Here is a 56,486-nt window from a genome sequence, read left to right as displayed (position 1 = left end):
CCCGACAGGGATGCCATTTCGACAGCGAGAATCATTCTATCCGAATCTCACCCATGAAACAGTTTAATTTTGGCAATAAATATTCAAAAAGAACATTCCCCCGCGAGACCCGCCTGCCATGCGGGTTTGACAAAAACACGGCACGGCGCGCGCATTCTCAGGCGCTGCCGCCGTGCGCGTGCTCGACCGCATATTTGATCAATTCGGCCTGCCCTTCGATACCGAGCTTGCGCTTGATGTTCAGCCGGTGCGTCTCCACCGTGCGCACGCTCAGGTCCAGGTCGCGGGCGATCTGCTTGTTTGACTGGCCCGCCGCGATGTGCTGCAGCACTTGCTGCTCGCGCGTGGTGAGGAAGGAATCGTGAACTTGCGGGCGCGACAGTTGCCGCGCCAGGGCCGCGCTGTAATAAATACCGCCAGACATCACCGTCTCGATGGCGAAGACGATATCTTTCCCAGGGGCATCTTTGAGCACATAGCCGCGCGCGCCGGCGGCGATGGCTTGCGACACATATTCGAGCTTGTCGTGCATGGACAGGATCAGCACGGCAATCTGCGGAAACGCCTGCTTGAACAGCGCCGTCGCTTCGATGCCGTTGATGCCGCGCATATTGATATCCATCAACACGAGATCCACCTGATGTGCGCGCGCCTGAAGCAACGCCTCGTCGGCGCCGCCCGCCTCGGCCACCACGTCGAAATGCGCAACCGCTTCCAGGCGCGCGCGCAAGCCGTCGCGTACGAGGGGGTGGTCGTCCACCAGCAGGATGTTGATCTTCTCGGTCATGTGTATTTATCAGTGTGAGGGTGGAAAGGCGAGCCGCGCGAGCACCAGGGTACCGGCCGCAGACGAGGTGATGTGCAGGCTGCCGCCGATGGCTTCCATACGTTCCGTCATATTGCGCAGGCCGATGCCGCGCTGCGGATGCAGGGCGATGCCGTCGAAGTCGAAGCCGCCGCCATTATCCTGGATGCGCAATTCCACGGCCTTGCCCGCCTCGTGCAAGCTCACTTCCACGCCGCGGGCGTGGGCATGGCGCTCGCAATTGGTCAGCGCTTCCTGGGCGATGCGGAACAATACGGTATTGACCATGTCCGGCAAGCCCTCGCCCGCCGCCGCCGGGCTGGCCGTGAAACTGGCTTGCGCGCTGCTGCTGTCGTTAAATTCATGCACGAGGTGGTCGAGCGCGGCGGCCAAGCCCAGGTCGTCGAGGATGGCCGGGCGCAGGTTGTGCGAAATGCGCCGCACTTCGCCCAGCACCTTGTTGAGTTGCTCGGCGGCCCGCTCGAAGGTGGCGGGCGCCTTGTCTTTCTGTTCTGCATTGCCGGCCAGGCGCGCGATGCCCGCCTCGATCTGCAGCTTGATGGACACCAGCCACTGGCTGATGCCGTCATGCAAGTCGCGCGACAGCCGCGCCCGCTCTTCTTCCTGCGATTCCACCACGCGCTGCGCCAGCACTTTCAGCTTGGCGTCGGCCACCCGCAATTCGCGCAGGTTCAGCACCAGGCCGCAGGCGGCCACCAGCAGGGAGCCGAGGATGGCGATGGCGGCGATCAGCTCCATGGTCGAGCGGATATTGCGCGACTGCTGGGCGTCAACCTTGGCCAGCGCCTGGTCCACGTCATCCATATAAATGCCGGTGCCCATCATCCAGCCCCATTCCGGCATCAAGATCACATAACCGAGCTTGGGAGCGGACTTGTTCGTCGACGGCTTGATCCAGTTGTAGCGCTCGAAGCCGCCGCCGCTCTTCGCCCGCTGCATCAGGCGCTGGATGGTCAGATTGCCCTCGGCGTCGCGCAATTGCCACAGATTCTGCCCCACCAGCTCGGGCTGGCGCGGATGCATCAGCGACTTGCCCTGCAAATCATAGATGAAGAAATAGCCGTCGTCGCCATAGCTGAGGGCGGACAGGATGCGCTTGGCCTCCTCTTGCGTGGCCTCATCCTTGCGCCCCGACTGGTACAGGGAAGCGATGGAATGGCTGGCCAGGGTCACGTAATGCTTGAGTTCAGCTTCCTTGCTGGCCAAATACGCCTGCTGGATGGTGGCGCGCTGCTGCTCGGCCAGGGTGATGGCCTGGTGCCGCACGGCAAATGCAATGGCGCACAGGGCGAGGATCAGCGGCGTGATGGCCAGGAAGATGACTTTCTGTCTGAGTTTCATGACCTGGCGCTCCGGCGGCGTCGATGCTGGTGGGAATGCGTGATTTTACGTCGCGGCACGGCGATCGGTCTGCGTAGTAATACTGAGCGTTACTGCGTAGTCGTGCGCTTGCGGCAATTATACGATTCCTGAATACTCGCCATAAGCTGCAAACACCCAATTCACACCCAAACTGGCGACGACCAGGCTCGGCAGCACACATCATCGCACGGCACAGCGCCCGTCAATCTCTGGAGGAAGCATGAACCGCATTTTCAAACAACTGGGCTGGGCAGCGCTTGCGCTGGCAGGCGCCGGGTCCCTGGGCGTCGTCGCCCTGCAACGTGGCGAACCGATCAGCGCGATCTGGATCGTCATCGCCGCCGTCTGCGTGTATCTGATCGCCTACCGTTTCTACAGCCTGTTCATCGCCGACAAGGTGCTGGGCCTGGACGCGCGCCGCATGACGCCGGCCTTCAAGCACAACGATGGCCTCGACCACGTGCCGACGAATAAATATGTGCTGTTCGGCCACCATTTCGCGGCGATCGCCGGCGCAGGCCCCCTGGTCGGCCCCGTGCTGGCCGCGCAGATGGGCTATCTGCCCGGCATGCTGTGGATCTTGGCGGGCGTGGTGTTTGCGGGCGCCGTGCAGGATTTCATCGTGCTGTTCATTTCCATGCGCCGCGATGGCCGCTCGCTGGGCGACCTGATCAAGGCTGAACTGGGCGAAATTCCCGGCATGATTGCACTCCTGGGCTGCTTCATGATCATGGTCATCATCCTGGCCGTACTGGCATTGATCGTCGTCAAGGCGCTGACCGGTTCCCCATGGGGCAGCTTCACCGTGATGGCGACGATCCCCATCGCGCTGTTCATGGGCGTGTATTCGCGCTTCATCCGCGTGGGCCGCATCGGCGAAATTTCCATCATCGGTTTTGTCTTGCTGATGCTGGCCATCATCGGCGGCCAGTACGTGCAGGAACACGCCGTGCTGGGCCCGATGTTCACGTTCACGGGCACGGAACTGACGTGGATGCTGATCGGCTACGGCTTCATCGCTTCCGTGCTGCCCGTGTGGCTGCTGCTGGCGCCGCGCGACTACCTGTCTACTTTTCTCAAAATCGGCACCATCCTGGGCCTGGCCATCGGCATCATCGTCGTCGCGCCGTACCTGAAAATGCCGGCCATGACCAAGTTCATCGACGGCTCCGGCCCCGTCTGGTCGGGCAATCTGTTCCCCTTCCTGTTCATCACCATCGCCTGCGGCGCCGTCTCCGGCTTCCACGCCTTGATTTCCTCGGGCACCACGCCGAAGATGATTGAAAATGAAAGCCACGCCCGCTTCATCGGCTATGGCGCCATGCTGATGGAATCGTTCGTTGCCATCATGGCCCTGGTGGCCGCCTCGACCATCGAGCCGGGCATCTATTTCGCCATGAACAGCCCGGCCGCCCTGATCGGTACGACAGCCGAGTCCGCCGCCCAGGCGATCTCGCAGTGGGGCTTCTATGTGACGCCGGACATGCTGACGCAGACGGCCAAGGACGTTGGCGAACACAGCATCATCTCGCGCGCCGGCGGCGCACCGACCCTGGCCGTCGGCATGGCGCAGATTCTGTCCGGCGCCATCGGCGGCAAGGCCATGATGGCCTTCTGGTACCACTTCGCCATCCTGTTCGAAGCGCTGTTCATCCTGACGGCCGTCGATGCGGGCACGCGTGCCGGCCGCTTCATGCTGCAAGACTTGCTGGGCAGCTTCGTGCCAGCTTTGAAACAGACGGAAAACGTCATCGCCAACCTGCTGGCCACGGGCCTGTGCGTGGCGGCCTGGGGCTACTTCCTGTACCAGGGCGTGGTCGATCCGCTGGGCGGCATCAACACCCTGTGGCCGCTGTTCGGCATCGCCAACCAGATGCTGGCGGCCATCGCGCTGATCCTCGGCACTTGCGTGCTGTTCAAGATGAAGCGTGGCCAGTATGCGTGGGTGACCATCACGCCGACGATCTGGCTGCTGCTGTGCACCCTGACGGCGGGCTGGCAAAAGATTTTCGACGCCAACCCGCGCGTCGGCTTCCTCGCGCATGCCAAGAAATACTCGGCGGCACTCGATGAAGGCACCCTGCTGGCGCCGGCCAAGTCGGTGGCGCAGATGCAGCAGATCATCTTCAACGATTACCTGGACGCCGGCCTGGCCGCCTTCTTCGTCATCGTCGTCGTCAGCGTGCTGTACTTCGGCATCCGCACCATCATGAAGGCGCGCGCCGACAGCCGTCCGAGCACCAAGGAAACGCCGTTCCAGGCCATGCCCACGGTGCAATGATGATAGACGAAATCATCAAGGCGGGTCGGTATCTGGGGCAAAGCATGCGGCTGATGTGCGGCTTGCCCGAGTACGACACCTACGTGGCCCACCGGGAAGTCACCCATCCCGGCGAGCCGATGATGACGTATGAAGAGTTCTTCCGCGAACGGCAGGAAGCCCGCTACGGCGGCGCGGGCAAGCGCGGCGGTTGCTGTTAGCGGACACCTGACCCAGCCTACTGCGCGTCGGTATAGGCGGCTTGCGATGCTCACCGTACTAAAGTACGGTTGCGCTTCTCGGCCACCTCTCCCTTCCGCTCGCTACGGCTGAGTCAGGTGTTGTTACTCAGCAATAATTTGAGGGCGGTCTTGTGAGACTGCCCCATTCATTTCCTCTCGTATAAGTTCCCCTCCCCTCTCTTCCCTTAGACCCACATCAACATCTTGGTGTGTCTTCGCGTCTATATTTTTCCAATAGGAATTAAATAACAGTCAACGGGCGACCGGGGAAGCAGCGACGCATGTTCAATTTCCAACGCTCCAGCATCAGCCAGAAGCTGACCATGATCTCGGTACTGTCGTCGGGCTGCGCGCTGCTGCTGGTGTTCGTGGCGTTTGCGCTGACGTCCGTGCTCAGCCACAAGAACGATGAAGGCAAGCAATTGCTGTCGCTGGCGGGCGTGATCGGTGCGGCCGGCGCGGTGCCTTTGCTGGCGGGTAAATCGGCGCAGGGGCAGGCGGAACAGGTGCTGGCGGCCTTGTCCGCGCGCGACGAGGTGGCCCAGGCGGCCCTGTTCGACAAGGGCGGGCGTTTGTTCGCCCTGTACCGCGCGCCGCAGCATGCGGACGGCCTGCCGGCGCCGGAAGACATGGACCCGGCCTTGCTGGCCGACATGGCCGTGCAGCCTGTCACGCAAGGCTCGGGCACGACCCTGGCGCCCGGCATGCGTTTGTACCGTCCCGTCTACCGGCCAGGCGAGCCGCAACAGATCATCGGCGCCGTGCTGATCGAGGCGGACCTGAACCACATGTGGCGCGACATCGGCCGCCACGTAGGCGCCATCGGCGGCGCCACCGTGCTGTCCTTCCTGATCGCCGTGTTCCTCGCGCGGCGCTTCAAGAGCGTGATCGCCGAACCCATCACCAAGCTGATCGATACAGCGCAAAAAGTGTCGAGCAGCCAGACCTACAGCCACCGCATCGCGCACCAGCGCAGCGACGAGCTGGGCGTGCTGATCGACAGTTTCAACGACATGCTGGCGCAGATCGACAGCCGCGACAGTACCCTGGCCAATTACCGCGACCAGCTCGAACGCCAGGTGGGCGTGCGCACGGCGCAGCTGGAAAAGGCCAAGGATGCGGCCGAGGCGGCCAGTCACGCGAAAAGCGCCTTCCTCGCCACCATGAGCCATGAAATCCGCACGCCGATGAATGGCGTGCTGGGCATGACGGAACTGCTGCTGGCCAGCCCTTTGAGCCCGCAGCAGCGCCACTACACGAGCATGGTGCAGCGCTCGGGACAGAATTTGCTGGTGATCATCAACGACATCCTCGACTTTTCCAAGATCGAGGCGGGCAAGCTGAGCGTGGAATACATCCGCTTCAATTTCCGCGAATTGCTCGACGACATAGAACACGTGTTCGCGCCGCAGGCGGAAGCGAAAAACATCAGCCTGGAATTCGATATCGCCTACGACATCCCCATCGCCATCTGCGGCGACCCGAACCGTTTGCGCCAGATCATCGTCAATCTGCTGGGCAATGCCATCAAGTTCACGGAAACGGGCAAGGTCACGGTGAAAGTGACCGTGTGCAGCGAAGACGCGCCCAGCGTGGGCTTGCGTTTCGAGGTGCACGACACGGGCATCGGCGTGTCGAACGAAGCGCAGACGCGCATCTTCGAATCGTTCTCGCAGGCGGACGGTTCGACCACGCGCAAGCACGGCGGCACGGGCCTGGGGCTGACGATCTCGAAACAGCTGGTGGAGCTGATGGGCGGCACTATCGGCGTTGATAATGCTTTAACGCAAGGCTCGATCTTCTGGTTCGAAGTAAATTTCGATAAGCGGCGGGTCGACAGCGACGACCCGTCCTTCAACCTGAAAACCACGCGAGGGTTACGCGCCTTGATCGTCGACCACACACCCGCCACGCGCGCCGTGCTGGAGCGGCAACTGGCCAGCTGGCACATCGTCAGCGACAGCGCCGGCACGGCCAGCGACTGCCTGGGCAAGCTGCGCGCGGCGGCCCAGGCGGGCACGCCGTATGCCGTGGCCCTGCTGGACATGGAATTGCCGCGCACCAGCGGCCTGGCCCTGGCCGCCAACATCAAGAGCGATCCGCTGCTGGCCGACCTCAAATTACTGCTGCTGAGCACGGAACAGGCGGCGGCCGATCCCGTGCAGCGGCGCGAGGCGGGCGTGGCCTTCCAGCTGATCAAGCCGGCCCGCGAATGCGACCTGTTCGACTGCATCGTCACGCCGCCGCGCGCCAGCGACAGCCTGCGCATCCATCCGCCGCACACGGCGCGCCAGGTGGGCCGGCGCCAGCGCCGCCGCGTACTGCTGGCCGAGGACAATACCGTCAACGTGGAAGTGGCGCTGGCCATGCTCGACAGCCTGGGCCTGGACGTCGTCTGCGCGCGCAACGGCGAAGAAGCCTTGCAGGCGGCGCAGGCCGAGGATTTCGATTTGATCTTGATGGATTGCCAGATGCCGGTGATGGATGGCTTTGCCGCCACGGCGGAAATCCGTCGCCACGAACAGCAGTGCGGCCACGCGCGCGTGCTGCCCATCGTCGCCATCACGGCCAATGCGCTGCAGGGCGACCGCGAAGCATGCCTGGCGGCCGGCATGGACGATTACCTGAGCAAACCGTTCACGCAGCAAGACCTGGGCCACACGATCGCCCGCTGGATCACCCTGCCGCGCGCGGCCACCGTGCACCACAGCGAAGCGCCGCAGTCACACACGCCGCAGGAGGCGCCGCCCGAAGTGCCGCCGCCTGCGCCTGCCTCCGCGACATCGGCCCAGCCGCTGAACCGGCAGGCGCTGGAAAACATCCGCGCCCTGTCCGGCACGGATGGCGATGCGCTGCTCGAACGGGTCATCCTCGCCTTTACCAGCGAGACGCCGCGCCAATTGAGCGCCATGCGCGAAGCGATTGCCGGCGCGGATGCGGAAGCGCTGCGCAAGGTGGCGCACAGCCTCAAGTCGGGCAGCGCCAACGTGGGCGCCGACGGCCTGGCGCAGCTGTGCAAGGAGATGGAAAAACTGGGCCGCGCCGGCAGCACCGAGGGCGCAGCTCCCCTGCTGCAAGAAATGCAGCAGGCCTTCCTGGCCGTACGCGAATCGCTGAACGCCATCCTCGTGAAGGAACACTGACATGACAGCGCCCCTCTCCCCTCCCCGCGGCCTGGTGCTGGTGGCCGACGACGATCCCGTGATGCGCTTGCTGATGCGGCAAATGCTCACGCAGGTGGGCCTGGACGTGATCGAGGCCGAGGACGGCGTGCAGGCCATGGCCAGCTACAAGCACAGCGGGCCGGACCTGGTCATGCTCGACGTCGACATGCCGGCCATGGACGGCTTTGCCGTGTGCCGCGAAATCCGCCACCAGGAAGTGGGCGGCACGGTGCCCATCATCATGGTCACGGGCGGCGACGAACTGGAAGCCGTCACGCGCGCCTACGAGGTGGGCGCCACGGATTTCATTTCCAAACCCATCAACTGGCCCATCCTCGGCCACCGCGTGCTGTACGTGCTGCGCGCCAGCGACGCCATCGCCCGCCTGCGCATCGCCGACGCGCACAACCGCGCCGTGCTGGCCGCCATCCCCGACACCTTCTTCCGCCTGAACCGCGAAGGCTTTTATCTCGACTACGAACAGGGCCACGACGCCAGCGCTGGCTTTTCCCTCAGCGACTGCGTGGGCAGCCATATCCGCGACGTGCTGCCGCCCGAAATCGCCGCGCGCCTGCTGGACCAGGCGCACGCCGTGCTGGCCACGCAGCATATCGGCTCGGTCGACTACACGCTCACGCACGAAGACAGCACGCGCCATTTCGAGGCGCGCCTGGTGGCGACGGGGGCCGATGAAGTGCTGGGCCTGGTACGCGACATCAGCGAGCGCAAGCGCACGGAAGAGCAGATCCGCCGCCTCGCCTATTGCGACAGCCTGACGGGCATCCCCAACCGCCAAGCGTTCCTGGAAACGCTGGAGCGCGAACTGGTGCGCTCGAAGGAACACGACAAGAAATTCGCCGTGCTATTCATGGACCTCGACGCTTTCAAGCGCATCAACGATACCCTGGGCCACGACGTGGGCGACCATTTGCTCAAGGTGGTGTCCGAGCGCCTGCGCGAAACCATCCGCCCCAGCGACCTGGTGCTGCGCGCAGAGTATGAACTCGACGGCATCTCCGGCGGCAGCAACCTGGCGCGCCTGGGCGGCGACGAATTCACGATCCTGATTCCCGACCTGGAGCGGGTGGAGGACGCGCTCAACGTGGCGCATCGCGTGAAAGAAGCCATGCGCCGGCCCTTCATGATCGAAGGACACGAGATTTTCGTCACGGCCAGCATCGGCATCTCGCTGTATCCGGAAGATGGCGAGGACTGCAATTCGCTGCTCAAATATGCGGACACGGCCATGTACCACGCGAAGAACTGCGGCAAGAACAACGCCAAGCTGTACAGCTCATCGCTGACGATGGAAATCATGAGCCACGTCAAGATGGAAGTGGGCCTGCGCAAAGCCTTGCAGAACAACGAGCTGTACCTGCTGTACCAGCCGCAGATCGACGTGCCCAGCACGCAGATCGTCGGCGTGGAAGCGCTGGTGCGCTGGCGCCATCCCGAACGGGGCATCATCTCGCCCACGGAATTCATCCCGCTGGCCGAAGAGACGGGACTCATCGTGCCGATCGGCGAATGGGTGCTGCGCACGGCGTGCAACCAGGCCAAGGCCTGGCAAAGCGATGGCGGACGGGCCATCCGCATGGCCGTCAACCTGTCGGCCAAGCAATTCAAGGATGAAAACCTGATGCAGATCGTGCTCTCGGCCCTGGCCGACACGGGCCTCGACGCGCGCCTGCTGGAACTGGAATTGACGGAAGGGACGTTGATGGACGATGCGCGCGCCACCATGGTGACCCTGGAACAATTGCGCGGCATCGGCGTGTACCTGTCGATCGACGACTTCGGCACGGGATATTCTTCAATGAATTACCTGAAACGCTTCGATGTGCGGGCCTTGAAGATCGACAAGAGTTTTATTGCCGGCTTGCCGCAGGATACGGAAAACGCGGCCATCACGCGCGCCATCATCGCCATGGCGCATGGCTTGAAGATGGTGGTGGTGGCCGAGGGCGTGGAAACGGACGAGCAACTGCTGATGCTGGAAGAATATGGCTGCGACATGGCGCAGGGATACTTCCTGGGCCACCCGTCGCCGCACGACACGATCACGGCCATGCTGGCCAGGCAGAGGGGCCAGCTGGCCAGCGTGGAAACTAGAGCACTTCGAAGGCAAGGATTTGCGTGACTTGCTGGGCGTTGAAATTATCGTCGGAAATCATCACCAGGCTGCGGCGGCCGTTTTCCAGACGCGGCCCCCAGCTGATGCCTTCGATATTGTCGACTCTTTCAAGGCCGGTCTTTTCCAGGTCCAGCAGCAATCGCTTGCGCGCCGGCACATAGCTGGCGCCCGCCAGCGCCGGGATGGCCTGGATATCGGTGGCGCCCTGCGTTTCCATCTCGTAGATGCGTACGTGATTCGTGTAGAGGCCGTCGGCGTGTTCCACGCCGGCCCGCTCCACCACCAGCAGCTGGTGATCGTTGACGGCGAGGATTTCCGACACGCCATTGTCCGCTTCCTTCCCCGGCGCGGGCCGCGATGCCACCGGCTCAATCGGATACGCGTACTGGCCCAGCACGGTGCCGGCGCGGTCCAGGCGCGTAATGCGCACGACGGAGCCGATGTCGGGCGTAGCCAGCGGAGCATCCTGGTACAGGGCCGCTTCCATGCCCAGCCACAGGCTCTTGCCATCCGACGAAAACGACAGCGCTTCAAAGCTCATGTTGTTGCGCGAGCCGATTTCGTCCTTCGAAACCTTGAACATGGCGGGCGTGGGCAAGGTGGCCAGGTAGTGGCCGCCACTATCGGCATGGCGCACGAACGGGTCCAAGCCCACCTTGCGGTTGCCTTCGCTGCCGTACCACAGGCTGCCGTCCTGGGGATCGACGCGGATGGTTTCGATGTCGGGCACCTGGTCGCCCTGCTCCAGCTTTGCATGCGCCAGGTTCGGATAGCGGCTGCCGTCGGGCTGCGTGAAGAAATGCACGCTGGCCAGGGTCACGCCCGTAAACGCCTTGCTGTCATAGGCCAAGGTGGCGCGGTAGAAGCGGGCCGGATTGATTGCCGAGCGGTCATCGCTTTCCATCACCCAGCTCTTGTTGGCCGCATCGTAATCGATGCCGGACAGGCCGCCCACCGTGGTGCCCTCGAACGGGTATTTCAAGGCGATGCGCTGCTCGCCGATCAGGCGCAAGCCCGCGATGGGCGCGTCGTGGGGGAAGCTGGCGCATGCGGAAAGGAGGATGGCGGCGGACGCCAGGGCAAGCGCGGTGCGGAACAATGGAGGCATGATCGGTATCAAGTAAGTCGGGAAGCAAATTCTGGGGTCAGACCCGCCGGGTCTGACCCCAGCTTTAATTCTGTGGGTTAATAGCGAATTACACCACCCCATCCGCCTTCAGCCGCGCAATGGCGGCCGCGTCAAACCCCAGCGACGCCAGCACCTCGTCGTTGTGCTGGCCCAGGGTCGGCCCCAGCCACTGGGTCTTGCCCGGCGTGGCGGACAGTTTCGGGCTGATCGCCGGCAATTTCACGGGCGTGCCGTCGGCGAAATGGTGTTGTTCAAACATGTCGCGGGCGAGAAATTGCGGGTCGCTCAGCATGTCGCGCACCGAGTAGATTTTGCCGGCCGGTACGTCGGCTGCCTTCAGCACGGCCAGCGCGCTGTCTATCGTGTGCGTGGCGCACCAGGCGCCGATGGCGTCGTCGATTTCCTGTGTGCGCGCCACCCGGCCGTCGTTGCGCGCCAGTTGCGGGTCGCCCGCCATGTCGATGCGGCCCATGGCCAGCATCAAGCGCTTGAAGATGGCGTCGCCATTGCCAGCAATCACGATATTTTCGCCGTCGCCCGTCGTGTAGGTATTCGAGGGCACGATGCCGGGCAGGGAGCCGCCCGTGCGCTCGCGCACCACGCCCGCCTGGTCGTATTCGGGCACCAAGGACTCCATCAGGTTGAACACGGATTCATACAGGGCCACGTCGACCATCTGCCCTTCGCCGCCATCCCGGCCACCCGTCACGTCGCGGTGACGCAGGGCCATCATGGCGCCGATCACGCCGTGCAGGGCCGCCACGGAGTCGCCAATCGACACGCCCACGCGCACGGGCGGGCGGTCGGCAAAGCCGGACACGTAGCGCAAGCCGCCCATGGATTCGCCGATGGCGCCGAAACCGGGCAAGTCCTTCATCGGCCCCGTCTGGCCAAAGCCGGACAGGCGCACCATGATGAGCGACGGTTTCTCTTTCTTGAGCTGCTCGTAGCCGAGATCCCACTTTTCCAGCACGCCGGGGCGGTAGTTCTCGATGATGATGTCCGCTTCCAGGGCCAGCTGGCGCGCGATGGCGCGGCCCTCGGGCGACTTCAGGTTCAAGGTGATGCTTTTCTTGTTGCGTGCCTGCACCGACCACCACAGCGAGGTGCCATCCTTCAGCACGCGCCAGGTACGGATAGGGTCGCCGCCATCGGGCGACTCGATCTTGATCACGTCGGCGCCGAATTCGGCCAGCATGCGGGCGCAGAACGGCCCCGCGATCAGGGTGCCCAGTTCCAGCACTTTAATGCCTTGCAGTGGACCAGTGGTCGCGGAGGATGTTGTCATGTTGTGCTCAGGTTGCCCTGCGGTCGAGCATCGCGCGGGCAATCGTGCCCGCGTCGACGTATTCCAGTTCGCCGCCCACGGGCACGCCGCGGGCCAGGCGGCTCACGCGCAAGCCCCGCGCCTTCAGCATTTCGCTGATGTAGTGGGCTGTCGCTTCGCCTTCATTCGTGAAATTGGTGGCCAGCACCACTTCGCCGACCACGCCATCGTTGGCGCGGTTCAGCAATTTTTCGAGGTGGATATCTTTCGGGCCAATGCCGTCCAGCGGAGAGAGTCGCCCCATGAGGACGAAATACAGGCCCTTGTAGGTGAGCGTCTGCTCGATCATCAGCTGGTCGGCGGGCGTTTCCACCACGCATAGCAAGCGCTTGTCGCGCTCTTCGTCGAGACAGGTCTCGCACACTTCGTGTTCGGTAAACGTATTGCACAGGCCGCAGTGATGCACGGCATCGACGGCCTGGAACAGGGCGCGCGACAGCATGGCCGCGCCTTCCCTATCGTGCTGCAACAAATGAAACGCCATCCGCTGCGCCGACTTGGGGCCGACGCCGGGCAGGCGCCGCAGCGCCTCGGTCAGGAATTCAAGCGACTTGGACATGGATCAACCTTGTCCCGTGCCATAGATCGAGCGCATGCGGCAGTACATCAGAATGGCATTTTGAAGCCGGCTGGCAAGTTCATGCCGCCAGTCAAGCCCGCCATTTTTTCAGCGGACGTCGCTTCCGCCTTGCGCACGGCATCGTTGAAAGCGGCCGCTACCAGGTCTTCCAGCATGTCCTTGTCGTCAGCCAGCAGCGACGGGTCGATGGAGACGCGCTTGACGTCGTTCTTGCACGTCATGACGATTTTGACGAGGCCGGCGCCGGACTGGCCTTCCACTTCCACCAGCGCCAGTTGTTCCTGGGCCTTTTTCATGTTGTCTTGCATTGCTTGCGCCTGCTTCATCAGGCCAGCCAGTTGATTTTTCATCATGAGAATGCTCCGTTCAATTCAGTTTGTGAGTGTGTTAATCATCAATGCAGGGTCGGCGCGGCAGAGCCGGCCGGTGCAGGGGTAATCGTTCCCGGCACAACAAAAGCGTCGAATGCACGCTTCATGTCGAGCACGAAGGGATCGCTGGCAATGGTTGCTTCCGCTTGCAGCTGGCACGCCTCGCGGTGGGCCTGCGCTTCCGCGCTGGCCGTGTACCAGACGGCGCCCAGTTCCGTATCGACATTGACCTTGCGGCCGAAGCGCTCGCTCAGCACGGCAGCCAGTTTTTCCACGTTGGCCGGACTGCGCCACGTGTCGATCGGCACGCGCAAGCGGAACGTGGTGCTGTGACCGTCGTGCAGGCATTCGATCAGCTCGGCCTGCACGGCCAATTGCTGGGCTATGCCGCGCAGGGGCAGCACGGCGGCGACGGCCGGCCAGTTCCCGTCCCAGTCCAGGCCAGGCACGGGCGTGATCACATACGGTCCGCTGGGCGCGGCTTGCTTGGCGGCACGCTGCGGCATAATGACGGCCGGCTGCTCGCTGCTCTGCGCGGCGGGCGCCGACACGGCCGCGGAGGCGCTATCGTCGGAAAATTCGGTGACCCACGGCGGCAAGTCGTCGTCGGCGGGCGCCTGCTGCTGTGGCGGCGCCTGGCGTACCGGTGCCGCCGCCGGTACGGATACCGGTGCTTCCATCACGGCCACGGGTGGCGCGTCGTCCCACGGCGCCGGCGCTTTCGCGGCGGCGGGCGGTGGCGGCGGAGCTGCCTGGACCGGCGCGGCCGGGGCAGCGGCGACAGGCGCCACTGCTGGTACCGGTGCGGCTGGCTTGGGCGCCGACGATGGCGCCGACGGCGCGCTGCCCGGACGGCCCTTCGAGGCGGCGCGGGCCGCTTCCAGCGCCGCATTGATGGCGGCGCGCGCGGAACTGATCGGGGCGCCCGATGCTGCCGGGGCAGCCGCAGCAGGAGCAGCCGCTGGCGGCGTAGCGGGCGGCGGCGCCATTGGTGCCGGCGCCGGTGCAGCGGCTGGCGCCGGCGCAGCCGCGCGTGGCGGCGGCGCTTCGCTGCGCGCCATGCTGGCGGCTGCGGCGGCGACCACGGCGGGCGGTGTCACGGCGGCGTGGCTGGCCACGCTGTTCGTGGCGGCGCGGGCGGCGGGAGCCGAAGCCCCAGCCGCGGCGCGCGCGGCGGCCACGGCGGCCGGACGGTTGCCCGTGGCAGCGGCCGGTGCAGCCGGCACGCCATCGGCGCCGCCTATGCCGGGCCGAAAGGCCAGCATGCGCAGCAAGGTCATGGTAAAGCCCGCGTATTCATCGGGCGCCAGGCCCAGCTCATTGCGGCCATGCACGGCGATCTGGTAAAACAGCTGCACTTCTTCCGCGTCAAACGCGGAAGCCAGGCGCACGATATCCGCGTATTCGGGCAAGTCCTGCGGCAAGGCGGCGGGCACGGTTTGCGCCAGCGCAATGCGGTGCAACAAGGTGCCCAGATCTTGCAGGGCGCCGTTGTAGGACAGGCTGCGCGAAGCCATCTCGTCGGCCACGGCCAGGAGATCGGCGCCATCCTGCTGCGCCAGTGCATCGAGCAGACGCACCAGATACGACTGGTCGAGCGCGCCCAGCATGCCTTGCACGGCATCCAGCGTGACTTCGCCGGCCGCATACGCGATGGCCTGGTCCGTCAGGGACAGCGCATCGCGCATGGAGCCGTGGGCGCCCTGGGCCAGCAGGCGCAAGGCTGGCTGTTCGAAGGCGATGCCCTCCTGTCCCAGGATATTGTCCAGGTGGCTGATAATGTGGCCGGGCGGCATCTGCTTGAGGTTGAACTGCAGGCAGCGCGACAGCACGGTCACGGGAATCTTTTGCGGGTCCGTCGTGGCCAGGATGAACTTCACGTGCTCGGGCGGCTCTTCCAGGGTTTTCAGCATGGAATTGAACGCGTGGTTCGTCAGCATGTGCACCTCATCGATCATGTAGACCTTGAAGCGCGCATTGCTTGGCGCATACACGGCTTGCTCGAGCAGCTGCGCCATTTCATCGACGCCACGGTTCGATGCCGCATCCATCTCTATATAGTCGACAAAGCGTCCCGCATCGATCGCCGTGCACGCTTCGCACACGCCGCAAGGCTGGGCCGTGATGCCGCCCGTGCCATCGGGGCCGATGCAATTGAGCGACTTGGCCAGGATGCGCGACAGGGTCGTCTTGCCGACGCCGCGCGTGCCCGTGAACAGGTAGGCGTGATGCAATCGGCCGCTGTGCAAGGCATGCGTGAGCGCGCGCACGACGTGCTCCTGGCCGACGAGCGTCTCGAAATTCTTGGGGCGGTATTTACGGGCGAGGACTTGATAGGACATGCTGAGATTTTACCATGCGATTTTGCGGGTGATCCTGCGCGGCGGGCGCAAGCCTCATGGCCGGGCCATTCAAAATGGCAAACGCGGCAAAGCAGCAATTGTATAACATGGCCAGCTGGAAATATGGAAAACACGGCAAGCCTGGCAATGCCGCAGCTCGGCAAGAAAAAGGGACCGTAATAGCAAAAAAGCTGCCCATGGCAGCTTGATTGTTGATCCTGATAAAACATTCCCGAAGGAGGCGAGCCTGATCTGCGGCACTCATGGTTAATAGCCGTGGCTGCTTCGTTCCCGACCTGACCAGGTTAGCCATGCCACGATGCGCAGGGGCCCGCCAGGGACAATTATAACCGACCTGCGCAGGATTGGGAAATTGCCGTACTGCACGCGATCATTTCATGCGTAGGTCGGCTTAGGCCGCAGGCCGTAAGCCGACACTGCTGACTACGCAGGCCCTGAACATGCAAGCGCCGCAACGTCGGGTTACGCGCAAGCGCTAACCCGACCTACTTAGCGCCTACAAACCCAGCTCTTGCCAGATGCCATCCACCTTGGCCTTTACTTCCGGCGTCATGGCGATCGTCGTGCCCCACTCGCGCGTCGTTTCGCCCGGCCATTTATTCGTCGCGTCGATCCCCATCTTGCTGCCCAGGCCGCTGACCGGCGAGGCGAAGTCCAGGTAATCGATGGGCGTGTTGTCGACCAGCGTGGTGTCGCGGATGGGGTCGACCCGCGTCGTGATGGCCCAGATAACTTCTTTCCAGTCGCGGATATTCACGTCTTCATCGACCACCACGATGAACTTGGTATACATGAACTGGCGCAGGAAGCTCCACACGCCGAACATCACGCGCTTGGCGTGGCCCGCGTACTGTTTCTTGATCTGCACCACGGCCATGCGGTAGCTGCAGCCTTCGGGCGGCAGATAGAAGTCCGTGATTTCGCTGAACTGCTTTTGCAGCAGCGGCACGAACACTTCATTCAGGGCCAGGCCCAGCACGGCCGGCTCGTCCGGCGGTTTGCCCGTATACGTGGAGTGGTAGATCGGGTCGCGGCGCATGGTGATGCGGTCGATGGTAAACACGGGGAAACTGTCCTGCTCATTATAGTAGCCCGTGTGGTCGCCATACGGCCCTTCCAGCGCGTGCTCGTAGCCGCTCGGATGGTTTTCATCCGGGTAGATATGGCCTTCGAGCACGATTTCGGCGGAAGCGGGCACGCGCAGTTCGCTGCCGATGGCTTTCACCAGCTCCGTGCGGCTGCCGCGCAGCAAGCCGGCGAACTGGTATTCGGACAGGCTGTCCGGCACCGGCGTGACGGCCCCTAATATAGTAGCGGGATCGGCGCCCAGCGCGACGGCGATCGGATACGGCTTGCCCTTGCTCTGGATCGCGTGCTCGCGGAAGTCCAGCGCCCCGCCCCGGTGCGCCAGCCAGCGCATGATGACCTTATTACGCCCCAGCACTTGCTGGCGGTAGATGCCCAGGTTTTGCCGCTTCTTGTTCGGGCCCTTGGTGATCACCAGGCCCCAGGTAATCAAAGGGGCGACGTCGCCGGGCCAGCAATGCTGGATCGGCAGGCGCGCCAGGTCGACGTCGTTGCCTTCCCAGACGATTTCCTGGCACTTCGCGCCGCGCAACTCTTTCGGCGACATGTCCCACACGGATTTCACCAGGGAACCGAGTCCCAGCAAGTCCTTGAAATCCTTCGGCGGCTCCGGTTCCTTCAGCCGCGCCAGCACATGGCCGATCTTGCGCAACTCGCTCACATCTTCCGCGCCCATGCCCAGCGCCACGCGGCGCGTGGTGCCGAACAGATTGCCCAGCACCGGCATGTCGTATCCCGTCGGATTGTTGAACAGCAAGGCCGGTCCGCCTGCGCGCAGGGTGCGGTCGCAGACTTCCGTCATCTCCAAAATCGGTGAAATGGGGGTCGAAATGGGCTTAAGTTCACCCATTTGTTGCAGTTGAGAAATAAAATCTCGCAAATCTGAATATTTCATGTGTTTTTAATTTTTTTTGACGTCGGACGCCGTTGCTGAAGGATCTATGCCAAGTAATTGATTTTATTGGCTTTTGGCACAATGCAAGACAAAAAGTAAGACATAAAAGTAATAAAGAAACGATTCGTTAGTATTGACTTGATATAAAACGGCTTCTACAATTCGCCCAACTTGAAAGAGCACGCCGGCCCAGAGCTTGATTTTAGCGTTTCTCTTTCATTCACGGAGTCGGGGCTCCACATGACATTTTAAGGAGTGTTTTCAAAAGGCGTCTGCCTTACCCCCGGTAAAAGTTGTATTGCGACTGATCCAATACCAAAAACGGGACCGATCAGCTCAAGCAAGCAATGACGGCGTTTCTCGCACGCATCCATACGCGGCGGAAACGATGATATTTCTGATGCACGGCATTGGCAGTACCCACAACACCGCGAGACCGCGGAGGGACTGCCTGTTGACGCGACATTTCGGGGAACTCTATGACTCATCGTAGCACTGAAGCAGCTTTGCCTGCTTCAACCGTGGCTGGCCAGCCAGCGTTGGCGCGTTTGCGCGCCCGCGCACAAGCCATTTCGGCACGTGGCGTATTGACCACGGCGCAACACACACTGACAGTCTTCGGCATTTCCGCCCTGGCACTGATCGCCCTGCTGATGTTCCGCCCTGACCTGGGCAAGCAACTGACGCACAGCCTGTTCCCGCTGCCGATGGCAGAGGCGCAAGCCGTTGAAGCACCGGCCCTGTCGGCACTGATGGAGGCGCCTGCTTCCGTGCAAACGGCCGCCAGCGACGCACCGCTGAGCAAGGAAGAAAAAGCCTTGCTGGGCACGCAAAAGCAGCAGCAATGGGTCACCAACTGGCTTTCCAAGCGCTACCGCGTAGCCAACGATGCGACCAATATGCTCGTCTCGACGGCCTACCTGACAGCCCGTGAAATCAAGCTGGACCCGCTGCTGATCCTGGCCGTGATGGCCATCGAATCGGGCTTGAACCCGTTCGCGGAAAGCCCCGTCGGCGCGCAAGGCTTGATGCAGGTCATGTCGAAAGTGCACCATGAGCGCTTCCAGGAAATGGGCGGCGTGCAGGCAGCGCTGAATCCCGTCGCCAACATCCGCGTCGGCTCCCTGATCCTGAAAGACTACGTCACGCGTGGCGGTTCCGTCGAAGCGGGCCTCAAAACCTACGTCGGCGCCGCCAACTTCGCCACCGACTCGGGCTATGGCTCGCGCGTGCTGGCTGAATACCGCCGCCTGAAACAAGTGTCGGCCGGCCAGCGCGTGCCGACCACGACGCCGGTGATGGCATCGAACACGCCAGCGCCAGCCAAGGCCCCGGCAGCGGAAAGCGGCATCACCATCAAAGTATTGCCCCATAACGAGATCGCCGGCCTGTGACCCTTTAAAAGCCCTCACAGGGGCATCCAAAAAGCTGCACCCAGTAAAAAAGCCACCGCACGCAAGTGCCGGTGGCTTTTTTATTGCCCTGCAGCATCAGCCGCAGGAACTGCCGTATATATTACTTGCGCTTGTTGGCGCCCACTTCTTCCTCGCGGAATTTCACTGCCAGCTTGTCCAGCACGCCGTTCACATACTTGTGGCCATCGATACCGCCAAACGACTTGGCCAGCTCGACCGCTTCGTTGATGACGACGCGGTACGGGATTTCCATGTTGTTCTTCAGCTCGAATGCGCCGATCAGCAGGATGCCGTGCTCGATGGGCGACAGTTCCGCGATATTGCGGTCGATCAATGGTGCCATGCTTTCGCGCAGCGCCAGCGAATCCTTGATGGCGCCGTACAGCAGCACCGTGAAATGATCGCCATCGGCCTTGTCGAAACCATGCGCGGCGCGAATATTGTTCACGACGGTGGTCGCGTCTTCATTGTTCAGCAGCCACTGGTACAAGCCCTGCAGCGCAAACTCGCGCGCGCGGTGACGCGGCGTGCGGTTTTTGCTGGGATTGGCGAGCAAATTTTTCTCAGTCATGATTGTTACCTGTTCTTAAATACGTGTTCACTACAAATTCCGGCGAGACACTGCGGCGCGCTTTTAGGTAGCGCAGCCGCAATTCAAGCGCGCGTGAGAAGGATGTCAGGGCAAGGCGCGGGGCCGAAGGCAGTACGATAGTACGGCGAGGCCTTGCAACGCAGCCATGGCATTCTTATCACACGCGCTTAGTCTTCGTCGGTGTCTTGCAACTCTTCTAGCGCTTGCGCCAGATTGGCCATTTCCACTGCCACGCGTGCCGCTTCCGCTCCCTTGACCAGCATGCGTACTTCCGCTTGCTCGTCGTTTTCGGTCGTCAACACTGCGTTGGCGATGGGGATGCCGTAATCGAGACCGACGCGCGTGATGCCCGCGCCCGATTCGTTCGATACCAGCTCGAAGTGGTAGGTTTCACCGCGAATCACGGCGCCCAGTGCGATCAGGGCGTCGAATTGCTCGGTTTCTGCCATTTTTTGCAGAATCAGTGGGATTTCCAGGGCGCCCGGCACGGTCACGTGCAGGATATCTTCGTCGGCCACGCCCAGCTTGCTCAACTCTTCCAGGCATGCCGACAGCAAGCCACCACCGACGATTTCATTGAATCGTGCCTGGACGATACCGACGCGCAAACCTTCGCCGGCAAAATTGGTTTCATATGTTCCTACGCTCATCATAAGCCTCTTTAATCTGGTGGTTCAGGGCGACATGCACATGTCGCCATCATTTACTCTACATCGACGCCTGACAAAATCGTAGCGAGCGGCAGCGAGTTGTGGTCGAGAAGCGCAACTGTACGAAGGTACAGTGAGCATCACAGGCCGCAAATCGCGAAGCGCAGTAGATTTAGTTAGGCGTCCTGGCCTGGATGGCACTGAAAACCCGTTACTTCCAGGTCGAACCCGGCCATCGACGGCATCTTGCGTGGGCTGGCCAGCAATTGCATCTTGCTCACGCCCAGGTCGCGCAGGATTTGCGCGCCGATGCCATAGCTGCGCAAGTCCATGCTGGCGGCGCGGCCTTTCGGCTTGGCTTGCGGCGTATCGAGCGCGGCGAACTGGGCAAACAGCTCGCCCGACGTCTCGCCGCAGTTCAGCAAGACCATCACGCCCCGCTCGGCCTGCTTGATGGCGGCCATCGAGGCAGCCACCGTCCACGAGTGGGTGGTCGCTTCGCTTTCCAGCACGTCCAGCAGGGAAACGGGCTGGTGCACGCGCACCAGGGCTTCCAGGCCGGGCGCCAAATCGCCATGTACGAGGGCCAAATGGGCCGACGCGCTGGGCTTGTCGCGGAAGGCGATCAAGCGGAATTCGCCGTGCGCCGTGTGCAAGGTGCGCTCGGCAACGCGCTCGACCAGCGATTCCGTCTGGCTGCGGTAATGGATCAGGTCGGCAATCGTGCCGATTTTCAAGCCATGTTGTTCCGCAAAGACCAGCAAGTCCGGTAGGCGCGCCATGGTGCCGTCTTCCTTCATGATTTCGCAAATCACGGAGGCGGGCGTCAAGCCGGCCATGGCCGTCAGGTCGCAACCGGCTTCCGTATGGCCTGCACGCATCAGCACGCCGCCTTTTTGCGCTTTCAGCGGGAAGATATGGCCAGGCTGGACGATATCGCTGGGCTGCGTGCCCTTGGCTACGGCCACCTGGATAGTCTTGGCGCGGTCGGCGGCGGAAATGCCCGTCGTCACGCCTTCGGCCGCTTCGATGGACACGGTAAAATTGGTGCCATAGGCGGTGCCGTTGCGCGACGTCATCATCGACAAGTTCAGCTCGTCGCAACGCTCTTCCGTCAGGGTCAGGCAGACCAGGCCACGCGCATGCGTGATCATGAAATTGATGGCTTCAGGCGTCACGAAATCGGCGGCAAGCACCAGATCGCCTTCATTTTCCCGGTCTTCTTCATCGACCAGTATCACCATGCGGCCGGCGCGCAATTCAGCGACGATCTCTTCGGTGCTGGATATAGACATTGTTCATCCTCGTATGACGCCCGGCAAAACCTGCTGCGCGTCGGTATAGGCGGCTTGCGATGCTCACCGTACCTTCGTACGGTTGCGCTTCTCAGCCACCTCTTCCTTCCGCTCGCGACGGTTTTGCCTGGCGTTGTTAGTGAAACTAAAAACTGAAACCGAACTGAAACATCGAGTGCGAATATTCCTCAGATTTCCGGGAATTTTCTTATAACCTGCTATTTTAAAGGATTTAGCGCTTGCAGACCTGAAATAAGACAGCTTTGCGGCACGGATGCCACCGCCTGCCCTGCAAAGCGCCCATTCCCTGATCCAGCGCATACGGCGACGGCAAGGCGCGCGCCGCCGGCCTTGCAAAGAGCATAAGATCAGCCAGTCACCGCCACGGCGCTGACGCCCCACTCGCAGCGACACCCCACACAGGAGCGGCACTATGAAAACCAATGGATCGGCCATCTGGTCAGGCGGCATCAAGGATGGCAAGGGCGCCATCAGCACGCGCAGCGGCGCCTTGCAGGAATATCCCTACGGCTTTGCCAGCCGCTTCGAAGGCAAGCCCGGCACGAATCCCGAGGAATTGATCGGCGCCGCGCACGCGGGCTGCTTCACCATGGCCCTGTCGCTGATCCTTGGCGAAGCGGGCCTGACGGCGGAAAAGATGGAGACGACGGCCGAAGTCACCCTCGACAAGGTCGACGACGGTTTTGCCATCACGGCCGTCCATTTGATCCTGAAAGCAAAGATCCCCGGCGCCAGCCAGGCTCAATTCGAGGAATTGACGGGCAAGGCCAAGGCCGGCTGCCCCGTGTCGAAGCTGCTTAAAGCCAACATTACCCTGGACGCTACCCTGCAGCCCTAGATTTTCGTCACGGGCTTGACGGGTTCCACAGGGGCCACCGGCGCCACCAGCGGCAGGCGCGAGTCGCTGGCCGGCAATGGCCGGTTCATCAAACCGGGATTCAGGGCTGCATTGTTCAGGTTATAGGCGGCGATGGCCGCCGCCACGGACGGGTCTTGCGATGAAGGCGGCGGCACGGCCTGGCCCGCGTTTTGCGCAGCCAGCTCTTGCGCCTGCGCATTTTGCTGGGCCAGCCGGGCTTGCGCCGTCGCGAGGCCGGCATCGGCCTGCCCCTGCGCCGCGCGCGCCAGCGACTGCGCCCGGTCGGATGCCGCCTGGGCCGCCATCTGCGCGTCGCTGGCGGCCAGCTGCGCCCGCGCCGCATCGTCCGCCGCTGCTTGCGCCTGCTGCTGCAATCCCTGCTGCTGCACTTGCCCCTGCCGCAGTTCGTCCACCCGCGCAGCTTCCTGCTGCTGCGCCTGCTGATCGGTATTGATGCGTTCGCTGTCCAGGCGTTCGGCGTCCAGGCGCTGGGCATCGACGCGCTGGTTGTCGGTGCGCTGCGTCTGCAGCAATTGCGCTGCATCGGCCGCTGCTTGCGCCTGCGGCTGGGGCCGCAGCTCCTGCAAGTCCAGGTTCAGCTCTTCCGCTTCCAGTTGCTGCTGCAGTTCCAGCTGCCGCTGCGCAATGGCGGCCGTTTGCGACGGCGCTTCGTCGATAGCCTGCATCTGCTCGGCCTGCGGAGCCTGCGGAGCCTGCGCGGCGCTGGACGGCAGTGCTTCGCCCGTCAAATCCGCTTCGACCACGGCAGCCAGCGGCGCGCCCTGCTGCTGGGCCAGCACGGCGCCCACCTGCGCCAGCACGTCCGTTCCCTGTTGCAAGGCATCCAGGGTGGCATTGCTGTCGGCCGCATACGCGGCCTGCAAAATGACCGCATCGACATCTTCATTGCGTAAGTCGATGCCGATGCGGGCCAGTTGCGCTTGCGTGAGCAAGCTGCCGTCCTGCGCCAGCGCGGCGGCCGCATCGGTCGTGCCATCGCCCGACAGCAAATCGTAGCGCTGCGCCAGGCTGCCCGGCGCGTCGCCGGCCGTCGCCAGCTGGCTGGCATCGATGCCGCTCGTTTGCAGCTGGGCGAACGATTCCGTCAACTGCCGCGCCAGCGCCAGCAAGTCGTCATTGACATTCACTGGGGTATTTGCCGCCCTGGCCTCTTCCGTGGCGCCCTGCAAGGCCAGCAGTTGCCGGCGCGACAAGGCCACGCCGGACAGGAACTGGCCCAGCGGGGAGATGTCGACCTGGGTCGATGACAGGATGGCAAGAGCAGCCGCCGCGCTGGAAGGCGGCACGGGCAGTACAGGCGGTAGCGGCGCCGTTGCGCCCACGCGGGACGTGGCCGGGATGGTGTTGGGCACGGTTGCGCGCGAAATCGGGTCCATGGCTAGCCTCCACTGCGGAAAGCTTCATAGTATGCGCGTCTGAAAGAAAAGCAACACACGCTTGGCAGGGCCACGGACGCGGCAGCTGTGTGTTGCTTCAAGCTGTGGTGTTAAGCGGCAGCCTTGTCCAGCGACAGCATGCGCTCGACATAGCGGGCGATCAGGTCGATTTCCAGGTTGACCTTGCCATCGACCGTCAAGTGTTTCAGGGTCGTCATGGCGATCGTGTGCGGGATCAGGTTGATCGAGAAGCGGCAGCCGTTGACGGCGCCCGCGCCCAGGTCTTCCACGCGGTTGACGGTCAGGGACACGCCATTGACGACGACGGAACCCTTGAAGGCCAGGTATTTCGCCAGCTCGTGCGGCGCCTCGATCACCAGTTCCCACGATTCGCCCACGGCTTCGAACTTGCGCACGATACCCAGGCCGTCGACGTGGCCGGACACCAAGTGGCCGCCCAGGCGCTCGGCCAGGGTCAGGGCTTTTTCCAGGTTCACTTCCGTGGTGGTATCGAGGCCCACGGTGCAATTGAGGCTTTCGCGCGAGACATCGACTGCAAAACCCGTGTCCGACTTTTCCACCACCGTCATGCAGGCGCCATTGATGGCGATCGAATCGCCCAGGGCCACGTCAGCCAGCGGCAAGCCGCCCGCGTGGATGTTCAGGCGCACGCCTGCATCAAGGCCGCCGTCGAGCGGTTGCACGGTTTCAATCTTGCCGATGGCGGCAACAATTCCTGTAAACATGAACTAACCCTATAAAAGTATGAAAGTATTAATTGCGCTGGGCGAATCTTGCAAGGATACGCAAATCTTCGCCCACTTGCTGAACCTGGTGAAATTGCAAAGTGCGCTGCTGCTTGATATCCGTCAATGGGGGCAAGGCAAACATGCCTTGCGCATCGCCCAGCAAGGTGGGCGCCAGGTAGACCAGCAGCTCGTCGACGCAGCCTTCGCGGATTAGCGAACCGTTCAGTTTGGAACCGGCCTCGACGTGGACTTCATTGCATTGCCGGCGTCCCAGTTCCAGCATCAGCGCGGCCAAGTCGACCTTGCCGGCCGCGTTCGGCAGCATGATGACTTCCGCGCCGAGCGCCTGCAACTGCGCTTCCTTTTCCGGGTTGGCCACGGCCGCAACGATCCACGTGCCGCCGCCCTGCAAGATGCGCGCGTCGAGGCTGATGTCGAGCCGGCTGTCGACGACGATGCGGCGCGGCTGGCGCGGCGTCTCGACGGCGCGCACGTTCAATTGCGGATCGTCCGCCTTGACGGTGCCGATGCCCGTCAGGATAGCGCAGGCGCGCGCGCGCCAGGCGTGGCCGTCGGCGCGCGCTTGCGGCCCGGTGATCCACTGGCTTTGCCCGTTGTGCAAGGCTGTCATGCCGTCCAGGCTGGCCGCCGTTTTCATGCGCACCCACGGCTTGCCGCGCTGCATGCGCGAAAAGAAGCCGATATTCATTTCATATGCCTCGTCGGCCAGCACGCCCGTGGTGACGGCGATGCCGGCCGCCTCCAGTTTGGCCAGCCCCTGCCCCGCCACCAGCGGGTTCGGGTCCGTCATGGCGGCCACGACGCGCCCCAGCCCCGCGCGCACGAGCGCATCAGAGCATGGCGGCGTGCGGCCGTGGTGGTTGCATGGTTCCAGGGTGACATAGGCGGTGGCGCCGCGCACATCGTTGCCGCGCGCCGCCGCATTGGCCAGCGCTTGTACTTCGGCATGATCCTGCCCGGCCGCCTGCGTCACGCCGGCGCCGATCACCTGGCCATCCCTGACGATCACGCAGCCGATGCGGGGATTGGGCGAGGTCGTGTACAAACCGCGCGCCGCCCATTCCAGCGCCAGGCGCATGCCATCGATATCGTTGAGTATTTCCACGGGCTTCTTTGCTAGTGAGTGATAGGTGAGTCGGGTTACGAACTGTCGGCCACGCCGCTGCAATTGGCCGCCTGCTGCTGCGGGTCGCACACGCGCACCCTGCCCAGCATATTGATTTTAATATGCCGTACCTGCTTTCCCAAAGCCAGGGACAAGGTACCCCAGCGCGCCGCCAGGCTATTGGTCGCGCTGCAACTGCGTCCTGCGCCATTGTAGGCGATATAAAACGGCGCCGTGGCCGACGAAAACGCGAACTGGGCCGTGATGCCCGCCGGCAGCGGCCCCTGGCGGAACAGCAATTCGTCATCGCCATCGAACGCCAGGTTGGCATTGCGGTCGATGAACATCAGCCAGCCCGTGCGCCAATCCACGCCACCGGCTCCGGCCGGCATCAGCAGCACCCGCTGTCCCCGCGCCATCGCCTGTGCCCGCGTCAGTTCGATGGCCGAAAACAAGTCGGTAGCCGCCGTCCGCACCTGCTGGCGTGCCAGCACCTGCTGCAGGCTGGGCATGGCAGCGGCCGCCAGCAACGCGGCAATCGCCAGCACGGCCAGCAATTCGGGCAGGGTATGCCCGACGGTGTACCCGAAGGCGTGCCCAATCCGCGGTGAGCGCTTGTGCATGGCCGTGGCCTAGGGCCAGCAATGGCTGGACGGGCCGCTGCTGCCGCGCTGGCCCGTGCTGCTCAAGGACAACACGCCGCAATCGGCATCCTGGAAGTGCGCATCGACCTTGGACGTGCCCGGCATCGCGCGCAACAGCACGCATTGCCCGATCGCCAGGCCGGGACAAGCCAGCGCCTCGATTTCATACGCGCTGCCGGCCGCGCCCCCTTCGCCAGACCACCATGGAAACTGCTGCACTTGCGACGACGGCGACGCGGAGGAAAATGCCAGATAGTGGTTGTTTTGCGAATAATAGCGCTCCTGCTGCTGCATCAGCCGCAGCAGGGCCGCCTGTCCCTGCACCCGCTTGGCGCGCACGACATGACCGTGATAGGCGGGCACGGCCAGCGCCAGCAACAGGCTCAGGATCGCCAGAGCGGATAGCAGTTCGATCAGGCTGAAGCCCCGTGTGGCAGCAGGAGCACCACCGTTTGCAGCGGGACCGTTCCGGCTTGCCACCACGCCCATATGACCTCCCGTCGTTCCTGAAATCGCCGCCGATGCGATGCGCCAGCCTCACTGGGCCTATTTTTTCTTGGCCGCCTCGTGCAATTCGCGCCAGTTCGCCACTTCGCGCCAACTGAGGCGCCGGGCCGGCAGCGGTGCGCTGACGACCTTGAGTCCCGCCCCGCTGGCTGCGCCAGGCAAGCCAGGCTGCAGCACCGCCAGTTCCTTGCGCCCCTCGGCCCGCCCCGCCGCCGTCGCGGCACCCACCGTGCTGTTCAATTCCAGCGCCAGCGGCGGCGCGCGCGCCAGGCCGTCGAACAAGCGCCCCGTCTGCGCACCCGCCTGCACGACACCGGCGCCATCGGCGGCAAAGCCGCTCAGCACATCAAGCACGTACAGGCGCGTGGCCGGCTTGGCGCAAGGATCGCGCCCGGGCATGACGGTGTTGAACAGCACCTTGCCGGCGGCCAGTACGGGACTGCCGATGCTGCGTTCGCCCGTTTGCGCGGTATTGAGGAAATCGAGGTACCAACCGCGCATGGCGTCGCTGCCTGTATAGCGCAGCTCGGCGCCATCGACGCGCACGCCGCCCACCGCCTCGCCCAAGCTGCGCGGCTCCAGGTCAGCCCGGCTGCGCGTGGGTGAGCCTGCCCGCACGTCGTCGTGCACGGCATAAAACGATTGCGACAAAAAGGCGGAAGGTGAGGTATCGGCCGCTTCGACCAGTTTGCCCGTGCCGAACAGCAGCAGATAGCCACCACCGGGCGCGTAGGCCACGTTCAGCTGTTGCGTCACGGGCTGGCGCCTGCCCTGCGCATCGCGCGCGACAAAGACGAGCTTGCGTCCCGGCCCCTCTTTCCACGGCGGTCCGCCAGCCATGTCGAGGCGCCAGATATTGCCCTGCAAATCGCCCGCATATAGATAAGCCAGCGCGCCGTCGCCGCCCGGCACCACGACGGGCGGACCCAGCGCGTGGGGCATGGCGTCAGCGCCCGCGTTCGCGCCCGCATCAGTGTCATGGCCGCCATCGCCACCACCACCGCTGGCCACAGGCACCTTGAGGCGGAAGTAATTACTTCCCAACACCCAGGGCGTGCCGGGCGCCTTGTCCAGCGCCAGCAGGAAAATGGCGGCGGCCGACACGGGCGCCGTCGTGTCCTTGCCATCATCCACATGGTTGTTATAGCCGCTGGCGACGATGGCAAAATCGCGGTAGGCTGGCGCGCCCTCCTTGCCGCCCATGTTGATGCGGGCAAAGCTGGGCGGCCCGCGCACGTTGCCCATGAGCCTGTCGTCACGGTCCGTAAACTCCCACAGCGCTCCGTCTTGCGCGAAGCGGGCCGGATCCGTGATGTCGAGCGCAAACATGCCTTGCGCCCCGCCGCCCATGCCCGACACCAGTACCGTCTTCCAATGCCCCAGCGCCAGCACTTCCGCCGTGGCCGCCGCGCCATCGAGCAGCGGGCCGGAGCTGTAGTGAGTGCTCGCAGCGGCTGGCGCAAGGTGCAGCAGCGCCTGCGGCAGATAGGCAAACAATTCGCTGCCCGTGCGCGCATCGTAGGCATGCAGCAAACCGTCGCTGGCGCCCAGGTACAGCATTTTGCGCCGCTGCAGCAGCGCCTGGCGGTGCAAGCCATAGCCTGCCCCCTGCATGCCCAGCCCCGGCGCGCCCACGTACAGCAAATTGCCATGCGGCGCGGCGCCCAGGCTGCCTGAGCGGCGGCGCAGGAAGCCGCCCGGCTGGCCCACCTCATGCGTGCGCTGGCCCAGCAGATACGCCAGGCGCGCTTCCCCTCGTCCATCGCCACCGTCGAATGCGCCGCGCTGCTCCGTATCGAGCCGCTTCCAGGCCAGCGGCATCAGGGTGCCCTTGGCGTCGAGCGTGTAGACGGGACGCAAAACCGCCGGCGTTCCATCTGGCGCGACCTGCTCCTGCAAGCCCGTGCGCCACCATGGCTTGCCGGGAAGCAGTGCGCCATCGCCCCCTAGGGCAAATGCGGTGCGCGACAAGGTCATGCTGCCATCGGCCAGGCGCATCTGCGTCTGGAACCAGTATGCCTCTTCCGTGCCGCTGGCCAGCGCCATCAGGGCCGGCCCGGCGAGCGTCGCCGGCAAGCTGCCCTTGTCGGCGGCCGCAAAGGCTGCGCGCAGTCCCCCGATCAGGGCGGCCGGATCGCTGCCGGGCAGGTAGTGGGCGGGCCAGCGGCCGTCCAGGCTCCACTCGTTCAGCGCGCTGCCAGCCGCGCTCTTGAAGGGGTTGGCATCGCCATTGGCATCGAGAAAACCGCCATACTTGGCCGCCAATAACAAGGGCGTAGCGGCGGGAGTGGCGGCCGATTCGCCGGCCGGGTCGCCCTGGCGCAAGTCGCCCGCATAGTGCTCGACCTTCGCCATGCCGTCGCTCTTGCCGCCAGGACGCAGTGCCTGCACATGCGACCAGTAGGCCAGTCCTGCCGCATGGTAGCTGGCGCCGCCCGCCCCCTCGGCCAGCAATTCCAGTGCCGCCAGTTCGGGCCGTGGCGCGGGATTGCCTTGCGCGCCACCGCTTTCCAGGCTGCCCACCGCATGCGTCCAGGCCATCGCATCGAACGGTGGCGGCGCAAAACTGTCCGGCGCGCGGGCGCGGTCGCCGTTTGATGCGGGAGTCGCCGGAACGTTGCCGGGCACGTAGCGGTCGCCCGCCATGCCCGCATCGCCGAAACTGACGACGATGTGACGCTGGCAACTGGCCGTTTGCGGGTCGCTCCATTGCGTCACGACCGGCAAGCCGTCGTCGATGGCAGGCGGTGCCGTAGCGGGTGGCACGACGGCGCTCGCTTGCCGCCCCTGCAGATAGCGCAGCGATTCGTACAGCAATTCAGCCAGCGGCGCCGCGCTGGCGTACGCGCCGGGATGCCCGGCGTTGCCGCGGCCTAGGCCATTGATGTAAGCGGTCACCCCGCCGCCAGGGCTCGCGCCTTGGGCCCCAGCTTGAGCCGCATAGACGCCAGTGGCGGGATGCCACTCGGCGCCAGCATTGTCTTGCGGCATAAAGTCGGGCGCCATCCAGCGCCGCTGTCCCACGTGGGCCAGCGGCGCGCGCAGCACGCCGCCATACACGGCGCCAGCGCTTGCAGGCAGGCCATTCAAATGGCCAAACACGCCCACGCGCACCCTGCCGCCATGGCGCTGCACGGCGCCCACCGGCTTGTAGTTCTTGCCATACGCCAGGCACAAGTCGTCGCGCAGCGGCCCCTCATCAGCGTCGCACACGCGCACGCGCGCGAGGAACACGCCGTGCGTGGCGGCGGCCCCAGGCGCGTCGCAATTGCCGCCCGGAGGCAAACTGGCGTCGCCGAACAACAGGCGATTACGGCAAGAAACGATGGCCAGTTGCGCCAACGCAAACGGTGTCGCCGCCGCCACGCCAGTCTGCAAGACCTTGCGCGGGAAAAAAACGGGGTGGGCAAAAAAGTCGATGGGGCTGTCGGCATTGGGCAAATAGGCGCGCTGCAGCACCGTCTTGCGCACCTCGTCGATGACGCGGTCGCCGCCCGTCAGCGCATAGCGCACGATGTCGAGCATGCTGGCACTGGCCCAGTTGAGAAAGTTGCCGCTGAAACTGTCTCCGCCGCAGCCGTGCAGCGCATCGGCCGGTTTCAGCACGGAGAAGTAAGCGGTCGCTACGCGCAAGTCCGGCAGCATGACGCCGTCCTTGCTGCGATACGGATAGCTGTAGCACATGCGGGCATGGAAATAACCTTGGTACTCGCGCTGCGGCGCATAGTCGCCGCCATATGCGGCAGCGGCGGCCGCGTGCGTAAGGGACAGGTTGAGCAGCAGATTCGGCGGCACCCTGGCGCCGTGCAAGCCCGCGTCGGCCCGCGCCAAGGTCACTGGGGGAGCGGCGGCAAGGACACTACTGCAAATCAGGCCAGCCACCAGCAGCCCGGCCCAGCCGGAGCAGCGCAGCGCGGACGAGAAAGCGGACGGCAAAGTCCTCATGGCCCCGCTCCAGCCGCCTGCTTGCGGTAATAGCTTTGCAGCACGACTTGCGTGCTTTCCTGCGCGCCAAAACCGATGGCCGTGATGCGGTACACATAGCTTTCCGTGGCCAGGCCGCCTGCCACTGCCGTGGCCTGCGCGCCGGGCGGATGAAACGGCAGCAATTCGATGAGGTAGCGGGGCCGGCGCGATGGCAGGAAACCCTGCCCCGTCTGCATGGCGGCGCCCGTAAACTGGCCGTACGGCACGGTGCGGCTGCCCCCTTCGTCACCACCCAGGTCAGTGCTCAGCCAGAGTGCCTGCGCACCCGGGGCTGCCGGCAGGCACAGGCCCAGTGTCCCCCCTTCGCCGCAGCCGTCCGCAAACCCTGCCGCACTGCCTGGCGCGAAGAGGCTGCTGCGCCCCGGTGCGCCGGGCAAGCCTTCGATATCGTTCTGCGCATCCACCAATGCCTCCTCCGCCGCCTGAAACGCGATCTGCCTGTCACGCTCGCCCCGTGCCGCCTTCTCGCCCTGCAAGGCCATCTGCGCCGCCGATATGCCCAGCAACAAGATGATCACCAGCAAGCACAGCACATACACGAGGGTGGCGCCGCCACGGCGCCCACGAAGTGCACGACAAGGTACGCAACAGCGGACGCCCACGCCAGCCATCGCGCCGCCCGCCTAGGCCGGCCCGTTGCGCAGCATGATGCTCGTCTGCGCCAGTTGCCGCAGCCGGGAGCGCGTTGCGGCGGGCAAGGACGCGCGCGCGATGCGCACGCCCGTGTCCCCGGCGCCGTGCGCCTCGGCATACGCCTTGCCGAACAGATCGAACTGCGCCGGCCCCAGTTCCGCCATCTTGTCCGCCTGGCCCGCCTCGCCATGCAATAGCAGCGCCACGCGCACGCTGGCCACGCGCTTCCAGTGCGTGCGCCGGTGAAAATCGCGCTGGCGCGCGGCCGCGTCCGCGCCAACCAGCACCAGCGCCGCATCGTAGGCGTCGAGCGCGCTGGCGTTGACATAGCGGTTCGCCACGCCGTCGGCCGGCGTATCCGTGTCGAGGCCATACAGCACCTGGAAAGCGTCGACGCCGCGGATGATGGCATCCGCGCCCCAGCCGTTCGCGCCACGGTATTTGCAGCGCAATTCCCCCTCGCCATCGGCACCCTGCGCTACATAGAAAATGCTCCAGCCCCGCTGCGCCTCCGTTTGCGCGGCGCCCACGCCAAAACCCGCGCAATTGAGCACGGAACCGTCGCCGCCCTCTTCCTTGCCGGTGCCGTAATAGCGCAAGGCCAGCACATCGCTGCCATGCAGGGCGCCGGGCAGCGCGCCGCTGATGCCTTCGCTGCTCTTGCCCAGGCTGCGCGCGTCGAGCCCGGCCACATTGGCGCTGTCGTCATCGGCATGGTCGACGGGCGCGGCGCTGCTATCCCAGTTCACGTACGCCGTCTGGCGCACGGCGCGGGCGATGGTATCGAGCGCATAGCGGCCGTTGTCATCCAGCCGCGCGCTGGAGGACTGGTCGCCATAACTGCCGCTGGCGGCCAGCAACACGCTACTGGCCGCCAACATCAGCAACGCGCCGAGCGACAGGGCCACCAGCAATTCGACCAGGCTCATGCCGCGCTGCCGGCGCCACGCGATATGCACGCGCTTCATGCGCCGCCTCCGCCCAGCTGGAATGCCAGCCTGGGCAGCGACTCGCCTGCCGCATTCTCCGCGGACGAGCCATCGGACAGGCGGGCGCGCCAGCCCAGCTTGATGACGATGGGCGCCCCCTTGCCGCCGCTGCAAGCCCAGTGCAAACCCTGGGCGGCAGCGTCCCACGCGGCGAGGTCGCGGCAAATGTGCAGACGCGCGCCGGGCAAGGCCGCATGCAGCCATTGCTTCCATTCGGCGATATCGAATTGCGCCAGTTCAGCCGCACCGCAGGCGGCGGCACCGAAGCAGTCCGGCGCACCGCCGCCAGCGTCGGCGCCGTCCGCCGCCGCATAGGCCACGTTCAGGTAGGGATTGCCCGCATCGGGTCCATTCATGAGCACGCTGTTTGCGCGCATGCGCTCGGCCATGCCGGCGGCCAGTTGCACGCCCGCCGACAACAACGCCGACTCATGGCGCGCGCGCAGGGAATTCAGTTGCAGGATACTGGCACCGAGCAGGCCCAGTGCCAACAGCAGCAGCGACACGAGCACCTCGACGAGGCTGCTGCCACCCGCAGGAAACATAGTGCGACCGCCATTGCGCATGCGCTACTCCCTTCCGCAGAAAGAGTCGCAAGAACAGGCGGCCCAGCTACAAGATAGGCGCGCGCAAAAAACCGGATCTGCGCTAGCGCAAACAGGACGGCGATAAGGTGAGAAGAACAGCGTTGAATTGATCAGGCCGCTTGCCAGGCGAACGCTGGCGTGGTGAAAACGGGGCGCATGAGTAGCCCCGTTGTCGGCGAAGTGAACGTCAGGGCTTGCGTGCCTGTCCCACTTCGGCAATCGCATCCTGGAACTCGGCCAGGTCTTCGAAGTTCTTGTAGACGGAGGCGAAGCGGATGTAGGCGATCTTGTCCAGGCGCTTCAATTCTTGCATGACGAGTTCGCCGATATAGCCGGAATCGACTTCGCGCAAGCCGCTGGTCAACAGTTTTTCCTGGATGGACGCGATGGCCGTATCCACGGAGGCGGCCGCGACGGGACGCTTGCGCAAGGCCAGCATCAAACTGCCGCGCAACTTATCCGCAGCGAACTCCGTCCGGCTGCCATTCTTTTTGACGACGGCCGGCATGATAAGTTCAATGCGCTCGTACGTGGTAAAACGCTTGTCGCATTTGCCGCAACGGCGGCGGCGCCGAATGGCATCCCCTTCCTCCGATACGCGCGTATCGAGAACCTGGGTGTCGCCGTGCTGGCAAAATGGACATTTCATGGGCTGGCTACAACTTTATAGTAATAATTACGGGAAATCGCCGCCCTTGTACAAAGGGCGCCCGAATCACTCCGGGCGCCCTTGGGCACGACTGGAATGTGTCATACAGAATCTTACTCCGTATGACACATTCTGGACAAATAATTAGCGACTATTCCGGTAAGGAGCGTCTGCAGCAGATTGCTCATCGGTCGCGCGGACAAGGCGCGAGGAGGACGCATGACTAGCCATGCTACGACGAGCAACGCAGTACCCGCTTCCGAGGGGCTGTCTGCTGTAGATGTATTCCTTCACCGGAACAGGCTCTTAAGCTGCGTATACCGGGTGCGCGTCGGCCAGCACTTTCACGGCCGCTTTCACGCGCTCGATGGTGGCGGCGTCATGCGGATTGTCCAGCACGTCGGCGATCAAGTTGCCCACTTCTTCCGCTTGCGCTTCCTTGAAACCGCGCGTCGTCATCGCCGGGCTGCCCAGGCGGATGCCCGAGGTGACGAATGGCTTTTGCGGGTCGTTCGGGATGCCGTTCTTGTTGCAGGTGATGTGCGCGGAACCGAGGATGGCTTCGGCTTCCTTGCCCGTCAGGTTCTTGGCGCGCAGGTCGACCAGCATGACGTGCGATTCGGTGCCGCCGGACACGATGCGCAGGCCGCGCTTGATCAGGGTTTTCGCCAGCACGTCGGCGTTCTTGATCACTTGCTTCTGGTATTCGACGAATTCAGGGCTCAGCGCTTCCTTGAAGGCGACGGCCTTGCCGGCGATCACGTGCATCAGCGGGCCGCCCTGGATACCAGGGAAGATGGCCGAGTTGATGGCTTTTTCGTGTTCGGCCTTCATCAGGATGATGCCGCCGCGCGGGCCGCGCAGGGATTTGTGCGTGGTCGAGGTGACGAAGTCGGCGAACGGCACCGGGTTCGGGTACAGGCCGGCGGCGATCAGGCCGGCGTAGTGGGCCATGTCGACCATGAAATACGCGCCAACTTCCTTGGCGATCTTGCTGAAGCGTTCGAAGTCGATCTTTTTCGAGAACGCCGACGCGCCAGCGATGATCAGTTTCGGCTTGCGTTCGCGGGCCAGGCGCTCCATTGCCTCGTAGTCGATGTCTTCTTCCGCCGTCAAGCCGTAGGAGACGACGTCAAACCATTTGCCGGACATGTTCAGCGGCATGCCGTGGGTCAGGTGGCCGCCTTCGGCCAGCGACATACCCATGATCAGGTCGCCTGGTTTCAGCATGGCGAAGAACACGCCCTGGTTCGCCTGCGAGCCGGAATTCGGCTGCACGTTCGCGCATTCGGCGCCGAACAGCTGTTTCACGCGGTCGATGGCCAGTTGCTCGGCCACGTCGACGTATTCGCAGCCACCGTAGTAGCGCTTGCCTGGGTAGCCTTCGGCATATTTATTCGTCAGCTGCGAGCCTTGCGCTTCCATTACGGCTGGCGACGTGTAGTTCTCCGACGCGATCAGTTCGATGTGGTCGTGCTGGCGCGTATTCTCTTTTTGGATGACGGCGAACAATTCAGGATCGACGTTGGCGAGGTTGTGATCTTTTGCAAACATGTAAAAACTCCAAGTATGAGGGTGCTTGTACTGGCAGGTTGGATCGAATGAGGGGAGCCGGCGTTAAGTGAATAACAACATTGGACAGGCAGCCTCTTCGTGCTTTTCCATAGTGGCTACCCAGGCGAACGGCTGATGAAAAATCTCACGTTTCCCGGTGGATGCCCACCTTTCGCCGGTTTGCCGATCGCCATTCATGGAGATCGCCCGACTTTTCGCCAGTCACGTGAGACGTAATGGAAGCCAAATTGTAAGTTAAGTGCCCAAATTGAGCAAGGAATGCAACCGTGCGGCTATAATCGCCGCGCGCCACCCCAGCCAGGGTGCGGCCACAAGCTGCCCCGGGGCATGACTGCGGCTTTTAAGCTGAACTTAAACCTGGCCATGGCATGTAAGCGTATGTTACGAAGCTTGCCATTGCACACGCCGGATTTACAATGCTGCGGTGCAACTTATATGCAGCTTTTGCATGGCTTTCCAGCAAGCGCCCACAGTCACAAGAAGAAAAATCGCGTAAAATGTTGCTCAATCTCACTACTGGCGCAATAAACATGCCTTCAGTCTTTACCTGGAACGTACGTGTCTACTATGAAGACACCGACGCCGGCGGCATCGTCTATTACGCAAATTACCTGAAATTCTTCGAACGCGCGCGTACCGAATGGCTGCGCGCCATCGACGTGGGCCAGCAGGAATTGCTGGAGCAGCACGATGCAATGTTCGTTGTCAAAAGCGTCAACGCCGACTATCATGCGCCAGCCAGGCTCGATGACACGGTAAGATTAACCTTAAGCATAGAAAAAATGGGGCGCGCCTCCATCGTTTTCCTGCAACAAGCCTGGTGCGGCAACCGCCTGCTCAATACGGCCCGCGTCAAGATCGGCTGCGTCGATTCGGCACTGCGCCCGCGCGCCGTGCCTGATGCAGTCGCGGCCCGCATGCGCGCCGCCTGAGCCCTACCCGCCACTCCCGGACAATTCACCCAACAGACTGCCAGCCAATGAACGTTACACAAGATCTTTCTTTCCTCGCGCTCATCTCCAATGCCCATTTGATCGTGCAACTGATCATGGCCCTGCTGCTGCTGATTTCCCTGACCAGCTGGACCTACATTTTCCGCAAGATGTTTGCCGTGCGCCAGGCGCGCAAGCAAACCATCGAATTCGAACGCAGCTTCTGGGCCGGCGGCAACCTGCATGCGCTGCACCAGAACGCCAGCGGCAACCGCGACCAGAGCGGCGCGCTGGCCCGCATCTTCGACGCCGGCATGGGCGAATTCATCAAGGGCAAGGCTTCCTACGGTTCGCGCGAAGCGCTGGACGTGGGCGCCGTGCTCGACGGCGCACGCCGCGCCATGCGCGCCGCGTTCCAGCGTGAAATGGACGTGCTCGAATCGCATCTGGCCTTCCTCGCTTCCGTCGGCTCAGTCTCGCCGTACATCGGCCTGCTCGGCACCGTCTGGGGCATCATGAACGCCTTCCGCGGCCTGGCCAACGTGCAGCAAGCCACCCTGGCCGCCGTCGCGCCCGGCATTGCCGAAGCGCTGATCGCCACCGCCATCGGCCTGTTCGCGGCCATTCCCGCCGTCGTCGCCTACAACCGTTTTTCGCATGACATCGACCGTCTGGCGATCCGCTTCGAAAGCTTCGTCGAGGAATTCTCCAACATCCTGCAGCGCCAGTCGCGCTAAGAGGGAGCAGCGTCCATGGGTTCCTCATTCAATAGCGGCGGCATGCGCGGTGGCCGTGGCCGCAAGTTCAAGTCCGAGATCAACGTCGTGCCGTATATCGACGTGATGCTGGTACTGCTGATCATTTTCATGGTGATGCCGTCGTCGAACAATCCCAGCGTGGTGAACTTGCCCAACGCGGAAAAGTCGGCCAAACCGCCCGATGACTATATTCAGATCGTGCTGAAACCGAATGGTTCGCTGTCGATCGGCGTCATCGGCAAGGAACAGCTGTCGCCGGAAACGGAGCCGAACCGCGACGCCCTGCTGCGCAAGCTGCGCGGTTTGCATGAAAGCAATCCCGACTATCCCGTGATGATCGCGGGCGACAAGGAAAGCAAGTACGACGATGTGATCCAGCTCATTTCGGAAGCGAAAAAGATGGGCATTACCCGCGTCGGCCTGGCCACCAAGTAAGCGCAGCACCCTGTTTCCAGACTTGACCGTTTTTAGATAGACTAGACTTTGCAGAACAAACAAATCGACCATGTACTCGGCAAGCCCTACAGCGTGCCGCGCGAACGCAGCCGCTGGCCCTCGCTGGGCCTGGCGCTGGCGATGCACCTTGGGCTGCTGTTTTTCCTGTGGGTGGGCGTACACTGGCAAAATACGGAACCTGTCGCCGTCGAAGCGGAAGTGTGGGATATGAAAGTGCAGACGGCCGCGCCGCCGCCTGACGTGGCGACGGAACCGGAGCCGACACCGGCGCCGCCGCCGGAACCGCAAGTGGAACAGCCGGCTCCGCCGCCACCGCCGCCCGTGGCAGCGCCCGAGCCGAAGGTCGATCTGCGCGAGGCTGAGATCGCCCTCGAGCGCAAGAAGGCCAAGCTGAAGGAAGAAAAAGACAAAGCGGCAGCGGAAGAACGCCGCAAGCAGGAATTGAAGGAACGCGAGGAAGAAAAGCGCGAACTGGAAAAACAGAAGCAGAAAGAAAAAGACAAGGCTGAAAAGCTGGAAAAAGAAAAGGCCGACAAGCTGGAGAAAGCCAAGGAAGCCAAAGAGAAAGAAAAGGCGGCGGAAGAAAAAGCCGAGAAAGAACTGTCCGAGAAAAAAGCGGCGGCGGAAAAAGCCGCCAAGGCGAAAAAAGCGGCGGAAGAGAAAAAAGCCGCCGACAAGGCGCGCGCCGCGGAAATGAGCCGCATCACGGGTGCGGCGGGCGCCGGCACGACGGGCACGGCCGCGAAAGCGACCGCGCCACGCAAGGACAGCGGCTATGTCGCTGCCCTGACGAGCAAGATCAAGAGCAATATCGCGTACAGCGGTAGCACGGACGTGCCGGGCAACCCGCGCGCCGTGTTCAAGATCGAGCAACTGCCAACTGGGGAAATTATTTCGGTCCGAAAGATTAAAAGTAGCGGCCTGCCGGCGTATGACAGCTCGGTGGAAAACGCCATTAATAAATCGTCGCCACTGCCGAAGAAAAAAGACGGCACCGTGGAACGCGAGATTGAACTCATATTCGAGATGAAGGATTTGCCTAAATGATGACCATGAAAAAAATGAGCTATGTCGTGCTCTGCGCCAGCCTGGTGCTGGGAGCGTCAAGCGCCCAGGCGCAGCTGCGCGTGGAGATTACGGGGATCGGCAGCAACCAGATCCCGGTGGCTGTCGCCAGCTTCGTCAATGAATCGGCGGCGCCGCAATCGCTGTCTGGCATTATCAAGGCCGACCTGGCGCGCAGCGGCGTGTTCAAGCTGATCGACGCCGATGCGCCCGTATCGGAAACGGCGCCCGTCAGCTACGAACAGTGGAAGTCGCGCGGCGCCGACGCGCTGGCGGCCGGCACCGTGCAAAGCATGGCCGATGGCCGCCTGGACGTGCGCTACAAGCTGTTCGACACCATCAAGGGCGCCCAGATCTCCAGCATGAACAATGCGGCCGCGCCGCAGTTCAACCGCTTGCTGGCGCACAAGATCGCCGATGACATCTATGAAAAGCTGACGGGCGTCAAGGGCGCGTTCGCCACGCGCATCGCCTACGTCACGCAATCGGGCCGCGAGTACCGCCTGGAAGTGGCCGACGCCGATGGCGAAGGCATCCAGGTTGCCCTGCGCTCGAACGAGCCGATCATTTCGCCATCGTGGTCGCCGGATGGCACCAAGGTCGCGTATGTGTCGTTTGAAAAGAAAAAGCCGATTGTCTACGTGCAAAATCTGGTGACGCGCCAGCGCACCATCGTGTCGAATGAAAAAGGCAGCAATTCGGCGCCGAGCTGGAGCCCGGACGGCTCGCGCCTGGCCGTGGCCCTGTCGCGCGATGGCCATACCCAGGTCTACACCGTCAATGCCGACGGCAGCGGCTTGCGCCGCGTCAGCAGCAGCAGCGGCATCGATACGGAACCTCAATTCTCGGCCGATGGCCAAAGCATTTACTTCACCAGCGATCGCAGCGGCGGACCACAAATCTACCGCATGTCGGTCAGCGGCGGCGAAGCCAAGCGCGTGACGTTTGGCGGCTCCTACAACATCAGCCCGCGGATTTCATCCGACGGGAAGACACTCGCTTATATTTCCCGTCGCGACGGCAATTTCCAGCTCTACGCGCTCGACCTGGCTAGTGGCCAGGAACTGCGCCTGTCGGACACCGCCAACGACGAATCACCGAGCTTTTCGCCCAACGGGAAATATATCATGTACGCGACCGAATCCGGACGACGCAAGTCGCTGGCAGTGGTATCGGTGGATGGCCGCGTCAAACAGCGTTTGACTACGCAAGCTGGCAATATCAAGGAGCCCACCTGGGGTCCTTTTATGAAGTAAATGCTGTACAGTTTCACCTTTAACCATGACCCGGAGAATAAAAATGAGTAACTTTAAAAGTTTGGCTTTCATCGCCGCTACCGCAGCCCTGCTGTCCGCCTGCAGCACCCCAGTCAAAGTCGCAGAAACCCCAGTGGTTGAGCGCGCTCCTGAAAAAGTCGTTGCTCCAGTTGACACCCGTCAAGTTCAGCCAGTGACGACCGCATCGGTCGATCCACTGGACGATCCAAAAGGCGTGCTGGCTAACCGCAGCATCTACTTCGACTTCGACAAGTACGTCGTGCGCGAAGCGGACACCCCAGTCGTGCAAAACCACGCTGGCTACCTGGTGAAAACGCCTAGCCGCAAGATCCTGATCCAAGGTAACACCGATGAACGCGGTGGCGCTGAGTACAATCTGGCCCTGGGCCAGAAACGTGCTGAAGCCGTGCGCAAGTCGATGGCTGCCCTGGGCGTGCCAGAAGGCCAAATGGAAGCCGTGTCGCTGGGCAAAGAAAAGCCTAAAGCTCAAGGCAGCAACGAAGCAGCATGGGCAGAAAACCGCCGCGCTGACATCGTTTATTGATGTTCAGGGGTGAGCGCCGCAGCATTGACGCTTACCTAACTGGCCAGTCATAGGCATAATAATGGGGCGCAGCGCGGTGATTCACCGCCCGGCGCCCCGTTTGCATGTTTTGCGTAACCTTTGAAAGCCCGACCCATGATGACATTCTCGAAAGCCGGCGTCGCCGCCGCCTTGATGGCCGCGTTTGCCTACCTGCCCCTGCACGCCAACGCCGCCCTGTTCGACGACGACGAAGCACGCAAGGCCATCCTCGAGCTGCGCGCCAAGGTCGACGCCATGGCGCGCGACCTGAACAGCCGCATCGACACCAAGGCGGACAAGACCAGCACCTTGAGCCTGATCAACCAGCACGACCAGACCATGCAAGAGATCGCTCGCCTGCGCGGCCAGATCGAAGTGCTGGGCAACGACCTGGCGAATGTGCAAAAGCGCCAGAAGGATTTCTACACCGACATCGACGCGCGCCTGCGCAAGCTCGAGCCGCGCCAGGTCACCATCGACGGCCAGGAAGCGGCCGTGGGCGTCTCCGAGCAAAGCGCATACGAATCCGCGTTCGGCCTGTTCAAGTCGGGCGACTACAAGGGTGCCGTCACGGCCCTGGACGGCTTCGTGAAACGCTATCCGGAATCGGCCTACGCGGCCAACGCGCAATACTGGCTGGGCAACGCCTATTACGCCCAGCGCGACTGCAAGAGCGCCATCACGGCCCAGCAGGCAGTACTGAAGAACTACCCGGACAGCCCGAAGGCGGCCGATGCCATGCTCAACATCGCCAGCTGCTACACGGAGCTGAAAGACAAGCCGAACGCGACCAAGACGCTGAACGCGCTGATCTCGCGCTACCCGGACTCCAGCGCGGCCCAGGCGGCCAAGGAACGGGGCGGCAAAAAGTAAAAGCGAGGAAAAAGTTGCCCGTTAGGTTTGACAGAATCCCGGGCACCCCCTATAATCTTTCTTCTTCGGGTCGTTAGCTCAGCTGGTAGAGCAGCGGACTTTTAATCCGTTGGTCGCAGGTTCGAATCCCGCACGGCCTACCACGAATACGCAGTACTGATCTGCTTGCGAGTTGTTATAGCAAGCATTTTTTTACGGCACAGTGTTACCGAAGTTGTTGTAAAAAGTTTTTGGGTCGTTAGCTCAGCTGGTAGAGCAGCGGACTTTTAATCCGTTGGTCGCAGGTTCGAATCCCGCACGGCCTACCAAATACTATGAAGAAGCCAACCGTTCGCGGTTGGCTTTTTTGTTTTCAGCACAATACCCCTTCCCTACACACACAACAAATCCACCACACTCCAACTTGTTGAGTTGCATATTTTAAAAATATATTTGACAATATATTTTCCCTAAATTAATATTACAGCACAGGATAAAATGTTCTGCTGCCGTGTTTTCGCTCTTTAAAAAGTATACGAGTATTGCTGAGATTGACTTGGTGTCCAAGTTGAGTCCTTATTTCCGGGATTCAACGATATCACTTGATATCTCTACCGGGACGTTGGCCTGCATGCGACGCGCATCGCGCGCCGCATGTGGCACAAATTCCCGGCGCCTTATAACAACAGTAGTAAGACGATAAAAGTGACGGAGTTCGCCCCAACCAGGTTACACCTCACCATTAGTCAAAAATAGATTCTGAAGGCTAGGCGACCTATCCACTTCTGGATAGGCTCAACCCCTGAAAGGAAATTTCCGTGAATCTATTAATCACAAAACTCAAGCAATCTCGTATTAACCGCATTGTTTGGCCGGAAGCCAAACAATTTGCGTGGCAGGCGTGGTTGGGGCTTAAAAAAACAGTAGGTGAAGACCTATTACGACTGTTCTTTCGTTTAATAGTCAATGCTCTAATCAGAGAAAGTCTAGATTTTTTGATGAATCTGCTTAGTAATTTGTCTTAACAACACTCCGTCAACTTTAATTATGAATATTAGCTACTCACATCCTCCGATAGGAAGCATTTCTAAATTGGCAAAAATGCTTAATGTGTCTGAGGCATATTTATATCAAGTTGCAAAAAATCCAGAGAATTTTTACGCACTTTCAGAAATCCCCAAAAAAAATGGTGACTTTCGAACAATATCCGATCCAGTCAAAGAACTTAAGATAGTTCAACGTAGAATTATACGTAGGATTTTCTGCAACTGCATTTTTCCAACGTATTTATTTGGATCAATTAAAGATATAGAAAATCCACGTGACTTTGTAAGAAATGCACAATTTCATTCAAATGCAAACGAAGTAATGGCTTTCGATATTGATTCATTTTTTCCATCAATACAAGCAAAGTATGTGAAGCTTGTATTTAAATATTTATTAAAATTTCCAAATGACGTTTCTGATCTACTGGTAAAGCTAACAACTTTAAATGGCAGCATTCCTCAAGGTGCGCCAACAAGTCCTTATATTGCCAATTTGGTTTTCTATGATCAAGAACCAAAGCTGGTAAAATTATTTACGGACAAAAAACTGCGCTATTCTCGTTTGGTTGACGACATAACAATTAGCTCAGAGAAACCAATAAGTTCCGGAAACAAAACCTTTATATACGAGCAGGTAAAAAAATTACTTGACTCGAAAAGTTTAAAAATAAACAAAAAGAAATATCAAGTAACAAATACATCCAATTCTGGGAAGAAAACGATTGTTACCGGATTGGTCATCGAAAACAATATAGTCAAGCTTCCTAAGGAAACTATAAAATCAATTGGCCGGCAAGTTTACACACTCAATAGAATGGCAGATGTTGCGACTACCGACGTTAAATACCACAAGGCACATGGATCAACTTCTGGATTAGTCGCATTATATAGTAGGTTAAACAAAGAGAAATCCGATATCCACCGACTATCACTTAGAGGAATAAAACCCACGTATAGTCCCGCAAGATTGAAAAAAATAGCTTCCCTTTGTCGACGATTCATTAAGTACGGTGAATCACACACAAAAAAACACGGGGATGAAGACTACGCTAAAAAATATTATAAGTACAAGCACAAAATTAGCATAATTCGAAGAACCGATAAAAAAACTGCGTACAGATTAGATTTAGCACTAAAACCGATAAAACCTTTACATCTATTATCCAGCTATCATGAATGAAGGCAGAATAAAAAATTTTGACATACTAAAGGGCTTTGGGTTCATCACACGACCAAAAGGTAAAGAACTTTTTTTCCATTGGACAGATGTTAAATCTCACCATCAAGGCGCAGCAGTTTTAGTTGGCGCTCTCGTTAATTTTGAAATTAGCGAAGAAAAACCTAATCGAGCAAAAAATGTCATTTTAGTAACATGATATAAGAAAATTTGAAAATCTATTGCGGATAGCTCTGCTTTTCCTCTGTCTGCAAAATACTACGGGGCAGTCAAGCAAAATACTAGTATGGTCAGTATTTATTGTCTGCGACTAACACTCATTTCCGTTAATATCTCCGATACCTGCTACACAGCCATCTTTATGGCAGTGGCCTGTGCCACCCAATTATAGGAAATGCAGGGGTAGCCCCACCTTTCGCAGACGATCTCAACCTAGGCTAGCCCAGGCAATAGGTCACTTCACCCGCCGAGCCCGCAGCCACTCCTTCAACGCATCACTCATGCGCGGTTGCCACCCATCGCAGGTGGCCTTGAATGCATCGAGAATTTCGGCATCGAAACGTATGGTCGTGCTGACCCTGCCGCCAGTGCCAGTAGGCCTGCCGCGACGCCGTACTAGTTCCTGTCGCGCCTCGGGACGGGAAACGGGCTTGTCCCCAGCTTGCCAGACGCCCTGCTCAAAAAAACCGTCCGTAAGCTCAGGCGCATCGTCTGAATCACCCCCAGGCTTTGCTTGTATTTGTCGATTTCGCGTTCATTTGCCTTCATCAACTTAGCGGCATTAAAAGTGATTCTAATTATTTATTGTAATAACAAATAATAGAAACAGCCGGCCCCATTTTTGAGCCAAAGGCAATACCGGAGCAGCTAGATCGCCACCCTTAACGCGACGCCAACGCCGACCTCCCCGCCAGATGCGCCACCACGCTGCCCATCACCCGCCCCAGCGGCACCTCCACCCAGCGGTAAAACGCGGCGCCGGCCGCCAGGCTGGCGCCCCAGGCTGTCAGCATGCCCAGCGCTTGCCATTCCGGCTCGAGCGGTACATACGTGACAAACAAGGCATTCACCAGCAGGCTGACGGGGAAGTGGACGAGAAACACGGCATACGAGATCCGGCCCAGGGTGTTGATGATGTTCCAAGCAGCGCCCTGGGATGGCGTGCGGGCGCGGCCGAACAGGAACAGGGCGCAGGCGACGATCAGGGCCAGCGCGATGCGGCTGCGGTAATCGATGGCCAGGGCCAGCAGGACGGGCACGGCGGCCATGGTCATAAGTGCAGTCATGGCGCCGGGTTTGCGGGCCGGATCGCTGGCCCACCAGGCCAGCATGCCAAGGCCATAGCTGCCGAAGAAATATGGCGCCCAATTGTCCCAGTCCGCGTCGAGATTGAAATACAGCAGGGAAAAGGTAATACCCACGGTGACGGCCAGCGGCATCAGCCAGTGCCCGCGCCGCTGGCCCGCCAGGCGGCCGCCCAGCCACAGCAGCGACACCGTCAGCAGGTACAGCTGGAAATCGATGGCAACGTACCAGGCGCCGGCCGACAGCGACTCATAACCGAGCACGCCATGCAGCAGCAAGGCATGAGCGCTCAGCTGGCCCAGGGTGACGGCGGCCGACATGGAGTCGTGCTGCATCCAGATGCCGGCCACGGGCGTGATGACGGCGGCGAGCAAGGTGGCAGCCAGGAAAGGCGGCGCCAGCTTGGCATAACGGCGCCAGATCGCCTGTAGCGGCGTGGCGATGCCGGGACGGCCGGCAGGTGACAGGGATTTGGCGACGAGAAAGCCGCCGATGACGAGGAACACTTGCACGGCGATGCGCGCACTGCCGCCCAGCCAGTCCAGCAATGCGGGCCACAGGGGCTGCACATAGTCGGACATGGGGCCGTAAAACGCCAGGTGGTGCAACACGATCAACTGCGCCGCGCCTGCCTTCAAACCATTGATCCAGCCAAACTGCGGACGATTTGCCAGGTCCGCCTGTGATACCACTGCTGCTGCCGTCATTCCCATCCCTTGCCGTGCCAGGTAGCGTCGCCAGCCCATCGCGCAACAGGCGCGCGGCCGGGGACTTACCGAAAGGCCGATATCATAGCCGAGCCTGGAAGATGGCGGGGCACGGCAGGCCGCTACGCGCCCTGCCCGCCCGCATCCGGCGCCTCGGGTGCCAATGGCTGTTGCGCCAGGATGGCGTCCAGCAAGCCGGGGAAGCGGCTTTCGATATCGGCGCGGCGCAAGGTATTCATGTGCGTCGTGCCCGCGTTTTCCGTATAGACGAGGCCCGCTTCGCGCAAGACCTTGAAATGGTGGGAAACGGTCGACTTCGGCCGTCCGCCGTCGAGGTCGCCGCAAGCGGCCGCGTCGACTCTGGCCAGGTGGCGCACGATGTCGAGGCGAATGGAGTCGCTCAAGGCGTAGAGCACGCGTTCGAGCACGAATTCGCTGGCGGGAGGATGTTTGTGTGGGCGCATGAGCAGAATCATACAGCATGCGCTATACTAATTCTATTCTTCGAATATTTACGAACTACCGAATCAGCATCCACCAATACTTCCACCAACAAACACAAAGGCCACCATGTCCGCCCTCTTCCAGCCCTACACCCTCAAAGACATCACCCTGCGCAACCGCATCGCCGTGCCGCCCATGTGCCAGTACATGGCCGTCGATGGCCAGGCCAACGACTGGCATCTGTCGCACTACGCGGGCATGGCCCGTGGCGGCGCCGGCCTGGTGATCGTCGAAGCGACGGCCGTGGCGCCCGAAGGCCGCATCACGCCAGGCTGCACGGGCATCTGGAACGATGACCTGGCGCAAGCCTTCGCGCCTGTCGTGAAGGCCATCAAGGCGGCCGGCTCCGTGCCCGGCATCCAGATCGCCCACGCGGGCCGCAAGGCCAGCGCCAACCGCCCATGGGAAGGCGACGACCATATCGCTGAGGACGACGCGCGCGGCTGGCAAACCATCGCCCCGTCCGCCATCGCCTTTGGTGGCGGCCTGCCGAAAGTGCCGCGCGCCATGGACCTCGACGATATCGCCCGCGTGAAACAGAACTTCGTCGACGCGGCCGTGCGCGCCCGCGAAGTGGGCTTCGAATGGCTGGAACTGCACTTCGCCCACGGCTACCTGGCGCAGAGCTTCTTTTCCGCCCACTCGAACCAGCGCGACGATATCTATGGCGGCAGCGTGGAAAACCGCAGCCGCTTCCTGCTGGAAACCTTGAAAGCCGTGCGCGAAGTGTGGCCCGAGCACCTGCCGCTGACGATCCGCTTCGGCGTGCTGGAATTCGATGGCCGCGACGAGCAAACCCTGCTCGAATCGATAGCCCTCGTGCGCCAGTTCAAGGATGCCGGCATGGATATGCTCAGCGTCAGCATGGGCTTTACCATTCCCGACGTGGCGATTCCGTGGGGCCCGGCCTTCATGGGTCCGATTGCCGAGCGCGTGCGCCGCGAAGCGGGCGTGCCCGTCTCGTCCGCCTGGGGCTTCGGCACGCCGGCCATCGCCGAGCGCGTCGTCAAGGATGAACAGCTGGACGTGGTGATGGTCGGCAAGGCGCACCTGGCCAACCCGCACTGGGCATATTTTGCCGCCAAGGAGCTCGGCGTCGAGCGCGCCTCGTGGACCCTGCCGGCGCCCTACGCGCACTGGCTGGAACGCTACTGATCGTCCTTCGTCTGCGCTGCCGGATGCCCATCCAGGGGCAATTCCGGCAGGAATAACAGCCCCAATAGCAGCAGTGGCATGCAGCAGACGTCTGGACGCCGTGCACAATTCGTCGGACGGCGCCGGCGCTCGCTCGGGGATGGGAAGGTCTTCGTTGCAGGCATGGGATCCGATATAGGCAGGCTATCTACCAATATGAGACCGAGCATGAGGGCTACGCGAGGCTTTTTTCCGCCCATATCCACACCGGCCCTTCCCAAAACCGCCGTTGGCCGTCATAATAGCCGCCCTTGGGTCGTTAGCTCAGCTGGTAGAGCAGCGGACTTTTAATCCGTTGGTCGCAGGTTCGAATCCCGCACGGCCTACCAAGATTCAGTCGTCATCATGCAAGCATGCTGATACGGCACAGTATTACCGCAGTTCAGTTGTAAAGTTTTTGGGTCGTTAGCTCAGCTGGTAGAGCAGCGGACTTTTAATCCGTTGGTCGCAGGTTCGAATCCCGCACGGCCTACCAAATACTTCAGAGAAGCCAACCGTTCGCGGTTGGCTTTTTTGTTTTGCGCTCCAGTTATGTCATCCATTCCCCATACCTTCCCGGCGTCACGCCCATCACCCGCTTGAACATGGCGATAAAGGCGCTGACGGTGTCGTAGCCCAGGTCCAGCGCAATCGTCGTGACGGGCTGGCCGGTGGCCAGCAGCTCCAGGGCGCGCAGGATGCGGGCGCGCTGGCGCCAGGCGGACGGAGTAAAGCCGGTCTCGATCATGAAGCGGCGCGCCAGCGTGCGCGGCGATACGCCGGCCCAGGCGGCCAGTGCTTCCACGCCCCGCTCGTCGGCCAGGTCATCGAGCACGGCGCGCGCCACGCGCAGCAGGCGCGGGTCCGTCGGCAGAGGCAAACCGAACGGCTCGTGCGGCGCGGCGGCGATCTCGTCGAGGATCACGCCCGCCACCCGGGCCTGCCGCGCATCCAACGCGCCGTCTTCCCAGGCGCTGGCGCGGCCCACCGCTTCGCGCAGCAGGCCCGAGACGCGCATCACGCACGGCGCGGCGGGCAGACCGCCGCAACTGGCCTCGTCCACATACACGCTCCAGCCCGCAAACGGGCCATGCGAACGCAGCCCATGCACGTGATGGGGCGGCATCCACACGCAATGGCTGGCCGGCACCACCCATTGCCCGCTGTCGGCGGCAACGGAAAGCAAGCCCTGCATGGCGCCAAACAGCTGGCCGCTGGCATGGCGGTGCGCCGCCGTCACCCGCTCCTGCGGCTGGACAATGCGCATGGCGCGCAGCGGCGACGGCGGCGACGCTGGAAAAATTGGCGGATTTGACGTATCGAATGACATAAACAACGCAGGCAAGACAATCCCGTCATCATACAGTGGAGTCTTTCCATCGTTCAGGAGTGCATCATGCGTGCAGAAGACGTATTACCCGATCAACAAAACCAGGGCCAGTTCAACGGAGTCACCGTGCGCAAGGGAACGGTGGGGGCTTTCCTGGCGAATGCCCGGCTATGGCTGGACGAGACCAGCAGCGACGCCGACCGGAGCATGGCCGAGCGCGACATTATTGAAGCGCTGCCAGCTCTGCACGCGCTGGGACTGTTCGACATCGTGCAAGTGCGCGATGCGGCGCTGCGCGAACTGGTATCGCCATCGGGCGCCTAGGCGGCACCGGCTCGTCGCCGGCGCGCATTTCCTCTATCATGCTGCTTTGCCCGCCTTCGCACCCGCCATGCCGTTTACCATTGCCGCCCCCGTCCACAGCGAACTGATCATCAAGAAAAGCCGTTTCATCGGTTGCGTGCAGCCGATGACGGACCGCGCCAGCGCGCAGCAGGTGGTCAACGATTTGAAGGCGCAGCATCCGGGCGCCTGCCATGTGTGCTGGGCGCTGCTGGCGGGCGGGCAGTCGGCGGCCGTCGACGATGGCGAGCCGAGCGGCACGGCCGGGCGGCCCATGCTCGACGTGCTGCGCCACCAGGACCTGGAAGGCGTGCTGGCGACGGTGGTGCGCTACTTTGGCGGCATCAAGCTGGGCGCGGGCGGTCTCGTGCGGGCCTACACGGATAGCGTGGCGCAAGCGTTGTTGCAAGCGGAAAAGACGGCCATCGTGCGCCAGCGTACCCTGCGCTGCACGGTGCCGTATGCGATGGAAGGCATGCTGCGCCGCGAACTCGATAGCGCCGGCGCCACCCTGCTGAACGTGGAACATGGTGAGCACGTGCTGTTCGACTTCAGCCTGGCGGAAGCGGCGGCCACCGCCCTGCTGGCCCATCTGGATGAGGCAGGCAATGGACGGATAGCCTGGCTGAAAGCAGAAGCCGAAGAGGAAGAATAAAACTTACAAGTTGCCAGGCCGCTTGATCTGCAACAAGATGAAATGCGTCCACGCCAGCGCCGGCAGCACCATCAACAGCAGCATCAGTCCGGCCGGCATGTCCGGCACGAAACGCACGAAGCAACCGAGAAAACCGGCGATGGCCAGCCAGAAACGCCAGTTGAACGCATACGCCTTGCGCGCCACGGTTGCCAGGGCGATGCGCCAGAATTCCAGCAAGGCCCACAGGCCGCCCGTCAGCAGCAACGCGGCCAGCGCATTGGCGCCGGGGGCGTCGGCCCAGGTGCGCACCAGGTTGTACAACAGCACGGGATAGCCGGCCGTGATGGCCAGGGTGGCCGGGCCGGCGGCGATGACAGCTTCCAACAGCTGCCCTTTGGAACGATGATCCACTAACTCTTGCTCCTCAAGCCACGACGCCGGAATGGGCGGCGATCACTTGCAGCGCGCCGGCCGCATCCTGCGCCCAGACGCGCGTAAAACGGAAGTCGCCATGCGTTTCCACGTCGTGATAGCTGCCTGTCAAGTGCATGCGCACGGAGACGACGGCCACGTTGCCAGTGACACGCACATGGCGCTCGGACGCGCGCAAGTCCGTGATGGTCAGCAGCCGCTGCTCGTGCGCGGCCAGGTCCGCATGTTTGCTCAGCAGATGACCCAGGTGATTGGTAAACAACAAGTCATCGGCCAGCAACACATTCAGTACAGCCACGTCGGAGGCCATCATGGCCAGGCGCAAGCGTTCTTCCGCATCGAGTACCTGCACTTCCGTTAAAGCATTCATCTTTTTCCTTGAAAAAATTGGCACGACATTAATAAATAAGCAAAACATGCTTGCATGAAATCTTCTTTTTCACAATCCGCGGGAAGACTTATGCCTGTGGAGCATATTTATATAGCGTAATATTCGCAGCGGTATTGCGCAAAACGCCACCATAGTACTGTACAGTGCTTGCCCTTCCGCCCCGGGCTGGGGCAGCTGTCAGTTGCAGTACTGTTTTATGTGCTCCGTGCAGTCTCGAATAAAACCAAGATAAGGCCCCTTCATGGCAATTAACATCATCCTGAACCTGCTCGTTGCGTTGCTCGTCTTCGCTTTCATGTTCCACCAGCAACGCAAACACGCGACATTTACCGTGCGCGTCTTTACAGGCCTGGGCCTGGGCGTGCTGCTCGGTGCGGCCGTGCAGTGGCTGTACGGCGCCGGCTCGCCCATCATCGCCGGCACCAATGAATACATCGACATCGTCGGCAGCGGCTACGTCAAACTGCTGCAGATGATCATCATGCCGCTGATCATGGTCTCCATCATTTCCGCCATTCTAAAGCTCAAGGATGCAAGTTCCCTGGGCAAGATCAGTGCGCTGACCATCGGCACCCTGCTCATCACCACGACCATCGCCGCCGCGCTGGGCATCCTGATGGCCAAGCTGTTCGGCCTGACGGCCGTTGGCCTGACGTCGAGCGCCGCGGAAGTGGCGCGCGGCGTGCAGCTGCAAGGCTCGCTGGAAACGGCGAAGGCCCTGTCGCTGCCGAAACTGCTGGTCAGCTTCGTGCCGACCAACCCCTTCCTCGACATGACGGGCGCGCGCAAGACGTCGACCATCGCCGTGGTCGTATTTTCCATCTTCATCGGCATCTCGGCCACGGGCATCGCCGTGAAGAAGCCGGAAATCTTCGCGTCCTTCGAAAACTTCATGAAAGTGGCGCACGCCATCGTCATGCGCATGGTCACCCTGGTGCTGCGCCTGACGCCGTACGGCGTATTCGCGCTGATGTTTGAAGTGGTGGCGTCGTCGAGCTACACGGACATCTTGAAACTGATCAACTTCGTCGTCGCCTCGTACAGCGCGCTGATATTGATGTTCCTCGTGCACCTGGCCATCATCGCCGGTGTGGGCCTCAATCCGCTGCGCTTCGTGAAAAAAGTCTTCCCCGTGCTGGCCTTCGCGTTTACCTCGCGCACCAGCGCCGGTTCGATCCCGATGAGCGTGCAGACGCAGACGCAGCGCCTGGGCACGCCGGAAGGCATCGCCAACTTCGCCGCCTCGTTCGGTTCGACCATCGGCCAGAACGGCTGCGCCGGCATCTATCCCGCCATGCTGGCCGTCATGATTGCTCCCACCGTCGGCGTCGACCCGTTCACGATCAGCTTCCTGCTGCCCTTGCTGGCCATCATCACCATCGGTTCCGTCGGCGTGGCCGGCGTGGGCGGCGGCGCCACGTTTGCCGCCCTGATCGTGCTGTCGGCGATGGACTTGCCCGTCGCGCTGGCCGGCTTGCTGATCTCCGTCGAACCGCTGATCGACATGGGCCGCACGGCCCTGAACGTGAGCGGCTCGATCACGGCCGGCACCGTCACCAGCCGGGTCATGGGACAAACCGACCTGGCCGTCTACAACAGCGACGACGCACCCGACTTGGACGAAGCGGAACACGCCGCCTAAGCAGCAGTCCAGCGGCGCGCCGCGCCTTGCCGCTTTCGTCTATATTTATTAACAATAAATACAGAGGAAGGCGCAAGGCGATGGAACAGAAATGGCCGCAGCAAATCTGGATCGTGCGTCACGGCCAAAGTGCCGGCAACGTGGCGCGCGATGCCGCAGAAGCGGAAAAGCAGTTATTGATCGCCATCGCCGAGCGCGATGTCGACGTCCCCCTCTCCGAGCTGGGCGCGCGCCAGGCGCAAGCCCTGGGCGACTGGTTCGCCACCCTCCCCCCTGAACAACAACCGACCGTGGTGCTCTACTCGCCGTATGTGCGGGCGCAGCAGACGGCACAAGCCGTGCTGGCGCGCATCGATGCGGACAGCCTCGCCTCCGTGGTGGCCGACGAGCGTCTGCGCGAAAAGGAATTCGGCATCCTCGACCGCCTGACCGTGCACGGCATCGCCAGCAAGTACCCGGAACTGCACGAACAGCGCCAGCACGTCGGCAAATTTTACTTCCGGCCGCCGGGCGGCGAAAGCTGGTGCGACGTCATCCTGCGCCTGCGTAGCGTGCTCGACACCATCACCCGCGAATACCGGGGAGAACGGGTGCTGATCGTCGGCCACCAGGTCATCGTCAACTGCTTCCGCTACCTGCTCGAGCGCTGCGACGAGCACGCCATCCTGGCCATCGACAAGGCCGCCGACGTGCCCAACTGCGGCGTCACCTCCTACGCCTTCAACCCCGCCCTGGGCAAGCACGGCAAGCTGCAGCTGGACCTGTGCAACTTCGTCGCGCCGCTGGAAGCGGCCGGCACACCCGTTACTGCCCAGCCCGACATGCCGGCCGCGCCCAAGTCCTAGTTTTTTCGGAGTCACGCATGGACACCACCGACATCACCCCATCCCTGCTGCGCTCCTGGCCCCTGCCCATGCCGCAGCCCGACGGCGACAAGGAAGTGCGCGGCCACCTGCTGATCGTTGCCGGCTCGGCGGAAATGCCGGGCGCCATCCTGCTGGCGGCCACGGCAGCGCTGCGCGCGGGCGCCGGCAAGCTGACCCTGGCGACGGGCGCATCGGTGGCGGCACAGGTAGCCATCGCCATGCCCGAGGCGCGGGTCATTGGCCTGGACGAAACGGCGCTGGGCGGCTTCCGGCATGAGGCGCAACACCAGTTGGCGCCGCTGGCCAGCAAGGTGGATGCCGTCCTCGTCGGGCCAGGCATGTGCGACACGGCCGCCAGCTGCGAGCTGATGCGCCACCTGCTGCCCCTGTTTGCCGGCAGCCGCCTCATTCTCGACGCCTGCGCCATGCAGGTCGTTCGCAAGCCCGCGCACTTCCGTTTTGAGCAAGCCGTGCTGCTGACGCCGCACGCGGGCGAGCTGGCCCAGTTACTGGGCCTGTCGAAAGACGCCGTGCTGGCCGACGCGCATGCCTGCGCCGTGGACGCGGCGCGGCGCTGGAACGCCATCGTCGCCCTGAAAGGCGCACTGACCGTCATCGCCATACCCGACGGCACCAGCTGGACGCATGCAGGCGGCAATATCGGCCTGGCCATTTCCGGTTCCGGCGACACCCTGGCCGGCATCATCACGGGCCTGGCCGCGCGCGGGGCGCCGTTGGAGCAGGCGTGCGCCTGGGGCATCGCCCTGCATGCGCTGGCAGGCGAACAGCTGGCCCTGCGCTTCGGCAGCCTCGGCTACCTGGCGCGCGAAATCCCGGCCGAGATTCCCGCCCTGCTGCGCCATCTGGCCGCATGAACGGCGCGGCGTGGAAACAACAGCATAAGCATATCCAGAAAGAATCGTTAGCGCCGGCGGGCGCCTCCCTTAAGCTCATTGCAACTGTTTCCATACGAACACCAATCGAGCCCAAAGGACACCGCCTTGCATCCGCGCCATTCATCCACCCCTGCCTCCCGTCCCGCCACGCCCCTGCGCGCCATCGTGCTGGCCTGCACCATGCTGGGCACCGCGCCCGCCTGGGCCCAGGACGCGCAAGCCACCGCCAGCACAGGCACCACCGCTGAAAAGGCCAGCCCCAGCATCGACCAGGTCACCGTCGTCGGCTCGCGCGCGCGCAACCGCACGGTGTTCGACAGCAGTGTGCCCATCGACCGTTTCGGCGCGCGCGAAGTGAGCAATGCGCTGGCGACGGGCGACGTGGGCGCGGCCCTGCAAAACCTGTCGCCGTCGATCAACTTCCCCCGCATCGAGTCGAGCGGCGCGTCCGATTCCGTGCGCGGCATCCAGTTGCGCGGGCTGGCGCCCGACCAGGTGCTGGTGCTGATCAACGGCAAGCGCCGCCACACGAGCGCCGTGCTCGACACGGAAAGCAGCTTTGCCGGCACCGTGCCGGTCGACATCAATGCCATTCCGCCGAACGCCATCGACCATATCGAAATCCTGCGCGATGGCGCCGGCGCCCAGTACGGCAGCGATGCCGTGGCGGGCGTCATCAACATCGTGCTGAAGAAGGCCCGCACGGGCGGCGCCGCTTCCGTCAGCTATGGCGCCAACCAGACGCATTTCGACCCGACCGACCAGACCCTGACGGATGGCCAGACCGTCATCGTCAACGCCGACTATGGCGTACCGCTGGGCGAGGCGGGCTTCTTCCGCTTCGGCGCAGAAACGCGGCGCCGCTCGCCCACGGAACGGGCCGGCCCCAGCGACGCGGGCTGGACTTCCTACAACTTCACGCCAGCCGACCAGGCGCTCGACGGCAAGGTGGTGTTCAAGTCGGGCGACTCGCGCCAGCGCAACCACTATTTGTTCTACAACACCCAGCTCACCCTGGACAGCGGCCTGGACCTGTACTCGTTTGCCACCCTCAACGAACGCACATCGGACGGCAGCGCCTACTTCCGCTATCCGGGCGACCCGTCGAACGTGCTGGCCCTGTATCCGAACGGCTACCGCCCCGTCACCAATGGCGACAAGCGCGACCTCAGCATCGTGGCCGGCGTGCGCGGCAGCGCTGGCGAATGGAACTGGGACGCCAGCGCGCGCCACGGTAGCGACCGCTTTGACTATGGCGTGAGCCACTCCGTCAACGCTTCGCTGGGTGCGGCCAGCCCCACGCGTTTTGATCTGGCCGGCTTCGACTTCCGCCAGAATGCCTTGAACCTCGATGCCACGCGCAGCATCGACATCGGCTTGCCCGCGCCATTGAGCCTGGCCGTGGGCGCCGAATGGATGCGCGAAACCTACACCAGCTCGGCCGGCGATCCTGCCTCGTATGCGGCCGGCAGCTTCACGGACGCTCCGCCGGGCGCCCAGGCGGGACCGGGCTTGCGCCCCTCGGACGCCTACGACGGCAGCCGCCAGATCCGCTCCGTGTATGCGGACGTGGAAAGCGACCTCACGCCACGCCTGCTGGTGGGCGCCGCCGCCCGCTATTCCCACTACAGCGACTTCGGCAGCGCCAGCACGGGCAAGCTGTCCACGCGCTATAAAGTGACGGATAACTTCCTCGTGCGCGGCTCGCTGTCGAACAGCTTCCGCGCGCCGGCCCTCGTGCAGACGGGTTTCCGCTTCGCCACACTGAACTTCAACGCCGATGGCACGGCACTGCAAACGGCGGCCCTGCTGCCGGCCAGCGATCCGCTGGCGCGCAGCTTCGGCGCGCAACAGCTGAAACCGGAAAAATCGACCAACGTATCGCTGGGCCTGGCCTGGAAACCGGCCACCGCCACCAGCGTGACGGTGGACGCCTACGTGATCCGCATCCGTGACCGCATCACCCGCTCGAGCGACCTGCAAAGCGACGCCGTCACGGCCTACCTGGCCGCCAATGGCCGCAACGATATCCAGTCCGTGGCCTATCTGGCCAACCTGCTCGACACGCGCACAAAGGGCCTGGACGTGGTGCTGAACCATGACCTGGCGTTCACCTCAGGCAAGCTGAACCTGAATGCGGCGCTGAACCTGAACAAGACCAGCCTCGACAAGGTGCACCAGAGTTCCGCCGCGCTGGCCAATATCGATCCGAGTCTGACCCTGCTGACGGAGACGAGTTTGTTCCGCATCAAACATGCGTCACCCGCGAGCAAATTAATCCTCGGCGCCGACTGGCAGGCAGCCGGCTGGAGCGTGCAGACGCGCGCCACGCGCTTTGGCGAGCTGAAAGATTTTTCCTACGACAGCGATGCACCCTTGATCGACGGCATCCCCGCACAGCGCTTCGGCGCCGTCTGGTCGCTGGACCTGGAAGGCCAATTGAAACTGAGCAAGCAACTGACATTGAGCGTGGGCGGCAACAACATCCTCGACCGCTATCCGCAGCGCGTGCGGGAAACGAATAACGCCACGTATGGCGGCGCCCTGCCCTACAATTTCATCAACCCCATCGGCGTCAATGGCGCGTACTTCTACGCCAAGCTGAACTACACCTTCTAATGCCACGGAAAGAACCCATGATCATCAAGAAAATCTCCCACCTCGTCGCCGGCGCCTGCCTGAGCGCCCTCCTGCTGTCGTCCGCCCAGGCGGCCGCGCC

General features: G+C 62.4%; 52 protein-coding genes, 4 tRNA genes, 1 other RNA gene and 1 riboswitch (1 of these 58 only partly in view). Of the genes, 28 read left to right on the top strand and 29 right to left on the bottom strand.

The annotated features are described in order from the left end of the window. Positions 1 to 157: 157 nt before the first annotated feature. Together BLT98_RS24180 and BLT98_RS24175 are read right to left on the bottom strand one after the other, a co-directional pair. The gene (locus BLT98_RS24180; RefSeq protein WP_070278050.1) at positions 158 to 787 is read right to left on the bottom strand and encodes a response regulator transcription factor; all 630 of its coding nucleotides are present in this window, start codon (positions 785 to 787) and stop codon (positions 158 to 160) included. A 9-nt stretch (positions 788 to 796) separates the two neighbouring features. Next, on the bottom strand, positions 797 to 2,167 hold the full coding sequence (locus tag BLT98_RS24175) for a cache domain-containing protein (protein WP_092612236.1): 1,371 nt from the start codon (positions 2,165 to 2,167) through the stop codon (positions 797 to 799). 241 nt (positions 2,168 to 2,408) lie between these two features. On the opposite strand from BLT98_RS24175, the gene BLT98_RS24170 reads away from it, so the two are divergent. The 4 genes from BLT98_RS24170 to BLT98_RS24155 all read left to right on the top strand — a co-directional run bounded on the left by BLT98_RS24170 (position 2,409) and on the right by BLT98_RS24155 (position 9,994). Further along, entirely contained in the window at positions 2,409 to 4,469 is a 2,061-nt protein-coding gene (locus BLT98_RS24170) for a carbon starvation CstA family protein (protein WP_092612233.1), read from the top strand. Further along, positions 4,469 to 4,669 carry a YbdD/YjiX family protein gene (locus BLT98_RS24165; RefSeq protein WP_010396213.1) on the top strand — a complete coding sequence of 67 codons (201 nt, stop codon included), beginning with the start codon at positions 4,469 to 4,471 and terminating at the stop codon, positions 4,667 to 4,669. The genes BLT98_RS24170 and BLT98_RS24165 overlap by 1 nt, the downstream gene beginning before the upstream one ends. 302 nt (positions 4,670 to 4,971) lie before the next feature. Then, complete coding sequence (locus BLT98_RS24160; RefSeq protein ID WP_092612230.1) at positions 4,972 to 7,833, top strand: hybrid sensor histidine kinase/response regulator; 2,862 nt, start codon at positions 4,972 to 4,974, stop codon at positions 7,831 to 7,833. A gap of 1 nt (position 7,834) precedes the next feature. Further along, positions 7,835 to 9,994 carry a putative bifunctional diguanylate cyclase/phosphodiesterase gene (locus tag BLT98_RS24155; RefSeq protein WP_092612227.1) on the top strand — a complete coding sequence of 720 codons (2,160 nt, stop codon included), beginning with the start codon at positions 7,835 to 7,837 and terminating at the stop codon, positions 9,992 to 9,994. On the opposite strand, the gene BLT98_RS24150 is transcribed toward BLT98_RS24155, so the two are convergent. From BLT98_RS24150 to ubiD, 7 genes are all read right to left on the bottom strand, one after another. After that, positions 9,963 to 11,096, bottom strand: coding sequence for an esterase-like activity of phytase family protein (locus BLT98_RS24150; protein ID WP_092612224.1), 1,134 nt, complete (start codon positions 11,094 to 11,096; stop codon positions 9,963 to 9,965). The two genes, BLT98_RS24155 and BLT98_RS24150, sit on opposite strands and share 32 nt — an antisense overlap. 88 nt (positions 11,097 to 11,184) lie before the next feature. Beyond that, on the bottom strand, positions 11,185 to 12,405 hold the full coding sequence (locus BLT98_RS24145; RefSeq protein WP_070255267.1) for a CaiB/BaiF CoA transferase family protein: 1,221 nt from the start codon (positions 12,403 to 12,405) through the stop codon (positions 11,185 to 11,187). A gap of 7 nt (positions 12,406 to 12,412) precedes the next feature. Continuing rightward, positions 12,413 to 13,003 (bottom strand): recombination mediator RecR, encoded by a 591-nt coding sequence (gene recR, locus BLT98_RS24140; protein WP_034786598.1) that lies wholly within the window; start codon positions 13,001 to 13,003, stop codon positions 12,413 to 12,415. Between the two features lie 47 nt (positions 13,004 to 13,050). After that, positions 13,051 to 13,377, bottom strand: a complete 327-nt coding sequence (locus BLT98_RS24135) for a YbaB/EbfC family nucleoid-associated protein (protein ID WP_034759121.1) — start codon at positions 13,375 to 13,377, stop codon at positions 13,051 to 13,053. Between the two features lie 41 nt (positions 13,378 to 13,418). Continuing rightward, complete coding sequence (gene dnaX, locus BLT98_RS24130) at positions 13,419 to 15,737, bottom strand: DNA polymerase III subunit gamma/tau (protein ID WP_092612221.1); 2,319 nt, start codon at positions 15,735 to 15,737, stop codon at positions 13,419 to 13,421. A 237-nt stretch (positions 15,738 to 15,974) separates the two neighbouring features. Further along, positions 15,975 to 16,073: signal recognition particle sRNA small type (gene ffs, locus BLT98_RS24125), an RNA gene on the bottom strand. 181 nt (positions 16,074 to 16,254) lie between these two features. Continuing rightward, complete coding sequence (gene ubiD, locus BLT98_RS24120) at positions 16,255 to 17,739, bottom strand: 4-hydroxy-3-polyprenylbenzoate decarboxylase (protein ID WP_071650179.1); 1,485 nt, start codon at positions 17,737 to 17,739, stop codon at positions 16,255 to 16,257. 479 nt (positions 17,740 to 18,218) lie between these two features. Between ubiD and BLT98_RS24115 the strand changes: the two genes are divergently transcribed. After that, a complete protein-coding gene (locus BLT98_RS24115) occupies positions 18,219 to 19,133 on the top strand; it encodes a lytic transglycosylase domain-containing protein (protein WP_052140520.1) in 915 nt (304 codons plus the stop codon). Between the two features lie 121 nt (positions 19,134 to 19,254). Here BLT98_RS24115 and nusB read toward each other — a convergent pair whose 3' ends face one another. From nusB to ribBA, 3 genes are all read right to left on the bottom strand, one after another. After that, positions 19,255 to 19,725, bottom strand: a complete 471-nt coding sequence (gene nusB / locus BLT98_RS24110) for a transcription antitermination factor NusB (RefSeq protein ID WP_034786595.1) — start codon at positions 19,723 to 19,725, stop codon at positions 19,255 to 19,257. Positions 19,726 to 19,913: 188 nt separating this feature from the next. Then, positions 19,914 to 20,396, bottom strand: coding sequence for a 6,7-dimethyl-8-ribityllumazine synthase (ribH, locus tag BLT98_RS24105; protein ID WP_034786791.1), 483 nt, complete (start codon positions 20,394 to 20,396; stop codon positions 19,914 to 19,916). 176 nt (positions 20,397 to 20,572) lie between these two features. Further along, positions 20,573 to 21,691, bottom strand: a complete 1,119-nt coding sequence (ribBA, locus tag BLT98_RS24100; RefSeq protein ID WP_092612218.1) for a bifunctional 3,4-dihydroxy-2-butanone-4-phosphate synthase/GTP cyclohydrolase II — start codon at positions 21,689 to 21,691, stop codon at positions 20,573 to 20,575. Positions 21,692 to 22,124: 433 nt separating this feature from the next. On the opposite strand from ribBA, the gene BLT98_RS24095 reads away from it, so the two are divergent. Then, positions 22,125 to 22,550 (top strand): OsmC family protein, encoded by a 426-nt coding sequence (locus BLT98_RS24095; RefSeq protein ID WP_034786592.1) that lies wholly within the window; start codon positions 22,125 to 22,127, stop codon positions 22,548 to 22,550. Here the strand turns inward: BLT98_RS24095 and BLT98_RS24090 are convergent. The 11 genes from BLT98_RS24090 to glyA form a co-directional block, all read right to left on the bottom strand. Continuing rightward, the gene (locus tag BLT98_RS24090) at positions 22,547 to 23,968 is read right to left on the bottom strand and encodes a hypothetical protein (protein ID WP_092612215.1); all 1,422 of its coding nucleotides are present in this window, start codon (positions 23,966 to 23,968) and stop codon (positions 22,547 to 22,549) included. The two genes, BLT98_RS24095 and BLT98_RS24090, sit on opposite strands and share 4 nt — an antisense overlap. Before the next feature lie 110 nt (positions 23,969 to 24,078). Next, the gene (locus BLT98_RS24085) at positions 24,079 to 24,714 is read right to left on the bottom strand and encodes a riboflavin synthase (RefSeq protein WP_034786589.1); all 636 of its coding nucleotides are present in this window, start codon (positions 24,712 to 24,714) and stop codon (positions 24,079 to 24,081) included. Between the two features lie 28 nt (positions 24,715 to 24,742). Next, positions 24,743 to 25,843 (bottom strand): bifunctional diaminohydroxyphosphoribosylaminopyrimidine deaminase/5-amino-6-(5-phosphoribosylamino)uracil reductase RibD, encoded by a 1,101-nt coding sequence (gene ribD / locus BLT98_RS24080; RefSeq protein ID WP_092612212.1) that lies wholly within the window; start codon positions 25,841 to 25,843, stop codon positions 24,743 to 24,745. A 35-nt stretch (positions 25,844 to 25,878) separates the two neighbouring features. Then, positions 25,879 to 26,466 (bottom strand): GspH/FimT family pseudopilin, encoded by a 588-nt coding sequence (locus BLT98_RS24075; protein ID WP_244517677.1) that lies wholly within the window; start codon positions 26,464 to 26,466, stop codon positions 25,879 to 25,881. A 9-nt stretch (positions 26,467 to 26,475) separates the two neighbouring features. Then, the gene (locus tag BLT98_RS24070) at positions 26,476 to 26,976 is read right to left on the bottom strand and encodes a type IV pilin protein (protein ID WP_080753664.1); all 501 of its coding nucleotides are present in this window, start codon (positions 26,974 to 26,976) and stop codon (positions 26,476 to 26,478) included. A gap of 57 nt (positions 26,977 to 27,033) precedes the next feature. After that, on the bottom strand, positions 27,034 to 30,939 hold the full coding sequence (locus tag BLT98_RS24065; RefSeq protein ID WP_092612208.1) for a pilus assembly protein: 3,906 nt from the start codon (positions 30,937 to 30,939) through the stop codon (positions 27,034 to 27,036). Next, entirely contained in the window at positions 30,936 to 31,592 is a 657-nt protein-coding gene (locus BLT98_RS24060; protein ID WP_092612205.1) for a pilus assembly PilX family protein, read from the bottom strand. The genes BLT98_RS24065 and BLT98_RS24060 overlap by 4 nt, the downstream gene beginning before the upstream one ends. A 12-nt stretch (positions 31,593 to 31,604) precedes the next feature. After that, positions 31,605 to 32,582: a PilW family protein gene (locus BLT98_RS24055; protein ID WP_092612202.1), complete on the bottom strand. Its 978-nt coding sequence runs from the start codon at positions 32,580 to 32,582 to the stop codon at positions 31,605 to 31,607. Next, complete coding sequence (pilV, locus tag BLT98_RS24050; RefSeq protein WP_092612631.1) at positions 32,579 to 33,148, bottom strand: type IV pilus modification protein PilV; 570 nt, start codon at positions 33,146 to 33,148, stop codon at positions 32,579 to 32,581. Before pilV ends, BLT98_RS24055 begins: the two co-directional genes overlap by 4 nt. A 229-nt stretch (positions 33,149 to 33,377) precedes the next feature. Then, positions 33,378 to 33,839 carry a transcriptional regulator NrdR gene (gene nrdR / locus BLT98_RS24045; RefSeq protein ID WP_034759169.1) on the bottom strand — a complete coding sequence of 154 codons (462 nt, stop codon included), beginning with the start codon at positions 33,837 to 33,839 and terminating at the stop codon, positions 33,378 to 33,380. 306 nt (positions 33,840 to 34,145) lie between these two features. Further along, the gene (glyA, locus tag BLT98_RS24040; protein WP_034786580.1) at positions 34,146 to 35,393 is read right to left on the bottom strand and encodes a serine hydroxymethyltransferase; all 1,248 of its coding nucleotides are present in this window, start codon (positions 35,391 to 35,393) and stop codon (positions 34,146 to 34,148) included. A 111-nt stretch (positions 35,394 to 35,504) separates the two neighbouring features. Beyond that, positions 35,505 to 35,629, bottom strand: a riboswitch (ZMP/ZTP riboswitch). Positions 35,630 to 35,944: 315 nt separating this feature from the next. Between glyA and ybgC the strand changes: the two genes are divergently transcribed. The 12 genes from ybgC to BLT98_RS23985 all read left to right on the top strand — a co-directional run bounded on the left by ybgC (position 35,945) and on the right by BLT98_RS23985 (position 43,741). Next, on the top strand, positions 35,945 to 36,346 hold the full coding sequence (gene ybgC / locus BLT98_RS24035) for a tol-pal system-associated acyl-CoA thioesterase (RefSeq protein WP_092612199.1): 402 nt from the start codon (positions 35,945 to 35,947) through the stop codon (positions 36,344 to 36,346). Between the two features lie 47 nt (positions 36,347 to 36,393). Next, a complete protein-coding gene (tolQ, locus tag BLT98_RS24030; RefSeq protein ID WP_034759183.1) occupies positions 36,394 to 37,083 on the top strand; it encodes a protein TolQ in 690 nt (229 codons plus the stop codon). A 15-nt stretch (positions 37,084 to 37,098) separates the two neighbouring features. After that, positions 37,099 to 37,539, top strand: a complete 441-nt coding sequence (locus BLT98_RS24025; protein ID WP_223278896.1) for an ExbD/TolR family protein — start codon at positions 37,099 to 37,101, stop codon at positions 37,537 to 37,539. A gap of 48 nt (positions 37,540 to 37,587) precedes the next feature. After that, positions 37,588 to 38,607, top strand: a complete 1,020-nt coding sequence (gene tolA / locus BLT98_RS24020) for a cell envelope integrity protein TolA (protein ID WP_081345451.1) — start codon at positions 37,588 to 37,590, stop codon at positions 38,605 to 38,607. Then, positions 38,604 to 39,881 (top strand): Tol-Pal system beta propeller repeat protein TolB, encoded by a 1,278-nt coding sequence (tolB, locus tag BLT98_RS24015; protein WP_080753660.1) that lies wholly within the window; start codon positions 38,604 to 38,606, stop codon positions 39,879 to 39,881. Before tolA ends, tolB begins: the two co-directional genes overlap by 4 nt. Before the next feature lie 43 nt (positions 39,882 to 39,924). Continuing rightward, complete coding sequence (gene pal / locus BLT98_RS24010) at positions 39,925 to 40,446, top strand: peptidoglycan-associated lipoprotein Pal (RefSeq protein WP_034786578.1); 522 nt, start codon at positions 39,925 to 39,927, stop codon at positions 40,444 to 40,446. A gap of 135 nt (positions 40,447 to 40,581) precedes the next feature. Beyond that, positions 40,582 to 41,340, top strand: coding sequence for a tol-pal system protein YbgF (gene ybgF / locus BLT98_RS24005; protein ID WP_034786577.1), 759 nt, complete (start codon positions 40,582 to 40,584; stop codon positions 41,338 to 41,340). A gap of 67 nt (positions 41,341 to 41,407) precedes the next feature. After that, a tRNA-Lys gene (locus BLT98_RS24000) sits at positions 41,408 to 41,483 on the top strand. An 89-nt stretch (positions 41,484 to 41,572) separates the two neighbouring features. Beyond that, a tRNA-Lys gene (locus BLT98_RS23995) sits at positions 41,573 to 41,648 on the top strand. Positions 41,649 to 42,137: 489 nt separating this feature from the next. Next, on the top strand, positions 42,138 to 42,344 hold the full coding sequence (locus tag BLT98_RS28940; protein WP_139179360.1) for a hypothetical protein: 207 nt from the start codon (positions 42,138 to 42,140) through the stop codon (positions 42,342 to 42,344). Positions 42,345 to 42,366: 22 nt separating this feature from the next. Further along, a complete protein-coding gene (locus BLT98_RS23990; protein ID WP_092612196.1) occupies positions 42,367 to 43,545 on the top strand; it encodes a reverse transcriptase family protein in 1,179 nt (392 codons plus the stop codon). After that, the gene (locus tag BLT98_RS23985) at positions 43,538 to 43,741 is read left to right on the top strand and encodes a cold-shock protein (protein WP_081922733.1); all 204 of its coding nucleotides are present in this window, start codon (positions 43,538 to 43,540) and stop codon (positions 43,739 to 43,741) included. The genes BLT98_RS23990 and BLT98_RS23985 overlap by 8 nt, the downstream gene beginning before the upstream one ends. Before the next feature lie 255 nt (positions 43,742 to 43,996). Here the strand turns inward: BLT98_RS23985 and BLT98_RS23980 are convergent, their stop codons facing one another. The 3 genes from BLT98_RS23980 to BLT98_RS23970 form a co-directional block, all read right to left on the bottom strand. Then, a complete protein-coding gene (locus BLT98_RS23980; RefSeq protein ID WP_092612628.1) occupies positions 43,997 to 44,281 on the bottom strand; it encodes a BrnA antitoxin family protein in 285 nt (94 codons plus the stop codon). Positions 44,282 to 44,423: 142 nt separating this feature from the next. After that, positions 44,424 to 45,554, bottom strand: a complete 1,131-nt coding sequence (locus tag BLT98_RS23975) for an acyltransferase family protein (protein ID WP_092612193.1) — start codon at positions 45,552 to 45,554, stop codon at positions 44,424 to 44,426. 122 nt (positions 45,555 to 45,676) lie between these two features. Beyond that, a complete protein-coding gene (locus BLT98_RS23970) occupies positions 45,677 to 46,018 on the bottom strand; it encodes an ArsR/SmtB family transcription factor (protein WP_052140607.1) in 342 nt (113 codons plus the stop codon). Between the two features lie 106 nt (positions 46,019 to 46,124). On the opposite strand from BLT98_RS23970, the gene BLT98_RS23965 reads away from it, so the two are divergent. From BLT98_RS23965 to BLT98_RS23955, 3 genes are all read left to right on the top strand, one after another. Continuing rightward, positions 46,125 to 47,213 carry an NADH:flavin oxidoreductase/NADH oxidase gene (locus BLT98_RS23965; protein ID WP_092612190.1) on the top strand — a complete coding sequence of 363 codons (1,089 nt, stop codon included), beginning with the start codon at positions 46,125 to 46,127 and terminating at the stop codon, positions 47,211 to 47,213. A gap of 292 nt (positions 47,214 to 47,505) precedes the next feature. Next, positions 47,506 to 47,581 (top strand) — tRNA-Lys (locus tag BLT98_RS23960). A 70-nt stretch (positions 47,582 to 47,651) separates the two neighbouring features. After that, positions 47,652 to 47,727 (top strand) — tRNA-Lys (locus BLT98_RS23955). 54 nt (positions 47,728 to 47,781) lie between these two features. Here BLT98_RS23955 and BLT98_RS23950 read toward each other — a convergent pair. Then, positions 47,782 to 48,498, bottom strand: coding sequence for an AraC family transcriptional regulator (locus BLT98_RS23950; protein WP_244517673.1), 717 nt, complete (start codon positions 48,496 to 48,498; stop codon positions 47,782 to 47,784). 129 nt (positions 48,499 to 48,627) lie between these two features. On the opposite strand from BLT98_RS23950, the gene BLT98_RS23945 reads away from it, so the two are divergent. Both BLT98_RS23945 and BLT98_RS23940 read left to right on the top strand, forming a co-directional pair. Continuing rightward, positions 48,628 to 48,885 carry a hypothetical protein gene (locus BLT98_RS23945; protein ID WP_070278009.1) on the top strand — a complete coding sequence of 86 codons (258 nt, stop codon included), beginning with the start codon at positions 48,628 to 48,630 and terminating at the stop codon, positions 48,883 to 48,885. A 67-nt stretch (positions 48,886 to 48,952) separates the two neighbouring features. Beyond that, complete coding sequence (locus tag BLT98_RS23940) at positions 48,953 to 49,558, top strand: IMPACT family protein (RefSeq protein ID WP_092612187.1); 606 nt, start codon at positions 48,953 to 48,955, stop codon at positions 49,556 to 49,558. Positions 49,559 to 49,561: 3 nt separating this feature from the next. Here the strand turns inward: BLT98_RS23940 and BLT98_RS23935 are convergent, their stop codons facing one another. Together BLT98_RS23935 and BLT98_RS23930 are read right to left on the bottom strand one after the other, a co-directional pair. Beyond that, positions 49,562 to 49,951, bottom strand: coding sequence for a hypothetical protein (locus BLT98_RS23935; protein ID WP_070278007.1), 390 nt, complete (start codon positions 49,949 to 49,951; stop codon positions 49,562 to 49,564). Positions 49,952 to 49,964: 13 nt separating this feature from the next. Then, positions 49,965 to 50,342 (bottom strand): nuclear transport factor 2 family protein, encoded by a 378-nt coding sequence (locus tag BLT98_RS23930; protein ID WP_034785122.1) that lies wholly within the window; start codon positions 50,340 to 50,342, stop codon positions 49,965 to 49,967. 262 nt (positions 50,343 to 50,604) lie between these two features. On the opposite strand from BLT98_RS23930, the gene BLT98_RS23925 reads away from it, so the two are divergent. The 5 genes from BLT98_RS23925 to BLT98_RS23905 form a co-directional block, all read left to right on the top strand. Then, positions 50,605 to 52,005: an L-cystine transporter gene (locus BLT98_RS23925; protein ID WP_092612184.1), complete on the top strand. Its 1,401-nt coding sequence runs from the start codon at positions 50,605 to 50,607 to the stop codon at positions 52,003 to 52,005. Between the two features lie 80 nt (positions 52,006 to 52,085). Continuing rightward, on the top strand, positions 52,086 to 52,850 hold the full coding sequence (locus BLT98_RS23920; protein WP_034785117.1) for a histidine phosphatase family protein: 765 nt from the start codon (positions 52,086 to 52,088) through the stop codon (positions 52,848 to 52,850). Positions 52,851 to 52,867: 17 nt separating this feature from the next. Further along, positions 52,868 to 53,746, top strand: coding sequence for an NAD(P)H-hydrate dehydratase (locus BLT98_RS23915; protein ID WP_092612181.1), 879 nt, complete (start codon positions 52,868 to 52,870; stop codon positions 53,744 to 53,746). Between the two features lie 126 nt (positions 53,747 to 53,872). Beyond that, positions 53,873 to 56,386 carry a TonB-dependent receptor plug domain-containing protein gene (locus BLT98_RS23910; RefSeq protein ID WP_244517670.1) on the top strand — a complete coding sequence of 838 codons (2,514 nt, stop codon included), beginning with the start codon at positions 53,873 to 53,875 and terminating at the stop codon, positions 56,384 to 56,386. 17 nt (positions 56,387 to 56,403) lie between these two features. After that, positions 56,404 to 56,486 carry the start of an SAM hydrolase/SAM-dependent halogenase family protein gene (locus BLT98_RS23905; protein WP_092612179.1) on the top strand. 841 nt of this gene lie beyond the right edge of the window, so only the first 83 of its 924 coding nucleotides appear in the window; the start codon lies at positions 56,404 to 56,406; the stop codon falls past the right edge of the window.

This window comes from Janthinobacterium sp. YR213, assembly GCF_900099875.1.
In the GTDB taxonomy this organism is placed as follows: Bacteria; Pseudomonadota; Gammaproteobacteria; order Burkholderiales; family Burkholderiaceae_D; genus Janthinobacterium; species Janthinobacterium lividum.
The sequence above is the reverse complement of the archived record's forward strand: the minus strand, read 5'-3'. Positions and strand labels throughout refer to the sequence as shown.

Excerpts from the sequence above, each read along its gene's own strand:
- BLT98_RS24180 (WP_070278050.1), bottom strand. The coding sequence starts at position 787 with ATGACCGAGAAGATCAACATCCTGCTGGTGGACGACCACCCCCTCGTA.
- BLT98_RS24175 (WP_092612236.1), bottom strand. The coding sequence starts at position 2,167 with ATGAAACTCAGACAGAAAGTCATCTTCCTGGCCATCACGCCGCTGATC.
- BLT98_RS24170 (WP_092612233.1), top strand. The coding sequence starts at position 2,409 with ATGAACCGCATTTTCAAACAACTGGGCTGGGCAGCGCTTGCGCTGGCA.
- BLT98_RS24165 (WP_010396213.1), top strand. The coding sequence starts at position 4,469 with ATGATAGACGAAATCATCAAGGCGGGTCGGTATCTGGGGCAAAGCATG.
- BLT98_RS24160 (WP_092612230.1), top strand. The coding sequence starts at position 4,972 with ATGTTCAATTTCCAACGCTCCAGCATCAGCCAGAAGCTGACCATGATC.
- BLT98_RS24155 (WP_092612227.1), top strand. The coding sequence starts at position 7,835 with ATGACAGCGCCCCTCTCCCCTCCCCGCGGCCTGGTGCTGGTGGCCGAC.
- BLT98_RS24150 (WP_092612224.1), bottom strand. The coding sequence starts at position 11,096 with ATGCCTCCATTGTTCCGCACCGCGCTTGCCCTGGCGTCCGCCGCCATC.
- BLT98_RS24145 (WP_070255267.1), bottom strand. The coding sequence starts at position 12,405 with ATGACAACATCCTCCGCGACCACTGGTCCACTGCAAGGCATTAAAGTG.
- recR (WP_034786598.1), bottom strand. The coding sequence starts at position 13,003 with ATGTCCAAGTCGCTTGAATTCCTGACCGAGGCGCTGCGGCGCCTGCCC.
- BLT98_RS24135 (WP_034759121.1), bottom strand. The coding sequence starts at position 13,377 with ATGATGAAAAATCAACTGGCTGGCCTGATGAAGCAGGCGCAAGCAATG.
- dnaX (WP_092612221.1), bottom strand. The coding sequence starts at position 15,737 with ATGTCCTATCAAGTCCTCGCCCGTAAATACCGCCCCAAGAATTTCGAG.
- ubiD (WP_071650179.1), bottom strand. The coding sequence starts at position 17,739 with ATGAAATATTCAGATTTGCGAGATTTTATTTCTCAACTGCAACAAATG.
- BLT98_RS24115 (WP_052140520.1), top strand. The coding sequence starts at position 18,219 with ATGACTCATCGTAGCACTGAAGCAGCTTTGCCTGCTTCAACCGTGGCT.
- nusB (WP_034786595.1), bottom strand. The coding sequence starts at position 19,725 with ATGACTGAGAAAAATTTGCTCGCCAATCCCAGCAAAAACCGCACGCCG.
- ribH (WP_034786791.1), bottom strand. The coding sequence starts at position 20,396 with ATGAGCGTAGGAACATATGAAACCAATTTTGCCGGCGAAGGTTTGCGC.
- ribBA (WP_092612218.1), bottom strand. The coding sequence starts at position 21,691 with ATGTCTATATCCAGCACCGAAGAGATCGTCGCTGAATTGCGCGCCGGC.
- BLT98_RS24095 (WP_034786592.1), top strand. The coding sequence starts at position 22,125 with ATGAAAACCAATGGATCGGCCATCTGGTCAGGCGGCATCAAGGATGGC.
- BLT98_RS24090 (WP_092612215.1), bottom strand. The coding sequence starts at position 23,968 with ATGGACCCGATTTCGCGCGCAACCGTGCCCAACACCATCCCGGCCACG.
- BLT98_RS24085 (WP_034786589.1), bottom strand. The coding sequence starts at position 24,714 with ATGTTTACAGGAATTGTTGCCGCCATCGGCAAGATTGAAACCGTGCAA.
- BLT98_RS24075 (WP_244517677.1), bottom strand. The coding sequence starts at position 26,466 with ATGCACAAGCGCTCACCGCGGATTGGGCACGCCTTCGGGTACACCGTC.
- BLT98_RS24070 (WP_080753664.1), bottom strand. The coding sequence starts at position 26,976 with ATGGGCGTGGTGGCAAGCCGGAACGGTCCCGCTGCAAACGGTGGTGCT.
- BLT98_RS24065 (WP_092612208.1), bottom strand. The coding sequence starts at position 30,939 with ATGAGGACTTTGCCGTCCGCTTTCTCGTCCGCGCTGCGCTGCTCCGGC.
- BLT98_RS24060 (WP_092612205.1), bottom strand. The coding sequence starts at position 31,592 with ATGGCTGGCGTGGGCGTCCGCTGTTGCGTACCTTGTCGTGCACTTCGT.
- BLT98_RS24055 (WP_092612202.1), bottom strand. The coding sequence starts at position 32,582 with ATGAAGCGCGTGCATATCGCGTGGCGCCGGCAGCGCGGCATGAGCCTG.
- pilV (WP_092612631.1), bottom strand. The coding sequence starts at position 33,148 with ATGTTTCCTGCGGGTGGCAGCAGCCTCGTCGAGGTGCTCGTGTCGCTG.
- nrdR (WP_034759169.1), bottom strand. The coding sequence starts at position 33,839 with ATGAAATGTCCATTTTGCCAGCACGGCGACACCCAGGTTCTCGATACG.
- glyA (WP_034786580.1), bottom strand. The coding sequence starts at position 35,393 with ATGTTTGCAAAAGATCACAACCTCGCCAACGTCGATCCTGAATTGTTC.
- ybgC (WP_092612199.1), top strand. The coding sequence starts at position 35,945 with ATGCCTTCAGTCTTTACCTGGAACGTACGTGTCTACTATGAAGACACC.
- tolQ (WP_034759183.1), top strand. The coding sequence starts at position 36,394 with ATGAACGTTACACAAGATCTTTCTTTCCTCGCGCTCATCTCCAATGCC.
- BLT98_RS24025 (WP_223278896.1), top strand. The coding sequence starts at position 37,099 with ATGGGTTCCTCATTCAATAGCGGCGGCATGCGCGGTGGCCGTGGCCGC.
- tolB (WP_080753660.1), top strand. The coding sequence starts at position 38,604 with ATGATGACCATGAAAAAAATGAGCTATGTCGTGCTCTGCGCCAGCCTG.
- pal (WP_034786578.1), top strand. The coding sequence starts at position 39,925 with ATGAGTAACTTTAAAAGTTTGGCTTTCATCGCCGCTACCGCAGCCCTG.
- ybgF (WP_034786577.1), top strand. The coding sequence starts at position 40,582 with ATGATGACATTCTCGAAAGCCGGCGTCGCCGCCGCCTTGATGGCCGCG.
- BLT98_RS23990 (WP_092612196.1), top strand. The coding sequence starts at position 42,367 with ATGAATATTAGCTACTCACATCCTCCGATAGGAAGCATTTCTAAATTG.
- BLT98_RS23985 (WP_081922733.1), top strand. The coding sequence starts at position 43,538 with ATGAATGAAGGCAGAATAAAAAATTTTGACATACTAAAGGGCTTTGGG.
- BLT98_RS23975 (WP_092612193.1), bottom strand. The coding sequence starts at position 45,554 with ATGACGGCAGCAGCAGTGGTATCACAGGCGGACCTGGCAAATCGTCCG.
- BLT98_RS23970 (WP_052140607.1), bottom strand. The coding sequence starts at position 46,018 with ATGCGCCCACACAAACATCCTCCCGCCAGCGAATTCGTGCTCGAACGC.
- BLT98_RS23965 (WP_092612190.1), top strand. The coding sequence starts at position 46,125 with ATGTCCGCCCTCTTCCAGCCCTACACCCTCAAAGACATCACCCTGCGC.
- BLT98_RS23950 (WP_244517673.1), bottom strand. The coding sequence starts at position 48,498 with ATGCGCATTGTCCAGCCGCAGGAGCGGGTGACGGCGGCGCACCGCCAT.
- BLT98_RS23945 (WP_070278009.1), top strand. The coding sequence starts at position 48,628 with ATGCGTGCAGAAGACGTATTACCCGATCAACAAAACCAGGGCCAGTTC.
- BLT98_RS23940 (WP_092612187.1), top strand. The coding sequence starts at position 48,953 with ATGCCGTTTACCATTGCCGCCCCCGTCCACAGCGAACTGATCATCAAG.
- BLT98_RS23930 (WP_034785122.1), bottom strand. The coding sequence starts at position 50,342 with ATGAATGCTTTAACGGAAGTGCAGGTACTCGATGCGGAAGAACGCTTG.
- BLT98_RS23925 (WP_092612184.1), top strand. The coding sequence starts at position 50,605 with ATGGCAATTAACATCATCCTGAACCTGCTCGTTGCGTTGCTCGTCTTC.
- BLT98_RS23920 (WP_034785117.1), top strand. The coding sequence starts at position 52,086 with ATGGAACAGAAATGGCCGCAGCAAATCTGGATCGTGCGTCACGGCCAA.
- BLT98_RS23915 (WP_092612181.1), top strand. The coding sequence starts at position 52,868 with ATGGACACCACCGACATCACCCCATCCCTGCTGCGCTCCTGGCCCCTG.